Annotated in this window: 47 protein-coding genes and 1 tRNA gene (2 of these 48 cut by a window edge); 35 read left to right on the forward strand and 13 right to left on the reverse strand. The window is 73.5% G+C overall.

Annotation, left to right across the window (positions count from 1 at the left end):
- The 7 genes from AC067A_RS17160 to AC067A_RS17190 all read left to right on the forward strand — a co-directional run.
- Window positions 1–217 carry the end of a carbohydrate ABC transporter permease gene (locus AC067A_RS17160; RefSeq protein WP_478620659.1) on the forward strand. 782 nt of this gene lie to the left of the window's left edge, so the window shows 217 of its 999 coding nt (coding positions 783–999); its start codon lies beyond the left edge, outside the window; its stop codon occupies window positions 215–217.
- A gap of 3 nt (window positions 218–220) precedes the next feature.
- Complete coding sequence (locus AC067A_RS17165; RefSeq protein WP_478620662.1) at window positions 221–1,105, forward strand: carbohydrate ABC transporter permease; 885 nt, start codon at window positions 221–223, stop codon at window positions 1,103–1,105.
- Between the two features lie 8 nt (window positions 1,106–1,113).
- Window positions 1,114–2,379: a 6-phospho-beta-glucosidase gene (locus AC067A_RS17170; protein ID WP_478620665.1), complete on the forward strand. Its 1,266-nt coding sequence runs from the start codon at window positions 1,114–1,116 to the stop codon at window positions 2,377–2,379.
- On the forward strand, window positions 2,370–3,344 hold the full coding sequence (locus AC067A_RS17175) for an N-acetylglucosamine kinase (RefSeq protein WP_478620667.1): 975 nt from the start codon (window positions 2,370–2,372) through the stop codon (window positions 3,342–3,344). Before AC067A_RS17170 ends, AC067A_RS17175 begins: the two co-directional genes overlap by 10 nt.
- A gap of 295 nt (window positions 3,345–3,639) precedes the next feature.
- On the forward strand, window positions 3,640–5,067 hold the full coding sequence (locus AC067A_RS17180) for a hypothetical protein (RefSeq protein ID WP_478620669.1): 1,428 nt from the start codon (window positions 3,640–3,642) through the stop codon (window positions 5,065–5,067).
- Window positions 5,068–5,078: 11 nt separating this feature from the next.
- Entirely contained in the window at window positions 5,079–6,110 is a 1,032-nt protein-coding gene (locus tag AC067A_RS17185) for a glutamate ABC transporter substrate-binding protein (RefSeq protein WP_478620672.1), read from the forward strand.
- A gap of 54 nt (window positions 6,111–6,164) precedes the next feature.
- A complete protein-coding gene (locus AC067A_RS17190; protein WP_478620674.1) occupies window positions 6,165–7,442 on the forward strand; it encodes a coiled-coil domain-containing protein in 1,278 nt (425 codons plus the stop codon).
- 25 nt (window positions 7,443–7,467) lie between these two features.
- On the opposite strand, the gene AC067A_RS17195 is transcribed toward AC067A_RS17190, so the two are convergent.
- Window positions 7,468–7,830, reverse strand: coding sequence for a hypothetical protein (locus AC067A_RS17195; RefSeq protein ID WP_478620676.1), 363 nt, complete (start codon window positions 7,828–7,830; stop codon window positions 7,468–7,470).
- Between AC067A_RS17195 and AC067A_RS17200 the strand changes: the two genes are divergently transcribed.
- Genes AC067A_RS17200 through AC067A_RS17215 form a run of 4 tightly spaced genes read left to right on the forward strand, consistent with a single transcriptional unit; the run spans window position 7,823 to window position 14,416 of the window.
- Entirely contained in the window at window positions 7,823–9,946 is a 2,124-nt protein-coding gene (locus AC067A_RS17200) for a serine/threonine-protein kinase (RefSeq protein ID WP_478620679.1), read from the forward strand. The genes AC067A_RS17195 and AC067A_RS17200 overlap by 8 nt on opposite strands.
- A 2-nt stretch (window positions 9,947–9,948) precedes the next feature.
- A complete protein-coding gene (locus AC067A_RS17205) occupies window positions 9,949–11,442 on the forward strand; it encodes a PP2C family protein-serine/threonine phosphatase (RefSeq protein WP_479243282.1) in 1,494 nt (497 codons plus the stop codon).
- Window positions 11,443–11,495: 53 nt separating this feature from the next.
- Window positions 11,496–12,848 carry a vWA domain-containing protein gene (locus AC067A_RS17210; protein ID WP_479243283.1) on the forward strand — a complete coding sequence of 451 codons (1,353 nt, stop codon included), beginning with the start codon at window positions 11,496–11,498 and terminating at the stop codon, window positions 12,846–12,848.
- 41 nt (window positions 12,849–12,889) lie between these two features.
- Window positions 12,890–14,416: an FHA domain-containing protein gene (locus AC067A_RS17215; RefSeq protein ID WP_479243284.1), complete on the forward strand. Its 1,527-nt coding sequence runs from the start codon at window positions 12,890–12,892 to the stop codon at window positions 14,414–14,416.
- A gap of 6 nt (window positions 14,417–14,422) precedes the next feature.
- Here the strand turns inward: AC067A_RS17215 and AC067A_RS17220 are convergent, their stop codons facing one another.
- Complete coding sequence (locus tag AC067A_RS17220; RefSeq protein ID WP_479243285.1) at window positions 14,423–15,376, reverse strand: methyltransferase domain-containing protein; 954 nt, start codon at window positions 15,374–15,376, stop codon at window positions 14,423–14,425.
- A 265-nt stretch (window positions 15,377–15,641) separates the two neighbouring features.
- On the opposite strand from AC067A_RS17220, the gene AC067A_RS17225 reads away from it, so the two are divergent.
- The 5 genes from AC067A_RS17225 (at window position 15,642) to AC067A_RS17245 (ending at window position 24,512) form a co-directional block, all read left to right on the forward strand.
- Complete coding sequence (locus AC067A_RS17225; protein ID WP_479243286.1) at window positions 15,642–16,046, forward strand: globin; 405 nt, start codon at window positions 15,642–15,644, stop codon at window positions 16,044–16,046.
- Between the two features lie 230 nt (window positions 16,047–16,276).
- Complete coding sequence (locus tag AC067A_RS17230) at window positions 16,277–19,642, forward strand: ABC transporter permease (protein WP_479243287.1); 3,366 nt, start codon at window positions 16,277–16,279, stop codon at window positions 19,640–19,642.
- Between the two features lie 233 nt (window positions 19,643–19,875).
- A complete protein-coding gene (locus AC067A_RS17235; RefSeq protein ID WP_479243433.1) occupies window positions 19,876–22,683 on the forward strand; it encodes an FtsX-like permease family protein in 2,808 nt (935 codons plus the stop codon).
- Window positions 22,680–23,663: an ABC transporter ATP-binding protein gene (locus tag AC067A_RS17240; RefSeq protein ID WP_479243288.1), complete on the forward strand. Its 984-nt coding sequence runs from the start codon at window positions 22,680–22,682 to the stop codon at window positions 23,661–23,663. The genes AC067A_RS17235 and AC067A_RS17240 overlap by 4 nt, the downstream gene beginning before the upstream one ends.
- A gap of 258 nt (window positions 23,664–23,921) precedes the next feature.
- On the forward strand, window positions 23,922–24,512 hold the full coding sequence (locus tag AC067A_RS17245) for a hypothetical protein (protein ID WP_479243289.1): 591 nt from the start codon (window positions 23,922–23,924) through the stop codon (window positions 24,510–24,512).
- Window positions 24,513–24,621: 109 nt separating this feature from the next.
- On the opposite strand, the gene AC067A_RS17250 is transcribed toward AC067A_RS17245, so the two are convergent.
- The 7 genes from AC067A_RS17250 to AC067A_RS17280 form a co-directional block, all read right to left on the reverse strand.
- On the reverse strand, window positions 24,622–25,287 hold the full coding sequence (locus AC067A_RS17250) for a DUF8010 domain-containing protein (protein ID WP_479243290.1): 666 nt from the start codon (window positions 25,285–25,287) through the stop codon (window positions 24,622–24,624).
- A complete protein-coding gene (locus AC067A_RS17255; protein ID WP_479243291.1) occupies window positions 25,284–25,709 on the reverse strand; it encodes an acyl-CoA thioesterase in 426 nt (141 codons plus the stop codon). The genes AC067A_RS17250 and AC067A_RS17255 overlap by 4 nt, the downstream gene beginning before the upstream one ends.
- Before the next feature lie 5 nt (window positions 25,710–25,714).
- Window positions 25,715–27,379, reverse strand: coding sequence for an energy-dependent translational throttle protein EttA (gene ettA / locus AC067A_RS17260; protein ID WP_479243292.1), 1,665 nt, complete (start codon window positions 27,377–27,379; stop codon window positions 25,715–25,717).
- A gap of 289 nt (window positions 27,380–27,668) precedes the next feature.
- A complete protein-coding gene (locus AC067A_RS17265) occupies window positions 27,669–29,108 on the reverse strand; it encodes a Cys-Gln thioester bond-forming surface protein (protein WP_479243293.1) in 1,440 nt (479 codons plus the stop codon).
- Window positions 29,109–29,331: 223 nt separating this feature from the next.
- Window positions 29,332–29,847, reverse strand: a complete 516-nt coding sequence (locus AC067A_RS17270; protein ID WP_479243294.1) for a single-stranded DNA-binding protein — start codon at window positions 29,845–29,847, stop codon at window positions 29,332–29,334.
- Window positions 29,848–30,159: 312 nt separating this feature from the next.
- On the reverse strand, window positions 30,160–32,043 hold the full coding sequence (locus AC067A_RS17275) for a YfjP family GTPase (RefSeq protein WP_479243295.1): 1,884 nt from the start codon (window positions 32,041–32,043) through the stop codon (window positions 30,160–30,162).
- 1 nt (window position 32,044) lies between these two features.
- Window positions 32,045–33,664, reverse strand: coding sequence for a dynamin family protein (locus AC067A_RS17280; protein ID WP_479243434.1), 1,620 nt, complete (start codon window positions 33,662–33,664; stop codon window positions 32,045–32,047).
- Window positions 33,665–33,966: 302 nt separating this feature from the next.
- On the opposite strand from AC067A_RS17280, the gene AC067A_RS17285 reads away from it, so the two are divergent.
- A tRNA-Arg gene (locus tag AC067A_RS17285) sits at window positions 33,967–34,039 on the forward strand.
- Between the two features lie 167 nt (window positions 34,040–34,206).
- On the opposite strand, the gene AC067A_RS17290 is transcribed toward AC067A_RS17285, so the two are convergent.
- Window positions 34,207–34,407, reverse strand: coding sequence for a hypothetical protein (locus AC067A_RS17290; RefSeq protein ID WP_479243296.1), 201 nt, complete (start codon window positions 34,405–34,407; stop codon window positions 34,207–34,209).
- Window positions 34,380–35,003, reverse strand: a complete 624-nt coding sequence (locus tag AC067A_RS17295) for a hypothetical protein (protein ID WP_479243297.1) — start codon at window positions 35,001–35,003, stop codon at window positions 34,380–34,382. The genes AC067A_RS17290 and AC067A_RS17295 overlap by 28 nt, the downstream gene beginning before the upstream one ends.
- A 186-nt stretch (window positions 35,004–35,189) precedes the next feature.
- Between AC067A_RS17295 and AC067A_RS17300 the strand changes: the two genes are divergently transcribed.
- Window positions 35,190–35,480 (forward strand): hypothetical protein, encoded by a 291-nt coding sequence (locus AC067A_RS17300; RefSeq protein WP_479243298.1) that lies wholly within the window; start codon window positions 35,190–35,192, stop codon window positions 35,478–35,480.
- Entirely contained in the window at window positions 35,477–35,665 is a 189-nt protein-coding gene (locus tag AC067A_RS17305; RefSeq protein ID WP_479243435.1) for a DUF7919 family protein, read from the forward strand. The genes AC067A_RS17300 and AC067A_RS17305 overlap by 4 nt, the downstream gene beginning before the upstream one ends.
- 151 nt (window positions 35,666–35,816) lie before the next feature.
- Here the strand turns inward: AC067A_RS17305 and AC067A_RS17310 are convergent, their stop codons facing one another.
- Window positions 35,817–36,629, reverse strand: a complete 813-nt coding sequence (locus AC067A_RS17310; RefSeq protein WP_479243299.1) for a hypothetical protein — start codon at window positions 36,627–36,629, stop codon at window positions 35,817–35,819.
- A gap of 435 nt (window positions 36,630–37,064) precedes the next feature.
- Between AC067A_RS17310 and AC067A_RS17315 the strand changes: the two genes are divergently transcribed.
- Together AC067A_RS17315 and AC067A_RS17320 are read left to right on the forward strand one after the other, a co-directional pair.
- Complete coding sequence (locus tag AC067A_RS17315) at window positions 37,065–37,736, forward strand: DUF4097 family beta strand repeat-containing protein (RefSeq protein ID WP_479243300.1); 672 nt, start codon at window positions 37,065–37,067, stop codon at window positions 37,734–37,736.
- A 107-nt stretch (window positions 37,737–37,843) separates the two neighbouring features.
- Window positions 37,844–39,358: a long-chain-fatty-acid--CoA ligase gene (locus tag AC067A_RS17320; RefSeq protein ID WP_479243301.1), complete on the forward strand. Its 1,515-nt coding sequence runs from the start codon at window positions 37,844–37,846 to the stop codon at window positions 39,356–39,358.
- Window positions 39,359–39,728: 370 nt separating this feature from the next.
- Here the strand turns inward: AC067A_RS17320 and AC067A_RS17325 are convergent, their stop codons facing one another.
- Window positions 39,729–40,613, reverse strand: coding sequence for an AfsR/SARP family transcriptional regulator (locus tag AC067A_RS17325; protein WP_017237905.1), 885 nt, complete (start codon window positions 40,611–40,613; stop codon window positions 39,729–39,731).
- Between the two features lie 333 nt (window positions 40,614–40,946).
- On the opposite strand from AC067A_RS17325, the gene AC067A_RS17330 reads away from it, so the two are divergent.
- The 14 genes from AC067A_RS17330 to AC067A_RS17395 all read left to right on the forward strand — a co-directional run.
- Window positions 40,947–43,151: a TOMM precursor leader peptide-binding protein gene (locus tag AC067A_RS17330; RefSeq protein ID WP_479243302.1), complete on the forward strand. Its 2,205-nt coding sequence runs from the start codon at window positions 40,947–40,949 to the stop codon at window positions 43,149–43,151.
- Window positions 43,152–43,364: 213 nt separating this feature from the next.
- Complete coding sequence (locus AC067A_RS17335) at window positions 43,365–45,338, forward strand: sensor histidine kinase (protein WP_479243303.1); 1,974 nt, start codon at window positions 43,365–43,367, stop codon at window positions 45,336–45,338.
- Between the two features lie 70 nt (window positions 45,339–45,408).
- Window positions 45,409–46,017: a response regulator transcription factor gene (locus AC067A_RS17340; RefSeq protein ID WP_479243304.1), complete on the forward strand. Its 609-nt coding sequence runs from the start codon at window positions 45,409–45,411 to the stop codon at window positions 46,015–46,017.
- Between the two features lie 113 nt (window positions 46,018–46,130).
- Window positions 46,131–46,907, forward strand: a complete 777-nt coding sequence (locus tag AC067A_RS17345; protein ID WP_479243305.1) for an alpha/beta fold hydrolase — start codon at window positions 46,131–46,133, stop codon at window positions 46,905–46,907.
- Between the two features lie 150 nt (window positions 46,908–47,057).
- Window positions 47,058–47,642, forward strand: a complete 585-nt coding sequence (gene cysC / locus AC067A_RS17350; RefSeq protein ID WP_479243306.1) for an adenylyl-sulfate kinase — start codon at window positions 47,058–47,060, stop codon at window positions 47,640–47,642.
- Window positions 47,639–48,577 (forward strand): sulfate adenylyltransferase subunit CysD, encoded by a 939-nt coding sequence (gene cysD / locus AC067A_RS17355; RefSeq protein ID WP_479243307.1) that lies wholly within the window; start codon window positions 47,639–47,641, stop codon window positions 48,575–48,577. The genes cysC and cysD overlap by 4 nt, the downstream gene beginning before the upstream one ends.
- A 2-nt stretch (window positions 48,578–48,579) precedes the next feature.
- Window positions 48,580–49,908: a sulfate adenylyltransferase subunit 1 gene (locus tag AC067A_RS17360; RefSeq protein WP_479243308.1), complete on the forward strand. Its 1,329-nt coding sequence runs from the start codon at window positions 48,580–48,582 to the stop codon at window positions 49,906–49,908.
- A complete protein-coding gene (locus AC067A_RS17365; RefSeq protein ID WP_479243309.1) occupies window positions 49,908–51,026 on the forward strand; it encodes an aliphatic sulfonate ABC transporter substrate-binding protein in 1,119 nt (372 codons plus the stop codon). Before AC067A_RS17360 ends, AC067A_RS17365 begins: the two co-directional genes overlap by 1 nt.
- Window positions 51,027–51,059: 33 nt before the next feature.
- The gene (locus AC067A_RS17370; RefSeq protein ID WP_479243310.1) at window positions 51,060–51,941 is read left to right on the forward strand and encodes an ABC transporter ATP-binding protein; all 882 of its coding nucleotides are present in this window, start codon (window positions 51,060–51,062) and stop codon (window positions 51,939–51,941) included.
- Entirely contained in the window at window positions 51,928–52,824 is an 897-nt protein-coding gene (locus AC067A_RS17375) for an ABC transporter permease (RefSeq protein ID WP_479243311.1), read from the forward strand. Before AC067A_RS17370 ends, AC067A_RS17375 begins: the two co-directional genes overlap by 14 nt.
- Window positions 52,825–53,219: 395 nt before the next feature.
- Complete coding sequence (locus AC067A_RS17380; protein ID WP_033205688.1) at window positions 53,220–53,546, forward strand: TcmI family type II polyketide cyclase; 327 nt, start codon at window positions 53,220–53,222, stop codon at window positions 53,544–53,546.
- On the forward strand, window positions 53,543–54,817 hold the full coding sequence (locus tag AC067A_RS17385) for a beta-ketoacyl-[acyl-carrier-protein] synthase family protein (protein WP_479243312.1): 1,275 nt from the start codon (window positions 53,543–53,545) through the stop codon (window positions 54,815–54,817). The genes AC067A_RS17380 and AC067A_RS17385 overlap by 4 nt, the downstream gene beginning before the upstream one ends.
- A complete protein-coding gene (locus tag AC067A_RS17390; protein WP_479243313.1) occupies window positions 54,814–56,034 on the forward strand; it encodes a ketosynthase chain-length factor in 1,221 nt (406 codons plus the stop codon). The genes AC067A_RS17385 and AC067A_RS17390 overlap by 4 nt, the downstream gene beginning before the upstream one ends.
- Window positions 56,035–56,073: 39 nt before the next feature.
- Window positions 56,074–57,671, forward strand: partial view of an ABC transporter ATP-binding protein gene (locus AC067A_RS17395; protein ID WP_479243314.1) — the 5' portion only. Its footprint extends 187 nt past the window's final position; only the first 1,598 of its 1,785 coding nucleotides appear in the window; its start codon is at window positions 56,074–56,076; its stop codon lies beyond the right edge, outside the window.

The following is a 57,671-nucleotide window of genomic DNA, read 5'->3' on the forward strand; positions in this document are numbered from 1 at the left end:
CGCCTCGGGGCGCATGGGCGGATCCGGGGCCGCCTTCCAGCCCGGCTACCCGGACGACTCCACCCTGACCCTGCCGCAGCTGGTCTACAGCCTTGGTTTCAACCAGTTCAACTACGGCGCGGCCTGCGTGGTGGCGCTCGTGCTCTTCGCCTTCTCCATGGCCTTCACCGCGCTGCTGATGCGCCGGCGCGGCGGCCTGATCGGCTCGGGTGACTGACACATGACCACCGCAACCGCACCCGCCCCGCACGGGGCGAGCCCCGCCGAGAAGCGGGCCCGCCGCAGGTCGCTGCTGCACTGGATCGCCGTGCACTCGCTCGGCGTCGCCGCCGCCCTGTTCTTCGTGCTCCCCTTCGTCTTCGTCCTCCTGACGTCCCTGATGAGCGACGACCAGGCCCTCACCAGGGACCTGACGCCGGACTCCTGGCACTGGGACAACTACGTCAAGGTCTTCGAGACGCCGGGCTTCCTCACCTGGTGGAGGAACTCGCTGCTGTACGCGGGACTCGGCACCGCCCTCGTCGTGGTGTCCTCGATCCCCGTGGCGTACGCGCTCGCGAAGTTCCGCTTCCGCGGCCGCCACCTGTCGCTGCTGCTCGTCATCTCGATGATGATGCTGCCGCCGCAGGTCGTGATCATCCCGATGTACCTGTTCTGGGCGAAGCAGATGGACCTCTCGGGGACGCTGTGGCCGCTGATCGTCCCGATGTCGTTCGGCGACGCCTTCGCGATCTTCCTGCTCCGCCAGTTCCTCCTCACGATCCCCGACGAGTACGTCGAGGCCGCCAGGATCGACGGCTGCGGCGAGTTCCGCACGCTCGTCCGGGTCGTGCTGCCGATGGCGAAGCCCGGCATCGCCGCCGTGGCCCTGTTCCAGTTCTTCTACTGCTGGAACGACTACTTCGGGCCGCAGATCTACGCCTCCGAGAACGCGACGGCCTGGACGCTCAGTTACGGCCTGGAGTCCTTCAAGGGCGCGCACCACACCGACTGGAACCTGACCATGGCCGCGACCGTGCTGGTCATGGCCCCCGTGATCCTCGTGTTCTTCTTCGCCCAGAAGGCGTTCGTCGAGGGAGTCACACTGACCGGAGTGAAGGGCTGATACGGAAGATGAAGCTCACTGTCGTGGGGGGCGGTTCCACCTACACCCCCGAACTCATCGACGGCTTCGCGCGGCTGCGCGACACCCTGCCCATCACCGAACTCGTCCTCGTCGACCCGGCCGCGGAGCGGCTCGACCTGGTCGGCGGGCTCGCCCGCCGGATCTTCGCCAGGCAGGACCACGCCGGGAAGATCACCACCACCACCGACCTCGACGCCGGGGTCGAGGGCGCCGACGCCGTCCTGCTCCAGCTGCGGGTCGGCGGGCAGGCCGCCCGCGAACAGGACGAGACCTGGCCGCTGGAGTGCGGCTGCGTCGGCCAGGAGACCACCGGCGCCGGCGGCCTCGCCAAGGCGCTGCGCACGGTCCCGGTCGTCCTGGACATCGCCGAGCGGGTCCGGCGCACCAATCCGGACGCCTGGATCATCGACTTCACCAACCCCGTCGGCATCGTCACGCGCGCGCTGCTCCAGGCCGGGCACAAGGCCGTCGGCCTGTGCAACGTGGCCATCGGCTTCCAGCGGAAGTTCGCCGAGCTCCTCGACGTGACCCCGGCCGACGTCCACCTCGACCACGTCGGGCTCAACCACCTGACCTGGGAGCGGGCCGTCCGGATCGGCGGTCCCGAGGGCGAGGACGTGCTGCCCCGGCTGCTCGCCGGGCACGGCGACGCCGTCGCCGACGACCTGCGGCTGCCCCGCCGTGTCCTGGACCGGCTCGGCGTCGTCCCCTCGTACTACCTGCGCTACTTCTACGCCCACGACGAGGTGGTGCGGGAACTGGGCACCAAGCCCTCGCGGGCCGCCGAGGTCGCGGCGATGGAGCGGGAACTCCTGGAGATGTACGGGGACCCGGCGCTCGACGAGAAGCCGGCCCTGCTCGCCAAGCGCGGCGGCGCCTTCTACTCCGAGGCGGCAGTCGACCTGGCGGCGTCGCTGCTGGGCGGCGGGGGCTCGCCGTACCAGGTGGTGAACACGTACAACAACGGCACGCTGCCGTTCCTGCCGGACGACGCCGTCATCGAGACGCAGGCGGCGGTCGGCGCGCACGGCGCCACGCCGCTGCCGGTGACGCCGGTGGACCCGCTGTACGCCGGCCTGATCGCGAACGTCACGGCCTACGAGGACCTCGCCCTGGAGGCGGCGCTCCGCGGCGGCCGCGACCGGGTGTTCAAGGCGCTGCTCGCACACCCGCTGGTCGGGCAGTACGCGTACGCCGACGGCCTCACCGACCGGCTGATCGCGCACAACCGGGAGCACCTCGCGTGGGCGTGACCGAAACCCTGCTGGCCGTCGACGCCGGCAACAGCAAGACCGACGTCGCCGTCCTCACCGTGGACGGCACGGTCCTCGGCTCGGCGCGCGGCGGCGGCTTCCAGCCGCCCGTGGTCGGGGTGGGGACGGCCGTCGACGGGCTCGCGGAGATCACCGGCCGGGCGTGCGCCGAGGCGGGCGTCCCGGTGGAGTTCGCCCATGTCACGGCCTGTCTCGCCAACGCCGACCTGCCCGTCGAGGAGGAGGCGTTGCAGGCGGAGCTCCTGGCGCGGGGCTGGAGCCCCTCCGTCCGGGTCCACAACGACACCTTCGCCATCCTGCGGGCCGGGCTCGACGAGCCCCGGGGCGTCGCGGTGGTGTGCGGGGCGGGGATCAACTGCGTCGGGATGACCCCCGACGGGCGGACCGCGCGCTTCCCGGCGATCGGGAAGATCTCCGGTGACTGGGGCGGGGGCGGCGGACTCGCCGACGAGGCGCTGTGGTTCGCGGCGCGCGCCGAGGACGGGCGGGGCCTGCCCACCGCCCTCGCCGACGCGCTGCCGGCCCACTTCGGCCTGCAGTCGATGTACGCGCTGATCGAGGCGCTGCACCTGGGAGGGGTCCCGCTGGAGCGGCGGCACGAGCTGACACCGGTGCTGTTCGCGGTCGCGGCCGGGGGCGATCCGGTGGCGATGTCGCTGGTCGACCGGCTGGCCGAGGAGGTCGTCGCCATGTCGTCGGTCGCGCTCCGCCGGCTGGGGCTCCACCACGAGGAGGCGCCGGTGATGCTGGGCGGCAGCGTGCTCGCCGCCCGCCACCCGCAGCTGGAGGAGCGGATCCGCGAACTCCTCGCGGCACGGGCGCCGAAGGCCGTCATCGGCTTCGTGACCGCGCCGCCGGTCCTCGGGGCGGGGCTGCTCGCCCTGGACGAGGCGGGCGCGACGCCGGAGGCGAAGGCCCGCCTGCGGGTGCACTACGGCGCCTGAGGGGCGCGGATGCGGGGTGTCTCGTCGTCACGACGAGGCACCCCGCACGCGTGTTCACTCGTTCGAGGGGTGTCCGAAAGGGAACCGATCCCGGCCGGGCGGCGTATTCAGAGTGAGGGGGTTCGCCTGCTGATGTGCCGGGGGCATGGGGCACGATAGGAACAAGATCGAGTCAATCCCGGTGTGCGGACGGCCCCCTGAGGCCATACTGCTGGCCGGGTGGTCGTCCACCGGAACCGGTCGTACCGGAGCACCGGACGGACCGGCCGACGTCAGCGACCGAGGGGGAGGTCAAGTGACACACCCGCCGAACGCGCCCGCCGCCCCGGCGGCGCGGGGCACGGCGCAGGCGCCCGCGCGCCCGGGCACCGTGCCCGCGCAGCCGGCGTCCGCGCCCGCCACCGCCCCGCCCGCGGGCCGCGGCGCCTGGGCCGTCGGCCGCGAGCGGCTGCGGGTCGCCGCGACGACCGAGCCCGGCCGGCTGCAGATCCTCGGGGCCGTACTCGCGCTGCTCGTCGTGGCGTTCGGCGCGGTCAGCGCCCTGGAGGTGTCCGACCGGGCCTCCGCCGCCGACGACGTCGTCAGCCGCAGCCAGCCGCTGAGCGCCGACGCGGCCGCGATCTACCGCTCCCTCGCCGACGCCGACACCACCGCGGCCAGCGGCTTCCTGGCGGGCACCCTGGAGCCCGCCGAGTCCCGCGCGCGGTACACCCGGGACATCACCACCGCCTCCCGGCTCCTCGTCAAGGCCGCGGCGAACACCGACGGCTCCTCGGAGTCGGCCCACGAGATCGCCACCCTCAACGAGCAGCTCCCCCGCTACACCGGCCTCGTCGAGCGCGCCCGCGCCGCCAACCGGCAGGGCCTGCCGCTCGGCGGCGCCTACCTGAGATACGCCAACCAGCAGATGGCCGGCACACTGCTGCCCGCCGCCGAGCGGCTCTACGCGGCGGAGACGGTACGGCTCCAGCGCGACGACGAGGCGGCCCGCACCTGGCCGTTCCTGTCGCTCGGCCTCGGCCTGCTCGCCCTCGCCGTCCTCCTCTGGGCCCAGCGCCGCAACTACGCCCGTACCCACCGGGTCTTCAACCACGGACTGCTCGCCGCCACCGCCGCCACCACGGTCGTCCTGCTCTGGCTGGTCGCCGGGCACACGGTCACGCGCGGCGGTCTGGAGAGCGCGCGCCTGCACGGGCAGGAGTCCCTCCAGGTCCTCAACACCGCCCGGATCAGCTCGCTCACGGCCCGCGCCAACGAGAACCTGACCCTGGTCGCCCGGGGCGCCGTCCTCACCGAGGACGGCAAGAACGACAAGTACGAGGCCGAGTACACGGCGAGCATGGCCGCCCTGACGGACGCCCTCGCCACGGCACGCGGGCGGGCCGACGACGACGCCGGGCGCGGCCCGGTCGACGAGTCCGCCGAGCACGCCGCCGAGTGGCGGGAGCGCCACAAGGACGCCCGCGCCAAGGACGAGGCCGGCGACTACGAGGGCGCCCTCGGCCGGATCATCGGCGCGCAGGAGTCCACGGGCCGGTCCTTCGACCAGGTCGACGCGGGCCTGGAGCGGGCCCTCGCGCACGAGCAGGCCGAGTTCACCCGCGCCGCCGGGGACGCCAGGGACGCGCTGACGGCGCTGCCGCTCGGCGCGGCGGCGCTCGGGATCCTGGGCGCGGCGGGCGCCCTGCTCGGCATCAACCGCAGACTGTCGGAGTACCGGTGAGAGGGGGCGGGATGCCGAACGGCACGTACCCGCTGGTGCGGCGGGCGGCGCTGCGGCTGCGGGGCTGGGGCGGGGTGGCCGCCATGGCCGTGGCCTGCGGGCTCACCGCCTCGCTCACCCTGCTGCCGCTCGCGCAGGACGGCACCGGCGCGGCACCCGCGCCGTGGACGCCCGGCCCCGGCGTGGGCACCGGCGTCCAGATCAGGACGGACACCTGCGAGCACCCCGAGGCCTCCCTCACCCCCTCGTCGGCGGACGGCCCGTCGATCCGGGCGATCAAGGACCGCGGGAAGCTGATCGTCGGCGTCGACCAGTCCAGTTACCGCTGGGGCTACCGGAACCCGGAGAAGGGCGTCCTGGAGGGCTTCGACATCACGCTCGCCCGGGCCATCGCCAAGGACCTCCTCGGCGACCCGGACGCGATCATCTTCCGCGCGATCCCGACCAACCAGCGGATCGCCGCCCTGGACAGCGGCAAGGTCGACCTCGTCGTGCGCACCATGACGATCAACTGCAAGCGGATCGAGCAGGTCGCCTTCTCCACCGCCTACTTCCAGGCCGGCCAGCAGGTCCTGGCGCCCAAGCTCGCCCAGGACATCACCGGCTACGACGCCTCGCTGCGCGGCAAGCGGGTCTGCACCGCCGAGGGCTCCACGGCCTACGACGCCCTGGAGGAGAACTCCTTCGGCGCGCTCTTCAAGGACGAGGCCGACGGCACCAAGGACGACAAGGACCTGCTGACCGTCCCCAACCAGCTGGACTGCCTGGCCCGCCTCCAGATGGGCGAGGTCGACGCCGTCGTCACCGACAACGCCCTCGCGGCCGGCCAGGCCGCGCAGGACCCGGCGGTCGAGCTGAAGGGCCGGCCGTTCACCAGGGAGTACTACGGGGTGGCGGCCAAGCTGGGCAACGACGACCTGGTCCGCAGGGTCAACCAGGTGCTCGTGGGCTACCGGCAGGGACCCTGGCAGGCCGCGTACGCGGAGTGGCTGGAGAAGGACCTTCCCGGCATCACGGGGCCGCCGGCTCCGCTGTACAAGTAGCGCCGTACGCGCCCCGTAGGGGTCACCCTGCACACGAAGCGGAAGAGGTAAGAGATGGGCGTCACGGGACCCCCCGGGCCGGTGATGGACCGGGACGAGGCGGACCGTGCGCTGGCGCGGCTCGGCGCCGAGCACAAGGCGATCGAGGACTCGCTCCTCGCGCTGCAGGACCACGCCGGCCGCAGGCTGCTCGAAGGGGCGGAGCTGACCGGCACCACCCGGGACCGGTGGGCGGCGACGGAGCGCACCATCACCCTGCTCTGGACGTGCTTCGACGTGTACACCGGGGCCCTCCGGGAGGCCCGTGAGCTGCGTGCGCGGCGCCGCTGGCCCACCCGCGAGGAGCTGGTGGAGCTGACCGACCGGCTGCGCGGCGAGAGCGTCCTGGTCCCCGGCGGCGCGGGCGAGCAGGCGCTGCTCACCGAGCGCTTCAGCCTGGAGGGCCTGGTCCGGCGGATGAACGAGCTGTACGCCGCCTCCCTCGACCTGGTCGTCACCGCCGACGCCGTCTGGTCGGCGCTGCCCGCCCGGATAGACCTGCTCGCCGCCGAGCTGGGCCGGACGCGCTCGCTCGCGCACTCGGTGGGCGTACGGCCCGGGGAGCACCCGGCCGGGGACGAGCTGGCGGAGATCACGGCCGAACTGACCGCGCTGCGGTCCCAGGTGGTGACCGACCCGCTGGCGTTCTGGCGTCCGGCGGCGGGGAGTTCGGCGCCCGGCGGGGGCCGTCCCGACACCGAGCGGTACGACCGGGCGGCGCTGGCCCTGGAGGACATCCGGCGCGAGATCGAGGCCGTCCTGGCCGTCCGGCAGGACTCCGAGGACCGGCTGCTGCGGCTGCGCGACGTGCTCTCCCGGGCCGACCGGACGCTCGCGGAGGCCCGTTCGGCGCGCGGCGAGGTCCTGGCGAAGATCGCCGCCTCCGAGGTGCCGGCCGTCAGCGGGCCGCCGACGGTGCTCCAGGAGCGCCTCGCGGTCGCCGCCGAGTACCGCAGGCACGCCCAGTGGCACCGGCTGTCGCCGCTCCTGGATTCCCTGGAGCGGGAGGCCGAGGACGAACTGCTGCGGGCCCGGGAGTCGTTGACCGCGGTGACGGCGCCGCTCGCGGTCCGGGCCGAGCTGCGCGGCCGGCTCGACGCGTACAAGGCGAAGGTGGCACGGCTCGGCGCGGCGGAGGACCCGCTGCTCGTCGAGCGGTACGACGCGGCCCGCAGGATGCTGTGGAGCGCGCCCTGCGACCTCCGGGTCGCCGAACAGGCCGTCCTGCGCTACCAGCAGGCGGCGGCGGACGTACTGTCCGGCCCGAGAGACGCGGGAGGACGGCAGTGGTGAGCGGGGAGACGGGTGTGGGGAGCTGTCAGCGTCCTTCGTGCGGGGGCTCGTACGAGGACATGGGAGGCGGCGAGCTGTACTGCGACACCTGCGGGCTCGCGCCGGTCGTCGCGCCCGGAGGGCTGATCGGCTCGACGCCGACCGGCATGGCCGTGCCCGGGAGGGGGACGGGCGGTGTCGGCGGGCCTGACTCGGGTTCCTCGCGGAGCGGTTCGCGCGCCTCGTCGCGGGCGTCGTCGCGCTCCTCGACCTCCCGCCGTTCGGTCTCCGGCCGGCTGTCGCGCGCGCTGTCCGGGGCGTCCACGGCACGCTCGGTCTCGGTGCGCAGCTCCGGTTCGTCGTCCGGCCAGTCCGCCCGCAACCGGCTGGGCGCGGGTCTGGTGGCCATTCCCGAGGTGCCGCGGCCCGACCCGCGGGCGGCGGTGATGGAGAACGCCGAGGTTCCCGAGCGGAAGCGTTTCTGCTCGCGTTCCGACTGCGGGGCGCCGGTGGGTCGTTCGCGGGGCGACCGGCCGGGCCGTACCGAGGGCTTCTGCACCAAGTGCGGGCACCCGTACTCCTTCGTGCCCAAGCTGCGCGCCGGGGACATCGTCCACGGCCAGTACGAGGTGGCGGGCTGCCTCGCGCACGGCGGGCTCGGCTGGATCTACCTCGCCGTCGACCGGGCGGTGTCCGACCGGTGGGTCGTCCTCAAGGGCCTGCTCGACACCGGCGACCAGGACGCCATGGCGGCGGCGATCTCCGAGCGCCGCTTCCTCGCCGAGATCGAGCACTCCAACATCGTCCGCATCTACAACTTCGTCGAGCACCTCGACCAGCGCACCGGCTCCCTGGACGGCTACATCGTCATGGAGTACGTCGGCGGCAAGTCGCTCAAGGAGATCGCCAACGACCGGCGCACCCCGGACGGCCGCCGCGACCCGCTGCCGGTCGAGCAGGCCTGCGCGTACGGGATCGAGGCCCTGGAGGCGCTCGGCCACCTGCACAGCCGGAACCTGCTCTACTGCGACTTCAAGGTCGACAACGCCATCCAGACCGAGGACCAGCTGAAGCTCATCGACATGGGCGCGGTCCGGCGGATGGACGACGACGAGTCCGCGATCTACGGCACGGTCGGCTACCAGGCGCCGGAGGTGGCCGAGGTCGGCCCGTCGGTGGCGAGCGACCTGTACACCGTGGCGCGCACGCTCGCGGTGATGACCTTCGACTTCCAGGGCTACACGAACGTCTTCGTGGACTCGCTGCCCGAGCCGGAGCACATCCCGGTCTTCCGGACCTACGAGTCCTTCTACCGCTTCCTGGTCCGCGCCACCGACCCGGACCCGGCCCGCCGCTTCGCCTCCGCGCAGGAGATGGCCGAGCAGCTGACCGGCGTCCTGCGCGAGGTGGTGGCCCTCCAGTCCGGGCGCCCCCGCCCCGCCCTGTCGACCCTGTTCGGCGCCGAGGTCCGGGTCACGGACACCACGCTGTTCGCCGAAATGACCGAGGACGTGTCGCTGCTCGGGGCGCGCCGCGGCCGGCGGGCTCAGACGCCGCCGGTGACGGAGGTCTCCGAGGGGCACGGGATCGGCGGGGCGCTCGCGCCGCTCGACACGCCCGCCACCGCGCTCGCGCTGCCCGTGCCGCGCGTCGACGCCGCCGACCCCAACGCCGGGTTCCTCGCCGGTCTCGCGGCCGCCGCGCCCGGCGAACTGCTCGGGGCGCTCCAGGCCGCGCCGGCGCCCTCCGCCGAGCTGCGGCTGCGCACCCTGCGGGCCCAGCTGGAGCTGGGCGACCTGACGTCCGGGGTCCGGACCCTCGCGGGCCTGGAGGAGCGGGACCCGGACGACTGGAGGGTCGTCTGGTACCGGGGCGTCGCCTCCCTGGTGACCGGTGACCACCAGCAGGCCGCCCTGGCCTTCGACGCGGTGTACGACGCGTTCCCCGGCGAGCCGGCGCCGAAGCTGGCCCTCGGGATCTGCGCCGAGGTCCTCGGCCAGCTGGACAACGCCGCCGAGTACTACCACCTGGTGTGGGCCACCGACCCGAGCTTCGTCAGCGCGGCGTTCGGACTCGCCCGGGTGCGCCTCGCGGCCGGCGACCGCGCCGGGGCCGTCCAGGCGCTGGAGTCCGTACCGGAGGCGTCGATCCACTACACGGCGGCCCGGGTCGCGGCCGTGCGGGCGCGGCTGCGGCGGCGCCCCGCGCACGACCCGCTCGGCGGCGACCTGACGGCTGCCGCCGCGCAGGTCTCGGCGCTCCAGGGCTTCGGTCTGGACGCGGTGCGCCGCGAGCAGTTGTCGACGGAGGTCCTCGGAACGGCCCTCGACTGGGTACTCTCCGGGAGTCCCGGTGCGGCACCGGGCGGCGGCGCGCTGCTGCTCGGAAGTGAACTGGACGAGCGCGGACTGCGCTTCGGCCTCGAACGCTCGTACCGGGTGCTGGCCCGGCTCGCCCAGCAGGGCGACGAGAGGATCGAACTGGTGGAGCGGGCCAACCGCTTCCGTCCCCGGACGTGGGTGTGAGGATGTCCCAGAAGCCGAAGCCGTCGCACGGACTCGCCGCCTGCCCGGGCTGCGCGGAGCCGCTGGACTCGGGTGACCGGTTCTGCGGTGCGTGCGGTTACGACCTCGCGGCCGTGCCGGCCGCCGGGGCCGAGCCGGACCGCCCGACCGTGGCGATCGTCACCCCCGTCGCCTGGCCGGACGCCCCGCCCCGCGACCCCGGTTCGCTCTCGACCATGACCCAGCACCCGGGCGACCTGCCCGGCACCGACTCAGGCGGCCGGGACCTCCCCACCATGGAGGTCCGCACGGACGGCCCGGTGCCCGCGCCCGGGGCGCCGGCCGCACCCGTGTCCGCGACCCGGAGCGGCACCGGGACCGGCGGCGACTTCGAGCTGGCCGCCCCCGATCCCCGTACGGCCGTCCAGGCCGATCCGCCGCCGGCCTTCGCCCAGGCACCGGCCGCGAGCCCCACGCCCGCCGGGGGTCCCACGCCCGCCGGGGGCCCCACGCCCGCCGGGGGCCCCACGCCCGCCGGGGGCCCCACGCCCGCCGCGGGCCCCGCCGCGACCGCCGCGGCCCCCGCCCCGTCGGCCGCGCTCTGCGTGGCCTGCCGGGCCGGCCGGGTGGACACCGACGGCTACTGCGAGAACTGCGGACACGCGCAGCCGCGCGAGCGCGACCACATGGAGCGGGAGACCGGCCCCGTGGCCGCCGTCAGCGACCGGGGGCTGCGCCACCACCGCAACGAGGACGCGTTCGCCGTCTCGACCACCACCCTCCCCGACGGCTCCCCCGCCACCCTCGCCATCGTCTGCGACGGCGTCTCGTCGGCGACCCGGCCCGACGACGCCTCCGCCGCCGCGGCGGCCGCGGCGGACGCCTCGCTGCTCGCCGCGCTGCCCCGTGGCACCCACCCGCAGCAGGCCATGCACGAGGCGATCGTGGCCGCGGCCGAGGCCGTCGACGCGCTGGCGGAGGAGCCCGGTCAGGACGGCGCGGAGCACGACCCGCACCGCCACCGCAACGCCCCGGCCTGCACCATCGTCGGCGCGATCGTGGCCGACGGCCTGCTCGTCGTGGGCTGGGTCGGCGACAGCCGTGCCTACTGGGTGCCGGACGACCGCGGCACCGCGTCCGTCCGGCTGACCGAGGACGACTCGTGGGCCGCCCAGATGGTCGCGGCTGGCCTGATGAACGAGGCCGAGGCGTACGCGGACGAGCGCGCCCACGCGATCACCGGCTGGCTCGGCGCGGACTCGTACGAACTGGAGCCGCACACCGCCTCGTTCAAGCCCGACCACTCCGGCGTGGTGGTGGTCTGCACGGACGGGCTGTGGAACTACGCGGAGGGCCCCGAGGACATGGCCCGGGTCGTCCCCGCGGACGCGGCGGACCGCCCGCTGCACAGCGCCCGCGTCCTCGTCGGCCACGCCCTGGACGGCGGGGGCCACGACAACATCACGGTCGCGCTCGTGCCGTTCACCGTCACTCCGCAAGGGGCAGGATCGGCCTGAGCGGTCGCCGATTCCCCGTCCCTTCACCGTTGTTGCCCGAGGAGCCCGAACAGATGGCGAACTTCTCCAAGTCGACCGTGCCGCAGTTCTCGGTGGACGTCTACCAGAACGAGTTCCTGCCGGAGGGCGGCCGGGACGTCAGCGCGATCGTCACGGTCACCTCGACCGGGGGCGGCACCGGGGGCGCGGCGGGACCCGGCGGCTTCGGCGGCGCCGGGGGCCTCACGGGCGGCGGCACCGCCGGTGTCGTGATCATGGTCGACTGCTCCGGATCGATGGACTACCCCGCCACCAAGATGCGCGGCGCGCGCGAGGCGACCGCCGCCGCCGTCGACACCCTGCGCGACGGCACCTCCTTCGCCGTCGTCGCCGGCACGCACCTGGCGAAGGAGGTCTACCCCGGGAACGGCGGCCTCGCCGTCGCCGACGACCGGACCCGCGCCGAGGCCAAGGAGGCGCTGCGCCGCCTCTCCGCCGGCGGCGGCACGGCGATCGGCACCTGGCTGCGCCTCGCGGACCGGCTCCTCTCCTCCGCCGAGCTGCCCATCCGGCACGGCATCCTCCTCACCGACGGCCGCAACGAGCACGAGTCCCCGGAGGAGCTGCGGGCCGCTCTGGACGACTGCGCCGGCCGGTTCACCTGCGACGCGCGCGGGGTCGGCACCGACTGGGAGGTCAAGGAGGTCACCGGGATCGCGTCCGCGCTCCTCGGCACCGCCGACATCGTCGCCGACCCGGCCGGTCTCGCCGACGACTTCACGTCGATGATGGAGACCGCGATGGGCAAGGGCGTGGCGGACGTCGCGCTCCGGCTGTGGACGCCGGTCGGGGTCGAGATCATGTTCGTGAAGCAGGTGGCGCCGGCGGTCGAGGACCTCACCGGACGGCGCACCGAGGCCGGACCGCGCGCCGGGGACTACCCGACGGGTTCGTGGGGCGACGAGTCCCGCGACTACCACGTCAGCGTGCGGGTGCCGCGGGCGGCGGTCGGGCAGGAGATGCTCGCGGCCCGCGTCTCGCTGATCGCCCCCGACCCGGCGGGCGGCGACCCGCGACCCCTGTCTCAAGGGCTGGTACGGGCGGTGTGGACGGACGACCTCGCCATGTCGACGTCGATCAATCCGCAGGTCGCTCACTACACGGGCCAGGCGGAGCTCGCGGACGTCATCCAGCAGGGTCTCGATGCCCGCAAATCGGGCGATCGCGACGGCGCGACGGCCAAACTGGGCCGCGCCGTGCAGCTCGCGGCGGCCTCCGGCAACGCGGATACGGCGAAACTCCTTTCGAAGGTGGTCGACGTCGTCGACGCGGCGACCGGTACTGTGCGTTTGAAGGCGAAGGTCGCGGAAGCGGACGAGATGACACTCGAGACCCGCTCCACCAAGACCGTTCGCGTCAAGAGGTAGCCCGGCCACCGGGCCGGACGACGAGAGGGGGAAGCACCGACATGCCGACCTGCCCGAACGGACACCAGTCGGTCTCCGACGACTGGTGCGAGGTCTGCGGCCATCGCATGGCCGGGGCGGGCGCGCCTGCGGGTGCCGTACCGCCGCCTCCCCCGCCGCCGCCGCCCGCGTACGGATATCCCGGCCCCGGCCAGGCCCCGCCCGGCCCGCCGCCGGGCGCCCCCGGCGGCTTCGACGGCTCTGGCGCTCCCGGCGGCCAGGGCGGTCCGGGTACGCACGGCGGCTTCGACGGTCCGGGCGCCCCCGGCGGCTTCGACGGCCCCGGCGCCCACGGCGGTCCTGGTGCGCATGGCCGCCCCGGTGCCCCCGGCGGCTTCGACGGTCGCGGCGGCTTCGACGGTCCCGGTGGCTTCGACGGTCCCGGTGGCTTCGGTCCCGGTGCCCCCCCGGCTCCCCCCGCCCCGCCGGCTCCCGGCGGCTTCGGCTCCGGGGGCGACCCCAACGCGACGGCCCAGGCGGAGCTCTGCCCGCAGTGCCGTACGCCGCGCGAGCACATGGCGCCGTTCTGTGAGGAGTGCCGCTGGAACTTCCTCACGAACACGGCGACCTCGTACACGCCGCTGGCCCCGCACAACCCGCCGGCCCCGCAGCAGTCCGGTCCGCCGCCGGGCCTCAACCTGCCGCCCGGTTTCCAGTCTTCGCCGCCCCCGGCACAGCAGCCGGACCCGTTCGGCTACCAGGGTTCGCGGCCCTCGCAGGTGAACCGTCCGGCCGAGCCGCTGGGCGCCGAGCCCACGCACCACCAGGCACCCCGCCCCCCGCAGCAGCAGCCGCACGCTCAGCAGCCGGGGCCGCAGCAGCCGCCCGCCCCGCCGGCCTACCTCCAGGCGCCGGCGCAGGCACCGGCACAGCCCGCGCCGCCGCAGCCGCGCGCCGACGACGACTGGGTCCTTTCCCCGCCGTCGCAGCCGCACGCCCCGCAGCCGCCGGCCCCGCAGCACCAGCAACCGCCGGTGCAGCAGCCCCCGCAGCGCCAGGGGCCTCCGCAGCACCAGCAGTCCTCGCAGCACCAAGGGCCTCCGCAGCACCAGCAGCACCAGGGGCCTCCGCAGCACCAGGCGCCCCAGGGGCCTCCGCAGCAGTTCCAGCCGCCGCGGCAGCCGCTGACCTGGACCGCGGTCATCGGTCCCGACCGCGAGTACTTCATGGCGATGATGCACCGCAGCGGGCCCGAGGCCTCGGGCCTGAACCTGCCCGCGTACTCGCCGGACAAGCACCTGCCGCTCCAGGGCAACCAGGTCTCCATCGGCCGCCGCCGGCACTCCACCGGCGAGTCCCCCGACATCGACCTGTCGGTGCCGCCGGAGGATCCGGGCGTCTCGCACCAGCACGCCGTGCTCGTGCAGCAGCCGGACGGCTCGTGGGCGGTGGTGGACCAGAACTCCACCAACGGCACCACGGTCAACGGCGGCGAGGAGCCGATCCAGCCCTACGTCCCCGTCCAGCTCCAGGACGGCGACCGGGTGCACGTCGGCGCCTGGACGACGATCACGATCCGGCTCGGCTGAGCCGGATCACGCCTCCGGCAGGGGCCAGGCGTACGGGCCTCCGGGGTCGTCCAGCCAGGCCCACTGCCGGTCGCCGCTGACCGTCACCCCGAAGCGCTCCCGCTCCGGCCGCCCCTCGCGCAGCCAGAGCGAGAGCGCTTCCCGCCTGTCCAGGACCTCGCCCGCGAGCCCCCACAGGAAGCGGAAGCCCTCGTCCCCCGCCGGTCCCCGGCCCGGGACGCGGGCGGCGGCGCCGCGGAGCGCCACGAAGTACGCCGAGGTCGCCAGGAACCGGCCCTCCGCGTGGCCGCCGTCGCGCACCCGCAGCAGGAGGAGTCCGGTCGACAGCGGGGCGAGGACCAGGGCGTCCGGCCGGCACTGCGCGCACCAGGCGTACGGCACCGACGGCACCTCGCAGGTCGCCACGATCCGGTCGTAGGGGGCGTGCTCCGGGCAGCCGCGCGCGCCGTCGGCGGTGACGACGGCCGGCCGGTAACCGGCGGCGGCGAGGTGGGTCCTCGCGGACTCGGCGATCTCCTCGTCCAGGTCGACCGTGGTGACGTGCCGGTCGCCGAGCCGGTGGCAGAGCAGGGCGGCGTGGTAGCCGGTGCCGGCGCCGATCTCCAGGACGTCGTTCCCGTCGCGTACGTCCAGGGCGCGGAGCATCAGCGCCATCAGCGACGGCTGGCTGGCCGAGGAGACCAGCTCCCCGTCCCGTACCCGGGTGGCGATCGCCGTGTCCTCGTAGGCCCCGCGCAGCCAGCGCTCCCGGCGCCCGGCGTCCGGGTCGCCGGACCAGAGCCGCTCGTAGCCGGCGGCCCCGGGGACGTAGTAGTACGGGACGAAGAGGTGGCGCGGGACCTCCGCGAAGGCGTCCCGCCAGGCCGGGTCGGTGAGCTCGCCCTCCGCCTCCACCTCGCGCACGAGCGCCCGCCGCGCCCGCGCTCCGGCCTCGGCGAACTCGTCCCACGGTTCACCCATGCCTCCACTCTCCCGCCGCCGGGGAGCCCGGGCGACCGGTCCGGGCCGGGCGGCGACGGGCGACCGGCCCCGGGGCGGGCGGCCTGAGGACGGGCGGTCCGAACCGACGGCTACGGGCGACCGGCCCCGGCGGGCGGCCCCGGGGCGGGCGTTCCCGGGCCGGCGGACGGTCCCGGCAGGCGCTCCCGGGCGGGCGGCCCGGGGGTGGTCCTGGGGCGGTCCTGGACCTCCGGACCTAGGCCCGGGCATCTGAGACGATGGAACGGTGAACGAGATTCCCGGGGAAACAGTGCAGGAGCAGACCTTCTACGAGCAGGTCGGCGGCGAGGAGACCTTCCGCCGCCTGGTCCACCGCTTCTACGAGGGCGTCGCCCAGGACCCGCTGCTGCGTCCCATGTACCCCGAGGAGGACCTCGGGCCCGCCGAGGAGCGCCTCACCCTCTTCCTGATCCAGTACTGGGGCGGTCCCCGCACCTACAGCGATCACCGCGGCCACCCCCGGCTCCGCATGCGCCACGCCCCGTTCACCGTCGACCGCGCCGCCCACGACGCCTGGCTCCGTCACATGCGCGCGGCCGTGGACACCCTCGGCCTCTCCCCCGCCCACGAGGAGGAGCTCTGGCGCTACCTGGCCTACGCCGCCGCGTCGATGGTGAACTCGGCGGACTGACGCCCCCTCACCCCGCGCCCACCGCCCGAGTGATGCGGCTCGGCCCCGAACCGCTCATGGACGGGCACATTCCGGAGACCGGGCCCCGAATAACGGTCACAATCGCATCAAGGTCGGTCTGCAAGCGGTTTCCAGCAGCACGGGCACTCTGAAAGCATCCGAGAGAGGTTCCGGGGGCGTTCGGCGAGTGTTCGACGTGCGTACCGTGTTCAGGGTGGCCAGGGGGACGGGTGACGGGGTTCGTATTTCTGCGTGTCAGGGCGCACCGGCTGCTGCTCTCCGCGGCGCTCCTCGCGGTCCTGCTGACGACCTCGGTGCTCGCCACCCTCGCCGCGTTCTCCGGCGCCATCGGGGACGCGGCGCTCCAGGCGGGACTGCGGGGCCGGTCGGCCGCCGCCGCCTCGCTGCTCGTCACCGGACAGGTCACCGAGGCCAGGCGGGCGAGCGCCGAAGCGGCCGTGACCGACGGGATGCGGCGGACGTACGACGGACTGCCGGTGACCGTTCGGCGCCTCGAACGATCGGGGCCGTACGCGCTGCCCCGTGACCTCCAGGCCGCCGCGGCACGCGAGGGCGACCCCGACCTGACGCACTTCGCCGCCCTCGACCGCTCGCGGCTGGCACTCGTCAAGGGCGCCTGGCCCTCGGCGTCCCGGACCGCGGGCGTCGTCGAGGCGGCGGTCCCCGAGGAGGCGGCCCGGCGACTGCGGGTCGGGCCCGGGACCGTCCTCGACCTCGGCGACCGGCTCGACGACGGCCGGGTGAGGACCCGGATCACCGGCGTCTACCGCCCGGTCGACACCGCCGACCCGTACTGGCAGCTGGACCCGGCCGGCGGGCGCGGCGTGAAGACGGTCGCGTTCACCACGTACGGGCCGCTGCTCGTCGACCCGGCCGTGCTCGGCGCCGGGGTGCTGAGCGCCGGCACCACCTCCTGGCTCGGCACCGCCGACTTCACCGGCTTCACCACCGACCGCATCGACGCCCTGCGGGCCGCGTCGACCGCGGGCCCGAAGGCACTGGCCGAGAACACCGACGCGTTCGGGACCACGATCTCCGCGTCCACCGCGCTGCCCACCGCCCTGGAGCAGACCCAGCGCGCACTGCTCGTCTCCCGCTCCACCCTGCTGATCGTCGCCGTCCAGCTGGTGCTGCTCGCCACGTACGCGCTGCTGCTCGTCGCCCGGCTGCTCAGCACCGAGCGCTCCGGGGAGACGGCCCTGCTGCGGGCCCGCGGCGGCTCGCGGCGCCGGATCGCCGGGCTCGCCGGCATGGAGGCGCTGCTGCTCGCACTGCCGGCCGCGATCGCCGCGCCGCTCCTTTCCGGGCCGCTGACCCGGCTCTTCGCCGAGCGGTCCGCCCTCTCCTCACTCGGCGTCCGGCTCGACACGACGCCCTCCCTCCAGGTGTGGCTGGTCGCCGCCGCCGTGGCCCTGCTCTGCGCGGCGGCCGTCGTCGCCCCCGCGCTCGCCGCCGGCGACGGCTCCGTCGTCTCGCTGCGCAAGGCCCGCTCGGCGTCCCTGCCCGCCCCCGTACGGGCCGGGGCCGACATCGCCCTCCTCGCCGTCGCCGCCGTCGCCTACTGGCAGTTGCAGCGGCCCGCCGCCGCGGGCGGCACCCTCGGCGCGGACGAGGCCGGCGGCGGGTCCATCGACCCGGTGCTCGTCGCCGCGCCCGCGCTCGCCCTGCTCGCCGGCACCGTCCTGACGCTGCGCCTGCTGCCGCCCGCCGCCAAGCTGGCCGAGCGGCGCGCGGCCGGCGGACGCGGCCTCTCCGCCGCCCTCGCCGGCTGGCAGTTCAGCCGCCGGCCGCTGCGCGGCGCCGGGCCCGTCCTCCTCCTCGTCCTCGCCGTCGCCATGGGCATGCTGGCCATCGGACAGAGCGGCTCGTGGGAACGCTCGCAGCGCGACCAGGCCGACTTCCGCACCGGCGCGGCCGTCCGCGTCCTCAGCGCCGGTCCCGGAGAACCGACGCAGACCGAGCGGCTCGCCGCCGTGCCGGGCGTCACGGCCGTCACCCCCGTGCACCGCGCCACGACGGACGTGGCGGGGAAGAACGCGACCGTCCTGGCCATGGACACCCGCAACGCGGCCGGCGGCCTGCTGCTCCGCCCCGACCTCACCGGCACCACCGCCCGGGACCTGCTCGCCCCGATCACCCCCGAGGCCACCCCCCGGCCCGGCCTCCCGCTGCCCGCCGGCACCCGTACCCTCGCCGTCGACCTGCGGACGGTCGCGCCCGCCGGCACGCCCGAGAGCAAGGTCACGGCCGTCCTCGAGGACCCGAACGGCATCCCGTACCAGCAGCTCCTGGGCACGCTGCCGTCCGACGGCCGCGCCCACCGGCTGACCGTCGACCTCGGCGCGATGACCGCCGGGCCCGGCACCGACGGCAGCCGCGGCTCCGGCGGACTGCTCACCCTCACCGGCCTGGAGGCCGACGGCCCGATCCCCGACGGCGTCGCCCACACGCAGTCCCTCCAGGTGGAGCGCTTCGCCACCCTCCGCGCGGACGGCACCGAGCAGGTCCACGCCCCCGCCCGGGTCCTGGCCTCCTGGACGTCCTCCCTCGAACAGACCGAGTTCGGCGACCCCGGCGGCAGCGGCCCGGTGGCCGGCACCGCGGGCACCGCCGGACCGGGCGGCGGCCCGGCACCGTACTCCGTCCCGTACGTCCTCACCGGCGGCGTCGACGGGGACGGCCACTGGGAGGCCGAGGAGTACACCCTGCGGATGGCCGCCCCCACGCCTCCGGCGCCCGAGCAGGTGCCCGCCGTCGCCACCGAGGCCTTCATGAAGGCGACCGGCGGCAAGCCCGGCGACCCGATCGAGGTCTCCGTCGACGGCCGGCAGGTCACCGTCTCCGTCGCCCTGGTCGTCAAGGAGCTGCCGACCACCGGCCCGGGCGCCAGGACCGTGTCCGCCACCACGCCCGTCGCCACCCCCGAGGACGGCGGCGCGGTCCTCGTCGACCTGGCGTCGGCCAACCGGTACCTCGCCGCCGACCCCGAGCAGAGCTCGACCGTGCCGCCCACCGAGTGGTGGCTCACCGTCGCGCCCGGCCACGCGGACGACGTCGCCGCGACGCTGCGCGCCCGCCCCAACGCGGACCCCGCCCAGGTCCTCGTACGCGACGAGGCCGCCACCGGCCTCCTGGGCGACCCGCTCGGCGCCGGCCCCAACGCCGCCCTGATGGCGGTCGCGGCCGCCGCCGCCGCGCTCGCCGCGGTCGGCTTCGCGGTCGGCTCGGCCGGCGCGATGCGGGAACGGTCCGCCGAGTTCGGCGTCCTCCAGGCACTCGGCACCCCGCGCCGCCGGCTCGCCCGGCTCATCGCCGCCGAACAGGGGATCCTCATCGGCATCGGCCTGCTCGTCGGCATCGGGCTCGGCACCGTCCTGGCCCGGGCCGTCGTCCCGCTCGTCGTCCTCACCGGCCAGGCCGCCCGCCCCGTCCCCGAGGTCCTCGTCCGACTCCCCCTCGGCCAGGTCGCCCTGCTCCTCGTCGGCGTCGCCGCGCTCCCGCTGGTCATCGTCGCCGCCCTCGCCCTCCGCCGCACCGACCCGGTCGTGACCCTCCGCCACCAGGGGGACCACTGATGCCCACCCCGGACGACGACATGCCGGGCGGGACGCGAGACCGGGAGCCGTACGGGAATCCCGGCGGAGAGCCGTACGCGAACCCCGGCGGAGAGCCGTACGCGACTCCCGACGGAGAGCCGCCTCGCGAGGACCTCGCGCCGCCGGTCCGGGCCGCCGGGGCTCCCTCCGGAACCGCCGACGCGCCCGCCGGACCCACCGACAGCCCCGCCGTACGCAGGAAGGTCCCCGACATGTCCCCGTCCCGGTCCGAGAAACCCGCCCGCGCCGTGGCGCCCTGGGTGCGGACCCGGCTGCGGACCACGCCGTGGGCCGCAGCCTCGCTCGCCCTGCTCGTGCTCGTCACCGCGTACCTCACGGCCGCGCTGCCGCGGGCCGTGGACGCGTACGAGACGGAGGGCCTGCGGCACGACATCCGGACCGCAGCTCCCCGCAGCACCGTCCTCGAACTCACCGCCGAGGCGCCCGGTCTGGAACTCGAACAGCCCATGCGGGAGGCGAACCTCGCCCCCGACGTGCTCCGCAAGCAGCAGGACGACGTCCTCACCCTGCTCCCCGAGCCGCTGCGCGTCGACCCGCGACAGACCGTCCACGGCGTCCGCACGATCACACGGGTCGAGGGCCTCGACCGGTGGCTGCCCCGGCCCGACGGGATCTCCCCCGAGTTCGTCCTCTCCTCCCCGTCCGATCTGACCGGCCACGCGACCCTGCGGCAGGGCCGGCTCGCCGCCGGCACGGCGCGCCTCCCCGAGGCGGTCGTGACCGTGAAGACCGCCGAGTCCCTGCGCCTGAAGCCCGGTTCGGTCGTGCACGTGCCGGGCCGGGTCAGCGCCCGGCCGATCGCCGTGACCGTCACCGGGATCGTGGAGCCGCGTGGCCCCGAGGCCGCCTACTGGGCCGTCGAGCCGCTCCTGCGCACCCCCGCGCTCGCCTCGCTCGTCGGCGACGAGGTGAAGTACTACTGGCAGGGGGCGCTGCTGCTCTCCCCCGAGTCGGCGCCCGCCCTGCTCGCCACCCTCGGCGACCCGGAGGTCTTCTTCCGGTTCATGCCGACGGCCGACCACCTCACCACCCGCGACACCGGCCGGCTCACCGCCGCGCTCGACTCGGCCGGAAGCGGACCCGACCTGGTGCGGATGCGCAAGGTCGTCGGTCCCACCGGCGCCCTCTCCACCGACCTCGACGCGATCGTCGGCGCCTACGGCTCGATGCGCGACGCGATCGACCCCGTCGTAGCCGTCGCCGTCTTCGGCATCGGCGCCGTCGCGGCGGTCGTCCTCGCCATGACCGGCGGCCTCTTCGTCGCCCGCCGGGACAGCGAACTGGCGCTGATCCGCTCCCGCGGCGCCTCGCTCACCGGCATCGGCCTGCGGCTCCTCGGCGAGACCTCGGCGGTCGTCGTACCGGCCGCGGCCCTCGCCCTCGGCCTCGCGGTGGCGACCGTGCGGCCCCCCGACGGCGGCTCGGGCGGCATCCCGCTCGGGCCCTCCGTCCTCGCCGCCACGGCCGTCGCCCTCGTCGCCATGCTGGTCCTGCCGCTGCGGGCGGTCGTCGTCCACCGGACCCCGCGACTGCACGGCGGCCGGGACGACCTGCTCACCGCCCGCCCCTCCCGGCGCCGCACCGTCCTCGAACTCACCGTCCTCGTCCTGACCGTCGGCGCCGTCGGATCGCTGCGGCTGCGCGGCACCGCCGACGGCGGGGACCACCTCGTCAGCGCCGCGCCGGTGCTCGTCGGCCTGATCGCGGCCATGCTGCTCGTACGGATCTATCCGCTGCCCCTGCGATGGGCGGCCCGCCCCGCCCGCCGGCTGCGCGGCGCGGTCGGACCGCTGGCCCTGGCCCGCGCCGGACGCTCCTCCTCCACGGGCACGCTCCCGCTGCTCGCGCTGGTCCTCGCGCTGACCACCGCGGCCTTCGGCGGCTCCGTCCTCGCCGGCGTCGCCGACGCCCGCGACCGGGCCGCGCTCCTGGCGACCGGCGCGGACGCCAGGATCGAGGGCTCCGTCGAGTGGACGCCGCTCCCCGTGCCGCTCACCGACGCGGTGCGCGGCACGGCCGGGGTGCGGGACCTGGCCCCGGTGCAGGTCGAGTACGGGGTGTCGGTGCCGCCCGTCCAGGGCACCTCCGCCCAGCAGATGACCGCGCAGCTCGTGGGCGTCGAACCCGGCTCGTACACCCGGCTCGCGAACCGGACGGGCTTCGGCCCCTTCCCGGCCGGGCTGCTCGCGTCGACCGGGCGGGGCGGCCCGGGCGCCGTCGCCGACACCGACCGGGTGCTGCCCGCGATCGCCTCGCCGTCGGTCGCCGAACGGCTCGGCACCGCCCCCCTGGAGATCGTGGCGGCGGCCGGCGTGTTCCACGTGAAGGTGGTCGCGGTCCGCCCCACGACCCCGGCCGTCTCCGGCGCCGACTTCCTCCTCGTCAACGGCGCCGACCTCACCCACCGGACGCCCACCGCGCTGCTCGTCACCGGATCGCCGGACTCCGCCGCGCTGCGCGCCGCCGTGGCAGGAGCCTCCGAGTCCGGCGACTTCACCGTGACGACCCGGGCCGAGGCGCGCGCCACCTACGTCGACTCGCCGCTCCAGTCGGGCGCCGAGGGCATCTACCTGGGCGCGATCGGCGCGGGCGCCGGCTACGCGGTGGTAGCCGTCCTGCTCTCCCTCATGCAGAGCGCGCCCGAGCGGACGAAACTCCTCGCACGGCTCCGGACCATGGGCCTCACCCGCAAGCAGGGCCGGCGCCTGCTCGGGCTCGAAGCGCTGCCGCAGGCGGTCCTCGCCGCGCTCGGCGGCACGCTGGTGGGCTGGGCGACCGTTCCGCTCCTCGCGCCGGGCATCGACCTGTTCCGGCTGGCGCTCGCGACGGCACCGGGCCTCGCACCACTGGACAGCGCCCCGCTGCGGGCCGACCCGTGGTCGCTGGTGCTGCCCGCTCTCGCCGTCGTCCTCCTGACGGGGCTGGCGGCGACGGGACAGGCCTGGTGGGCGGGGCGCAGGGGCTCGATCAAGGAACTCAGGGCAGGAGACGCACGATGACGAAGACCGGGACCCCGAGCGGGACGAAGCCGGCCGGCACCGGCTCGGACGCCACCCTCGAAGAGCTGGAGCGGCGGGCCACGGCACACCGTGACCGGCCCTCGTACGGCCACGACTCGCTCATCGCCTGCGACCGCCTCGTCCGCATCTTCACCACGGACGGCGTGGAGGTGCAGGCGCTCCAGGGGCTCGACCTCCTGGTGAAGGAGGGCGAGTTGATGGCCCTGGTCGGCGCCTCCGGCTCCGGCAAGTCGACCCTGATGAACATCCTCGCCGGCCTGGACGTGCCGACCGCCGGCGCCGCCCGGGTCGCGGGCTGCGACCTGCTCGCCATGGACGGCAAGGCGCGCCTCCGCTACCGCCGTGAGGTCGTCGGCTTCGTCTGGCAGCAGACCGCCCGCAATCTCCTGCCCTACCTGACGGCCGCCCAGAACGTGGCGCTGCCCATGCAGTTGCGCGGCAGGTCGAAGCAGAAGTCGCAGCGGGCCGAGGAGCTGCTCGCCATGCTCGGCATCGCCGGGATCCGCGACCGGCGGCCCCACCAGCTGTCCGGCGGCCAGCAGCAGCGGGTGGCCATCGCGGTCGCCCTGGCCAACAACCCGGCCGTGCTGCTCGCCGACGAGCCGACGGGCGAGCTGGACTCGGCCACCGGCGAGCAGGTCTTCGCGGCCTTCCGGCGCGCCAACGAGGAGCTCGGCACGACGATCGTCATCGTCACCCACGACCAGGCCGTCGCCTCCGAGGTCCGCCGCACCGTCGCCATCCGCGACGGCCGCACCTCCTCGGAGGTCCTGCGCCGCACCGAGGTCGACGAACTGGGCCGGGAATCCCTCGTCGCCCGCGAGTACGCGATGCTCGACCGGGCCGGCCGCCTCCAGCTCCCCGCGGAGTACACCGAGGCCCTCGGCATGGAACACCGCGTCGCCCTGGAACTCGAACAGGACCACATCGGGGTGTGGCCGGACGACGTGGAGAAGTGACCGGACGTCCCTGACGGGGGCTCCCGGTCCGCGGGTCTGCGGACCGGCCTCGCGGAGGGCTCATAGGGCGGTTCTCATGCAGCGGTTCTCACGCGGGCGGTTCTCACTCGGGCGGTTCTCACGCGGGCGGTTCTCACGCAGGCGGTACGCACGGAAGCGGCGCCCCCCGGGGGGCGGTGCCGCAACCGCGTACCCGGTGATCGGCGTCCCCGTCCACGGACCTGACCGCTGCCGACGTCGTTCACGGGGGGGGCACCGATGGGGAAGGCCGTGCCGTACGCGGGGGCGCTGCTCGTGCCCGCCGTCGCCGGGGCGCTCCTGTGGGCGTGGGCGGGCTGGAGCCTGCGGAGCCCGCACGGACTCCCCACCGCGCTGGGCGCGGCGGGCGGCGTCGTGCTCACCGCGGGCGCGCTCCTCGCGCACAACGCGCTGTTCCGCGAGGGCGGCAGCATCGCCGCGGCCGTCCTGATCCTGGCGGGCCTCACGGCGGTCTGGGTGGAGGCGCGGGACGACGCGGTCCGCGGCGCGGTCACCGACTGCGTCGTGGTGGGCGAGGTCAGGGTGACCCACCATCCGACGTTCGGCGAGGGCGCGCCGCCCGCCAAGACCCTGTACCACCACACGCTGGACTGCGCCGGCGGCTACCCCACCGCCTTCTCCGCCGAGGAACGGATCGGCTCCTCCGGCACGGCGGTCCGCCTCGCGTACGACCCCGCCCGCCGCATGGACCCCGTCCTGGAAGGCCGGAACGAGGCCCACGGCTCCCCCGTCGTCCCCACCTGCCTCCTCGCCCTCGCGACGGCCCTCTCGGTGGCCGCGATCGCCAAGGAGGGACGCGGGGAGGGGTGAGGCGGATCAGCGGGGGCGACGGAACGGACGTGGAGCGGCGGGGGCTGCGTAGACCAGCGGGGGGTGCGGATCAGCACCGGGTGACGCCGACCAGCGCGGGATACACCGATCAGCGCGGGGCGACGGCCAGGGACGTCGGTGCGGTGCGCAGTGCGATCGAGCCGTACGGGGTGCGCAGCCGCAGCCACGGGCCCGAGGCGAAGAGCGCGGGGACGCCGCCCTGGTCGCCCGGCGGCAGGAAGCCCAGGGACTGGGCGGCGTGCACGGCCCGCAGGGGCAGCCCGGTGGAGCCGAGGGTGCGGGACCAGATGTCGTGACCGATCCGGTCGCGCTCCGCCCTGGTCCGGCGTTCCTCGGGCAACTCCTCGTCCCGGGCCCGGAACTCGGCGACTGCGGCCGCGACCGCGCCGCGCATCTCGGCGGCGCCGGGCAGCCCTTCGACGGGCCGCCAGCCGGAGCGCGGCGGCAGGACGCCCGCCCAGGGCGGTCCGGTCACCGAGTCCGGGACGACCGCCTTGCCGCCGGACTCCTCGATGCCTTCGAGGAGTTCGCCGGCGGAGACGGTGACGTCGAGGTCCACGGCGTCGACGAGACGGGCCGTGCGGATGGCGAGGACGTCGAAGGACGCCGGGCGTCCGAAGACGGCCAGCGCCCCGCCGCCCGCCTGGAGGCGGACGGCGGCGGCCCGGTCGTAACGGACCAGCCGGGTCAGGAAGGCGGCGAGGGCCGCCGCCTCCCTGGCGTCGTCGAAGTGCAGCGGTGCGAGGACGGTCATGCGGCGGCGGACATCCCGTCGTCCACGTACTCCTCCAGGAAGCTCCGCTCCTCGGCGCTGATCCGCCGCGGGCGCTGCGCCTCCAGGTCGAAGGGCACCACGATCGTGGACGCGCGGACGTAGGTCACGTCCGGGTCCTTGATCTCGTACGCGATCGTCAGCGACGCCGCGCCTATCTTCGTGACCCACGACTCGATGGTCACCGGCTCGTGCCGGTGGACCAGCGGCCGCACGTAGTCGATCTCGTGCCGGGCCACGACGGACCCGCCGGAGAACGAGGGGGAACCGTCCCCCGGCGCCAGCCGGAACATGAAGTCGATCCGCGCCTCTTCCAGGTACCGCAGGAAGACGACGTTGTTGACGTGCCCGAAGGCGTCCATGTCCGACCAGCGCAGGGGACAGCTGTAGATGTGCCTCGTCACTGACCTCAGCCTCGGGTCAGCTTCTTGTACGTGGCACGGTGCGGACGGGCCGCGTCCGCGCCGAGGCGCTCGATCTTGTTCTTCTCGTACGACTCGAAGTTGCCCTCGAACCAGAACCACTTCGACTCGCCCTCGTACGCGAGGATGTGGGTCGCCACCCGGTCCAGGAACCAGCGGTCGTGGGAGATGACCACGGCCGCACCGGGGAACTCCAGGAGCGCGTTCTCCAGGGAGGACAGGGTCTCGACGTCGAGGTCGTTGGTCGGCTCGTCGAGGAGCAGCAGGTTGCCGCCCTGCTTCAGGGTGAGCGCCAGGTTCAGGCGGTTGCGCTCACCGCCGGAGAGCACGCCGGCCGGCTTCTGCTGGTCCGGGCCCTTGAAGCCGAACGCGGAGACGTACGCCCGGGAGGGCATCTCGACGTGGCCGACGTTGATGTAGTCGAGCTCGTCGGAGACGACCGCCCACAGCGTCTTCTTCGGGTCGATGTTGGCGCGGCTCTGGTCGACGTACGAGATCTTGACGGTGTCGCCGACCTTGACGGAGCCGGAGTCCGGGTTCTCCAGACCCTGGAGCATCTTGAAGAGCGTGGTCTTGCCGGCACCGTTCGGGCCGATGACGCCGACGATGCCGTTGCGCGGCAGCGTGAAGGAGAGGTCGTCGATGAGGACCTTGTCGCCGAAGGCCTTGGAGAGGTTCTCGACCTCGACGACGATGGAGCCCAGACGCGGGCCCGGCGGGATCTGGATCTCCTCGAAGTCCAGCTTCCGCATCTTGTCGGCCTCGGCCGCCATCTCCTCGTAGCGCGCCAGACGCGCCTTGGACTTGGCCTGACGCCCCTTGGCGTTCGACCGCACCCACTCCAGCTCTTCCCTGAGGCGCTTGGCGCGCTTGGCGTCCTTCTGGCCCTCGACCTTGAGGCGCTCGGACTTCTTCGTCAGGTAGGTCGAGTAGTTGCCCTCGTAGGGGTGGGCGCGACCGCGGTCGAGCTCCAGGATCCACTCGGCGACGTTGTCGAGGAAGTACCGGTCGTGGGTGATGGCCACGACGGTGCCCTTGTACTGGGCGAGGTGCTGCTCCAGCCAGTTCACCGACTCGGCGTCGAGGTGGTTGGTGGGCTCGTCGAGGAGCAGCAGGTCGGGGGCCTCCAGGAGGAGCTTGCAGAGCGCCACACGGCGCTTCTCGCCACCGGAGAGGTTGTTCACCGCCCAGTCGCCGGGCGGGCAGCCGAGGGCGTCCATGGCCTGCTCCAGCTGGGCGTCGAGGTCCCAGGCGTTGGAGTGGTCCAGGTCGTCCTGGAGCTTGCCCATCTCCTCCATGAGCTCGTCGGTGTAGTTCGTCGCCATCTCCTCGGCGATCGCGTTGAACCGGTTGAGCTTGCCCTTGATCTCGGCGACGCCGTCCTCGACGTTCTCCAGGACGGTCTTCGTCTCGTCGAGCTTCGGCTCCTGCATGAGGATGCCGACGGAGAAGCCGGGCGACAGGAACGCGTCACCGTTCGACGGCTGCTCCAGGCCCGCCATGATCTTCAGAACGGTGGACTTACCGGCACCGTTCGGGCCGACCACACCGATCTTCGCGCCCGGCAGGAAGCTCAGCGTCACGTCATCGAGGATGACCTTGTCGCCGTGCGCCTTGCGCGCCTTGCGCATCGTGTAGATGTACTCAGCCAAGAGAAACCGTCCGGCAAAGAGTGAGTGGGCAGATACACCCCATCTTGCCTGACCGCCAGCCCCGGGCGGAAACCGGTTCGGCCGCGGCGGGGCCGCCGAGGGGGCGGGGAGGGGCTGCGGCGGGGGCGAGGAGGGGGCGGGAGTGGGGTTCCGACGTGCGACGACCCCGGCCGCGGGTGCGGTCCGGGGTCGGGCGGGGGTCACGGAGTGAAGGGCGTGTGACGCGGATCACTCCGTGGGGCGGGGCGTGGTGCCGGACGCGGGGCCCGGCACCTTCGGCCCGTGGTGGTTACTGGCCGGCCGTCTTCTTCTTGCGGAGGAAGAAGATCGCGCCGCCGCCGATCACGACGAGCGCGGCGGCGATGCCGGCGATCATCGGGGTGGCGTTGGAGCTGCCGGTCTCGGCGAGGTCGCCGCCGCCGGTGGTGCCGGTGGTGCCGGCCGTGGTGTCACCCGTGGTGCCGGGGGTGGACGGGGAGGGCTCGACCGAGGGGGAGGTGGAGGGGGTCTCGGAGGGCTTCGGGCCGGGAGGGGCCGTCTTGCAGTCCAGGACGCCCTCGAAGGTCTCCGAGAAGTTCGGGCCGGTGATCGTGAACTTGTAGGCCTCGTCCTCGGCGAGCGGGACCGTGATGGTCTTCTTCTCGGCCGGGGCGATCGTGTACGAGGTGCCCTTCAGGTCGAAGGTCCAGGGCTCGTCGCCCGCGTTGGAGGCGATGACCTCCAGGCCGCCCTTGGCGCAGTCCTTGGCGACCGTGACGGCCGGGACGGCACCCTTCTTGGCCCAGGTGACAGAGGCCTGCGCGGTGACGGTGGATTCGCTGGAGCCGGCCAGGATCATGGTCTGGCTCTTCTTCTTCTCGGCGGTGACGAAGGCACGGCCGAGCGGGACCTTCGTGGTGGCCTCGACCTTGACGTCGGCGGTGCCGTCGGCGGTGCCGGCCGGGACGTCGACGTAGATCTCGTCGCCGTTCTTGGCCTTGGTGACGGCCTTGCCGTCCTTGTCGACGACGCCGACACCGGCCGGGGCGCCCGGAATCATGGACAGGACGGCCTCGGAAGCGTTCGTGTCGACCTTGATCGGGCCGAGCCGGTCACCGGCCTTGCCCGAGACGGAGGCCGGGGAGAGGCTGAGGGAAGCCTTGGGCTCCTTCACCGTCTCGGCCTTCTCCAGCAGGTACGCGGTCAGCTTCTGGCCGTGCGAGTCGGTCGGGGTGGCGTCGACCTTGTCGGAGAAGTGCCAGATCGCGGCCTGCGTGGCCGCGGCGGCGGTCTCCTCGGTCAGGCCCTCGACCTTGGTCTTCTCCGCGAGTCCGGCGACCGAGACGTTCGGGTAGGAGTTCTCCAGGATCCAGAGGATCTTGCCCGCGTCGGGGTTGTTGTGGAGGGACGACTGGTCCCAGCCGACCTCCTTGTACTTGTTGTCCTCGATCGCGCCGGTCCGGAAGTCGATGCAGTAGGTCTGCAGCTTGCCGCCGTTGTCGACCTTCATCTCGAAGAGGCCGGCGCCGGTCTCCTTGACCACGTCCTGGCCGTTGACCTTCTCTACGTACGTCACCTTGTCGGCGATCTTCAGCCGGCCGAGCTTGGCGGTGGCGCCACCGCTCGCACCCGGAGCGTCATCGGCCGCGGCCGGTCCCGCGACGGCTATCGCGCCGGCGGCGACGAGGCCCGAGACCAGAGTGGCAGCGGCAAGGCGGCGAGCAGTGCCCCGCCCACGAACTGAAAACATTGGATTCCCCTCCGGGCGGCAGCTCCGCGAACTTGGTCGATTCACGTGGGGGGAGCGCACGCCAGCAGACTCACAGACTCGATGGGCTCACGTGCCACATGAGTACCCGGGAATCCTAGGGATGCGGAACCCCCGGGTGCCCTGCCATACGGTCAGATAACCATTCCGTCTCGGAATCGTTATCCACAAAGCGAGTTGGTCGACAAATCCCCACGACGCATGGTCAGGAAGCGGTTACGAGGCGCGCCGTCACCTCCTCCGGGACCGCCTCCCAGGGGTCCTCCTCCGCCCCCGACGCCCCCTTCGGCGACAGCTTCGGCGACGCCCCCGCCCGCGGCTGCGACGGCGGCCGGTCCCCGTCGGCGCGGAGTTCCGGCTCCGGCCTGGCCGCGCGGCGGAACGCCGCCGTCCCCCGGCTCAGATCGTGCCCCACGGCCACCGCCGCGACGTCCACGAAGGTCTTGCGCTGCCCGTCCCGCTCGTCCTCACGCACCTTCAGGCGCCCGTGCACCACCAGCGGTTCCCCGACGGATACGGAGGCGGCGAGGTTGGCTCCGAGCGAGCGCCAGGCCGACACCGTGTAGAAGCTGGTCGGCCCGTCCGACCAGACCCCCTGCTCGCGGTCCCAGCGGCGCGCGGTCACCGCGAACCGGAACCTCGCCACCCCGCCCCCCGCCGTGTCCCGGTACTCCACCGCCGTCGCCACGTTGCCGACGAGCGTCACGGTCGTGTCGTTCATGATCCGCCCCCAATTCGCTGTGTCCCGCGCCGTTTCCGGCCGCCGCACCCGGATGCCGGTTCCCGGCCGTCCTTCTCTTTCGGCACCATCCTGGAGCGTCACGGAGAAACCCGCCTGAGCCTGTGGACAGTAGACCGAATGGGGACAACTCCCTCACCCGGGAAGGGGATACCGGACGCAGCACGGCCGCGGCCCGTACCGGACCGCGGCTCACGGCTCCCAGCTCGCGGCTCGCGGACCGCGGACCGCGGCTCGTGGCTCACGGCTCCCGGCTCGCGGCTCGCGGCGGCGCGCGGTCGTCCCGCGCGGTGATCACCTCCCCCGTGCCCCCGCCCGCGTCGCGCCGAATCGCGTCGTGCCGGAGCGGCCGCCGCCGACGACCCGGGCCGGTGGGCGGCTGCCCACCACCGTCGCGTACTGCTCACGGACCTCGCGGTAGCGCATCAGCTCGGCCGCCACGGGGTCGAGCACGCGGGCCCGTCCGCAGCCGGCCGCCGCCTCGCGCAGGCGGCGCTCGGCCTCCTGGCCGTAACGGCGTGCCGGTCCCTTCACCGCGCCCTCGCAGGCCCATTCGACGAGGGGGCCGCCGATGATGCCGCCGAGCATGACGAGGACCGGCGGCAGGAGGCCGGGCTCTACGACACCGACGATCTGGCCCACCAGCCACAGCGCGCCGAGGACCTGCAGGAGCGTCATCACCACCTGGGCGAGGACGGCGGCCGGCCACCAGGCGGGCCTCGGCGGCCGGGCGGCCGGGTCGCCGACGGTGACGGTCAGTTCGTCGAGCGCCTCGGGCAGCCCCTCGGCCCCGCGCTCCGCCGCCTCGCGCACGGCCTGCGCCCAGGGCACGGGCAGCCCCCGCGAGGCCTCGTCGGCGACGATCCGTACGGCCTGCTCGACGCGCTGGCGTGCCGTCACCTCCTCCTCGACCGGGGTGGCGAGGCGCGGGTCGGTGGAGCCGTGCGCGCGCAGCCGCTCGTAACGGCGGTAGAGCCGCAGCCAGGGGGTTCCGCAGGCGCGGATCGCGCCCCGGCGCCAGACCCGCTCGGCGGCCTCGCCCGCCGCCTGCGCGCCGACGGCGACCGCCAGCCGGTCCGTGAAGGCGTCCCGGGCCCGCTCGTCGAGGCCGGAACGGCCGTCGGCCACGTACACCGGGCGCAGCCGCGCCGCCGCCGCGTCGACGTCGGCCGCGAGCCGACGTTCCGGAGCGGTGCGTTCCTGGACGAACCTGGCGATGAGTTCGCGCAGTTCGGGTACGCCCTCGCCGGTCAGCGCGGAGACGGAGAGGACCGTGGCCCCGGGCTCTCCGTGCTCGCCGAGCGCCACGCCGTCCTCGTCCAGGAGGCGGCGGAGGTCGTCGAGGACGAGGTCGGCCGCCTCCGTGCCCAGCCGGTCGATCTGGTTGAGGACGACGAAGGTGACCTCGGCGTGTCCGGCCAGCGGCCTCAGGTAGCGCTCGTGGAGCGCCGCGTCCGCGTACTTCTCGGGGTCGACCACCCAGATCACGGCGTCGACGAGTCCCAGGACCCGGTCGACCTGGTCCCGGTGGGCGGTGACCGCGGAGTCGTGGTCCGGCAGGTCGACGAGCACGAGCCCCTGGAGTTCGGTGTCCGCGGCCCCGCCGGCGAGGGGGCGGCGGCGCAGCCGTCCCGGCACGGCGAGCCGGTCGAGCAGCCCCGCCGCCCCCTCGGACCAGCTGAGCGCGATGGGCGCCGAGGTCGTGGGGCGCCGCAGGCCGGTCTCCGACACGGGCACGCCCGCCAGCGCGTTGAAGAGGGTCGACTTGCCGCTTCCGGTGGCGCCGGCGATCGCGATCACCGTGTGCCGGGACGAGAGCCGCTGCCGGGCGGCGGCCTCGTCGAGGACCCGCCCCGCTTCTGCGAGCGCCTCGCTCTCCACCCGCGTACGCGACAGCCCCACGAGCTCGTGCAACGCGTCGAGGCGGCTGCGCAGCGGCCCCCCGTAACTCCCGCCGAGCGGCGGCAGCGTGTCCTCCTCCGCGGTCACTCCGTCCCCGGGCTGCTCGTCCTTCACCGCGGCCCGCTCGCTCGCCCGCCGCGCGATGAGCCCGTCGTCCCAGCTGAAGCGGTCACGCTCCTTGCCCGCCCCACCGGCCTCACCCGCCCTGCGTGCCCTGCTGGCCCCGCCGGCCCCGTCCGCACCGCCCGCCCTGCTCGTCCCGTCCACGTCCACCACGTCACTTCTCCTTCTGCAGTACGGAGAGCGCGGCGATCAGCTCCGCCTGCGGCTCGGGGGTCACGTCGAGCGATTCGAGGGGTGCGAGGCGTCGGTCGCGCTCGGCGTGCAGGACACGGTCGACGTACGAGAGGACCAGCTCGCCGCCCTTGTCGCGCAGTCGCAAAGCAGCCTGGGCACCGAGGAGTTCGGCGAGGCGTTCGCCGGCGGGCCGGGTGCGCCGGCCGCCGAGGAGGGAGGCGGCGAGGAGGGCGGCGACGGTGTCCGCCTCGGGGAGGGCGGTGCGGGCCGCGCGCGATCCGGAGGGCCGCTCGTCGCCGCGCACCTCCTCCTCGGCCAGTTCTTCGAGTACGCGGCGCCAGCGCCGTACCTCCACGCCGATCCGCTCGCCGGCCTCCCGGTCGCCGCCGGTCCGCGACGGGCCGAGGGCCTCGGAGGCGGGTTCGCGGCGCCAGGTGTCGCGTACGCGCTCCTCGGCGGCCGAGACCGCGCAGTGCAGAAGGGCGGCGAGGGACTCGGCGAGGGCGTCGAGGAGTTCGTCGGCGGTGCTGTCGCGGGGGTAGCCGCGCCAGCGCGTACGGGCGTCGCCGGCGAGGACGGCGCCGCGGCCCAGCTGCTGCCGCACCCGCTTGGCCTGTTCCGCGTACGCGGTCTCGACGACCCGGCCGAGGCGGACGGCGGCGGCGTACTGCGCGGCGACCGCCCCGGCCAGCTCGGGGAGCCGGGTGTCGAGGGAGTCGATGACGCCGGAGGCCGTGCGGTCGGCCGCCTGCTGCCGGGCCGCCGGGTCCTGGGCGCGGTGGGCGAGCCAGTCGCGCAGGGCGGCGACGGCACTGTCGGGCAGCAATCCGCTGCCGCCGCCCGCCGACTCGGGCAGCTCGGGGATCGTGAAGCGCGGCACGTCGCCGAGTCCGGCCTTGTCGAGCAGGGCCCCGTACTGCCGGGAGACCTCCCCGATGACCTGGTGGGGCACGCGGTCGAGGACGGTGACAAGGGTGGCGTCGTACTCCTTCGCGGTACGGAGCAGGTGCCAGGGCACGGCGTCGGCGTAACGCGAGGCCGTGGTGACCATCACCCAGATGTCGGCGGCGCAGATCAACTCCGCCGCGAGCAGCCGGTTCTCGACGACGAGCGAGTCGATGTCGGGCGCGTCGAGCAGGGCCAGACCACGGGGCAGCGACGCCGCCGTCTCGACCCGGAGGGCGTTCTCCACAGGAGCGTTCTCCTCCGCCGGGTGGTCCTCGTCGCTCTGGGGCAGCCACACACGGGTGAGCTGCGGGAGCACCCGCATCCCGGCGAACCAGTGGTGGTCCTCCGGGTGGCAGACGAGCACCGGCGTCCGCGTGGTCGGTCTCAGCACCCCCGACTCGCTGACCCGCCGCCCCACAAGGGAGTTGACCAGCGTCGACTTCCCGGCCCCCGTGGAGCCCCCCACGACGGCCAGCAACGGCGCGTCGGGATCCTTCAGCCGGGGCACCAGGTAGTCGTCGAGCTGGGCGAGCAGCTCGGCCCTCGTCTGCCGGGCGCGCGGTGTGTCCGGCAGGGGAAGAGGAAGACGCACGGCGGCGACACGGTCGCGCAGGGCGGAAAGTGCGTCGATCAGCTGAGGCCGTTCGTCCAAGGTCACCACATGCGAAGAATGCCCAATTTATGAGTGTTTTTGAAGCCTATTACGGCCCTGCGCGCCGTAGAAAGGGGTGACGACCGGCAGCCCAGGCATAACGAGTGCACAACACCCGCCCCGAGCGACGTCAAAAGCGCTGCGCGAATCGCACCTGCCTGCGATTATCGTTCCGCTTCACCGAACCTCCACATCGTGCCACGCAGGTGAAGCAACCGGGCCAAGGCCTCCGGAGCCCTATCCTTGTCCCGGCATGCCCCACCCCACCCACCCGGGACCCCTGGCCCCACAGCCACCACCCGGCCCCCGTAGCTCAGTGGATAGAGCAGGTGCCTTCTAAGCACTTGGCCGCAGGTTCGAGTCCTGCCGGGGGCGCAAGGAAAGGACCCTCCTTCAGGAGGGTCCTTTCTACTGGTCAGGGGCGGTTCTCGGGAAGCGGCACGGAGCCGGACGCACCCCCTGGCAGACACGGGATGCGTCCGGCTGGACCCGGCTGCGTCCACGTTCCTGCGGGTGGCTGCGGTGAATACGCGGTGGAGTTTTCAGCCCCCTTCCAATGAGGGGTCCGGCAGCTCCCCCGCCCCTTCGATCCGCTGCTTCAGGTCGTCGAGCTGCCCGTCGGCGCACCGGGCGTACGCGGCCGGCAGCACGGACACGCTGTTGCCCGCCCACTCCGCAACGGTCGCGGCCGGGACGCCGGCGTTGAGCCAGTTCGTCAGACAGGTGTGCTGCAGGTCGTACACGCGGCGACCCAGCGGATTTCCGGATTCGTACGAAGTGAGCACTTCCCTACGTCCCCGACGTCGATCGCCACGACCTCCTCGGGGCGGGCGCCGGCGTAGTACATCGCGGCGAAGAAGGTGTGCAGCCGCCGGCCACCCCTCGGCCGGGAGTAGACCCAGCCGAGCAGCTTGGCGGCCTGCTCCCTGTCGAGCAGCGAACGCTTGTCGACGGCAGCGGAAGTCCCGTCCAGTTTCGCCCCAGCCGCTCGCAGCACGGCCCCCACGGTGCCCTCGTCCTCCCAGGCCGCCATGGAGAGGGAGTTTCGCTGCACCCATCGCAGGATCACGACGACCTCCGGCGGCGCCTGGTCGCACCGGCGCGTGCTGAAGGCGTACTCGCGGAGAGCGCGGCGCACGTCGACGCCCTTGAACGCCGTGGGCTGGGACCGCAGCAGGGCGATCGTGGCGGGCGTGAGCGCCTTGGCCACGTTCCGCCGGTTGTCCGCCGAGGTCCGCTCCCAGAGCTGGTCCACGACCTGCACCGCGAAGTCGTACCAGGCCGCGCCTGCCGCCGGTGAGATGTACGAGACCGGCAGCCCGGTGGAGAGGCTGAACACCTCCCCCTTCCGTGCCGCGGAGAGCAACCCCGCGCGGGGCGATCGTGGTGTGCGCGGGCGCGTAGCGGTGGCGGCGGCGCACCGGGGCCCTGATGCCGTTCGGGTGACCGTCGGGTGCCGCCCTGGGCAGGGCGTGGTGTGCTGGTGGCGCGGGGGTGGATTGTCGCCTCAAGAAAAGGAACCGTTATGGCGATCTTCGTCCACGCCGTCCTCGACGGCGTCAGCACGGACCAGTACGACGCTCTCAACGCCAAGCTCCAGGCCACGCCCGAGATCTTCGAGGGGTGTATCTCCCACGTCTGCGTCCGGACGGATCGCGGTCTCGAGATCTTCGACCTGTGGGAGACCGAGCAGCAGGTGGAGGCGTTCAGCGAGAAGCTGCGGCCGGTGACCGCCGACCTCGGCTGGGGCGAGTCGCAGCCGTCGCCGCGAATGCAGCCCGTACACAACTACTGGGTGCCCGGCGCCGCCGGCTGAGAACCGCCTACGCGGCCCCCTCGCTGATCGGGCACTACGTGCTCGATCACGGCTACCTGCCGCCCCGGGAGTTCGTCGACGCCGTCCTCGCCTTCGACCTCGATGACCGCTCGACCGCGTACCCCTTGATCGCCTTCCCGTGGATCCCCGACGACGCCGAGTCGTACGACGCCCTGGTGGAGTGACATCGCGCGTCGGCGTCACGAGCGGAGGGCCAGGATCCCGGAGGACCGGAGGACCGGAGGAACCGGAGGACCGGAGGAACCGGATCGAGCTCGGGAGGGCGGCGACCCTCTTCGGCGGGCGCGCGGCGGCGCCGGCCGCGAGGGGCTGCCGTCAGGCGGGGTAGGGGCGGGGGGTGAGGCGGGGGTGGGCTCGGGGGGAGAGGGTGAGGGTGAAGCCGTGGTTGGCGGCGATGGCGCGGGTGTGGTCGGCGGAGAGGGAGCCGTGGCGTTCGAGGGTGAGGGCGGGCATGCCGGGGCGGCCGTGGCCGGGGGTGTGGTGGAAGGAGAGGAGCGTGGTGGAGGTCGTGGCGTGGTGGGGGTGACGGCGGCGGGCGGCGGCCTCGTCCGGGTGGGCGAGGACGCGGACGTCGGGCTCGTGGCCGAAGTCGGTGGTCACGCCGTCGGCGCGCCAGTGGGCGGGTTCGTGGTCGGCGCCCGTCAGATGGCGTGAGCGGTTCGCCGAGGTGATCGAGAGGAATCCGGCGCCGGTGAGGGTCAGCGCCTCGGCCAGGAACGCGTTGGACGGGCACGAGTAGCCGGGGACGATCAGCTGCACGGTGTCGACGCCCTGCCGGACGGCCCTCAGATGGGCCGGCACGTGCGCGGCCGCCGGACCCCGCAGGCCGAACGGGCCGAGGTGGAGCAGTTCGTCGACGAGGTCCTCGATCTGGCGGCGCGGCAGCGTGTGCGGGAGCCGCGTCCAGTCGAAGAGAGACCCGACCCGTTCGCGGACGGTGGTGACGCCGACGACCTGGCCGGCCGGGCGCCCCTTCATCAGGTTCACGCGCTCCACGACCTCCCGGTCGGCCCGCGCCGTCAGGGCGTAGAAGTTGCCGAACCCGTGGGCCACCACGGCCCCTTCGGCCAGCGCCTCGGCCGCCCTCCGTACGTCCTCGGCCTCGCCCAGGACCAAGTCCCTCGTCATGCTCGTTGCTTGTCCGCCCACCACACACCTCCGGCTGTACGCCTGTTCTCTTATGTCGCTTGTGTTGCTTGTGTTGCTTGGGTCGTTCGTGTCGTCTGGTCGCTTCTATCGGCTGCGCGGGCCGTATGGGACGTATTGACTGCATTCGTTGCTTACCGGGCAACGATCCGGGCCGTCACCGGTCACCATCGATCACGATCGGTCACCAGGGGGCGTCCGGCCCGAAGGGTGTTCACTTGCAGGCCATTGCAATGAATATGGAGTACGTCATTGCATTAAGCCCAAGGTCGTTGCAATGAAATCTTGACTCTGACCTGTAAGTTCGGCACACATGCGCAACTTCCTTGTTGCTAACAATGCGAACGCAACGTAGCTTTTCCCTCAATGGAAACGACGGGTCGATGTGAGAGACCGTCGCTGGAGAAGGAGAAGGCAATGCAGAAGTTCGCCACCACCGCCGGGTTCGCCGCCGTTCTGGACATCGCCGCCGGGGACATCCGGCTCGTCGCCGGGGAGCGGGACGAGGCCGTCGTGGAGGTCCTGCCGGCCGACGCGTCGAAGGGGCGGGACGTGAAGGCGGCCGAGGAGGTCGAGGTCGCGTACGAGGAGGGGGTGCTGCGGATCGGGAACGCGGCGCCGAAGAACCGGCTGTTCGGGGAGTCGGGGGTCGTCGAGGTCACGGTGTGGCTGCCCGCCGGGTCGCGGGTCGAGGCCAGGACGGCGTCGGGGAACCTGACGGGCGTCGGGCGGCTGGGGGAGGTCGTGTTCGAGGGGGCGCTCAGCGAGGTGGGGCTCGACGAGGTCGCGGGCGGCCGGATCGTGCTGCAGGCGGGCGGGATCACGGTGGGCCGGCTGGACGGCGACGCCGAGCTGCGCACGCAGCGGGGCGACATCCGCGTCGTCGAGGCGACGCGGGGCGCGGTCACGCTGCGCACCGAGGCCGGGGCGATCGACGTCGGGGCCGCCCGCGGCACCTCCGCGACGCTGGACGCCGGCACCGCCTTCGGCCGGATCACCAACACCCTCGGCAACACCGAGGGCGCCGACGCCGGCCTGCGGATCCACGCCGGCACGTCGTACGGCGACATCACCGCACGCGCCCTCTGAGCACGGCGCACGGACTCCGCGCTGTGCCTGTGGGCCGTCGGCGGTGGGCCGGGGGTGGCCGATAGCCTGCCGGGGAGGAAAGCGGAACCATCGGAAAGAGGTCGACGGTGACCAATCTGGCCCTGAATCTGGCTCGTACGGCGGCGGAGCGGCCGGACAGTACGGCGATCCTGCTGGACGACCAGGCGCTCGACTACCGGGCGCTCGACGGGCGCAGCGCGCTGGTCGCGGGGTGGCTGGCGGCGCAGGGGGTCGGGCCCGGCGACCGGGTGGCGATCCTGCTGCCGAACATCCCGCACTTCGCCGTCGCCTACTACGGCGTGCTGCGGGCCGGTGCGGTCGCGGTGCCGATGAACCCGCTGCTGAAGTCCGGGGAGATCGGCTACGGCGCGGGCGACTGCGGGGCGAGGCTGATCCTGGCGTGGGGCGCCGCCATGGCCGAGGCGGGCGCCGCGGCGGCGGAGCTCGGCATCGGGTGCGTCGACGTGACGGACCCCGGTTTCGCGGCCGAGCTGGCCGCCACCGAGCCCCGCGGGGAGGTCGTGGAGCGGGAGGACGACGACCTCGCGGTACTGCTCTACACGTCGGGCACCACCGGCCGGCCCAAGGGAGCCCGGCTCACCCACGGGAACCTGGGCTCCAACACCGCGGCCGTGGCGCGGGTGCTCGGGATGTCGGCGTCGGACACGGTCTTCGGCGGGTTGCCGTTCTTCCACGTCTTCGGCCAGACCTGCGGTCTGAACGCGGCGGTCCTGACGGGCGCCCGGATCACGCTGCTGCCGCGCTTCGACGCCGCGAAGGCGCTGGGGATCCTCTCCCGGGACCGGGTCACGGTGATGGAGGGGGTGCCCACGATGTTCCTGGGCCTGCTCGCCGCCGCCGAGGCGGCGGGTTCCACCGGGCTGACGGGCGAGGAGGGGCTGCGGCTCTGCGTGACCGGCGGTTCGGCGATGCCGGTGGAGGTGCTGTACCGCTTCGAGTCCGCGTTCGGGTGTCCTGTCGTCGAGGGGTACGGGCTGTCGGAGACCTCCCCCGTGGTGACCTTCGGGTCGCTGGACGGGCCGCGCAAGCCGGGGTCGATCGGGACCCCGATCGAGGGCGTGCGGGTCCGGCTGGTCGACGACGAGGGCAAGGAGGTCCCGGAGGGCGACGTCGGCGAGATCGCCGTCAAGGGGCCGAACGTCATGGCCGGTTACTGGAACCGTCCCGACGCCGACGCGGCCGCGTTCGCCGACGGCTGGTTCCGCACCGGGGATCTCGCCCGGCGCGACGAGGACGGCTTCTACTTCATCGTGGACCGCAAGAAGGACCTGGTGATCCGCGGCGGGTACAACATCTACCCGCGTGAGATCGAGGAGGTCTTCTACGAGCACCCGGCCGTCGCCGAGGCCGCCGTGGTGGGCGTGCCGCACGAGGTGCACGGCGAGGAGGTCGCGGCCGTCGTCAGCCTGAAGCCGGGCGCGGAGGCCACGGCGGACGAACTGCGCGCCTTCGTGAAGGCCCGGGTGGCGCCGTACAAGTACCCGCGGATCGTCCGGCTGGTGCCGGGCCTGCCCAAGGGGCCGACCGGCAAGATCCTGAAGCGGGAGATCACGGTCACGGCCGAGGACCCGGCGGAGTAGCGGGCCGGGGCGGGTCCTGCCGCACCTCCAGCGCCGCACCTCCCGTCCCGGGACGCAGTGGCGGGGCGCAGTGGCGGGACGGGCCGGCTCTCCCGCGCCTTCCACACCGGCTCTCCCCCACCGACTCTCCCGCGCCTTCCACACCGGCTCTCCCCCACCGACTCTCCCGCATCTTCCACACCGGCTCTCCCACACCTCCCAGGCCCCTCCCGCACCTTCCGTGCCGGCTGCGGGCCGGGCAGGGGGGGCCGGACCGCGTCGGTCTCCCCCGTTTCGCGGGTTCGACGCGCCCGCCCCCACCGGGAGCCGTGTGCCGTATGCCGTAGGCCGGGGGACGGCTCCCGCGGGTGGGAGGTGCGCGGGGTGGGGGTCAGGAGGCGCGGGCGAGGCGGTTGGCGGCGAACTCCTCGGGGGACCAGGAGACGGACCAGACGTCGAGGGCCGGGTCGCCGGAGAGGATGGCGGTCTGGAGGCCCTGGAGGCGGGGGCAGGGTTCGACGCCCAGCTCGTGGTTGAGCACGGAGCGGAGGCGGTGGAAGGCCTCCAGGGAGCGTCCGACGCGGCCCGCGCGGTAGAGGGCGATCATCAGGTAGGCGCAGAGGTTCTCGTTCATGGGGTTCCGGGCGACGACGCGGGTCAGCTCGCCGAGCAGGTCGGCGTGGCGGCCGAGGGCGAGGTCGGACTCGATGCGGCGTTCGAGGGCGCCGAGCCGGCTCTCCTCCAGGGACACCGCCTCGATCTCCAGGACGCTGCCCTTGCGTACGTCGACGAGGGCGGGTCCGCGCCACAACTGCAGTGCCTGGCGCAGCTCCTCGGACGCGCGGCGGTGGTCGCCCGCCTCGGAGGCGTTGCGGCCGGCGCGCACGTGGCGCTCGAAGACCTCGACGTCCGTCGTACAGGCGCCGTCCTCCAGGAGGTATCCGCTGTGGCAGGTGCCGAGTATCTGGCGGACGCCGGGGCGGCCGGAGTCGGCGGCGGCGAGCGCGTTGCGGAGCTGGAGCACGTACGTCTGCAGGGTGGTGGCGTGGCTGCGCGGGGGTCGGTCTCCCCACAGTTCCTCGATGAGTGCCGGTACGGTCACGACGCGGCCGGCGTTCAGGGCGAGGAGCGCCAGCACCTGCCGCTGCTTGGGGGCACTCGCCGTCACCGGGGTCCGGTCGAGATGCAGGGACAGCGAGCCGAGCAGTCCGATGCTCAGCGGTCCGGGCTGCTGACCGGCGTTGACGGGGTCGAACCTTGTAGGACCTTCGGACATTGCGTTCCTCCAGGCATCGCACCTATCGATCTCGGCCTCCAGCATGCCCAGGGCGCCCGGAGTTGCCCACTGAGCTGCACATCTCTCCCATATGAAGAATTCACATGGGGAACGTGAATCGGCGCATGGCGGCCCTCGCCGGGGTCGCTGTTGACTTCGGGGCACCGCAGCGACGAACCGGCTGCGGCAGGCGGAAGAGAGAGGCGACGTCATGCAGACCACTCCCGGCTTCGACGACCTGATCATCGAGAACCTGGACAGCTCCGACGGGGAGAACCCGGCCCCGTGGTGTTACTCCCTGCCCGTCGACGCGGCGCGATAGAGCGGCCCACCGTGCAGGCTGACGAACGGATAGGTTTCCGGCGCCACTTCCGCGCCGAGATCGTCCCGGGCGAGGCGGTCTACCTCGTCTCCCCGCGGGGCACGACGGCCCTCTCCGGTGCCGCGATCCAGAAGATGGCCCCGCTGCTCGACGGCTCGCTGACCCTTCCCGAGCTGCGGGCGGCCGTGGACATCCCCGCCGAGCAGCTGGACGGCATGCTCGGCCGGCTCGCCTCCGCGGGTCTCGTCGGTTTCCACGCGGACCGTCCTCGGGACGCGGCGGCGGGGGCGTACTGGGATCTCGCCGGTGTGGGCGACCCGGTGGCGGCGGAGGTGTCCGTCGTGGCGGTCGGCGGCGCGGACGCGGAGGCGGCGGAGCGCGCCTGCCGCGCGGCGGGCCTGACGTGCGGGCCGGACGCGCCCTTCGCGCTGGTCGTGTGCGACGACTACCTCGACCCGGAGCTGGCCGTGTTCAACGCCGCCCGGATCGCGGACGGCCGGCCGTGGCTGCCGGCCAAGCCCTACGGGGCGCAGCTGTGCATCGGTCCGGTGTTCCGGCCGGGTGACGGGCCGTGCTGGTCCTGTCTGGCGGTACGGCTCCGCTCCCACCGGCGCGGCGAGTCGCAGGTGCGGCGGGCGCTGGGTCTCGAGGGGCCGGTGCGGGTGCCGGAGGCGTCCCTGGCGGCGACGCGTGAGCTGGGGTTGCAGACGGCGGCCCTGCAGGCGGCGAAGTGGCTGGCGGGGATGCGGGACGAGAGCCAGAACGCGGTGTGGTCGCTGGACACGCTGACGCTGAGCGCCTCGCACCATCCGGTGGACCGCAGGCCGCAGTGCGCGGACTGCGGTGATCCCGGGCTGGTCGCCGACCGGGCGAGGCGGCCGGTGCGGCCGGTCTCGCGGCCGAAGGGCGTGGCCGGGGGCAACGGGCACCGGGCGCTGTCGGCGGAGGAGATGTGGGAGCGGTTCGGTCACCTGGCGGATCCGGTGACGGGGATCGTGGAGCGGGTGGTCCGTGACCCGCGGAGCCCGTCGTTCCTGCACTGCTACCAGGCGGGGCCGAACCTGGCGTTCGCCGGGGCGGATCTGCCGTCGTTCCGTGCGGGGCTGCGGATGCAGAGCGGGGGCAAGGGGCGCACCGATCTGGAGGCGCGGGTCAGCGGGCTGTGCGAGGCGGTGGAGCGGTACAGCGCGTCGCGGTTCCGTGACGAGGCGACGGTGCTGGGCAGTTACCGGGCGCTGGCGCCGGACGCGGTGCATCCGGGTGCGTGCATGCTGTTCGACGAGCGGCAGTACCGGGAGCGGGAGCGGTGGAACGCGCCGGGGATTCCCTTCCAGTACGTGCCGGAGCGGTTCGACGAGGACGCCGAGGTCGAGTGGACGCCGGTGTGGTCGCTCACCGAGGGGCGGCACCGGCTGCTGCCGACGAGCCTGTTGTACTTCGATGCCGAGGGGGCCGGTTCGATCGTCGCCGACTCGAACGGGAACGCGGCGGGCGGCACGCTGGAGGACGCGATCCTGCAGGGCTTCCTGGAGCTGGTGGAGCGGGACGCGGTGGCGCTGTGGTGGTACAACCGGACGCGGCACGCGGGGGTGGACCTGGCGTCGTTCGGCGACGCGTGGATCTCCGCTCTGCCGGAACGATTCAGCGAGTTGGGGCGTGAGCTCTGGGTGCTCGACCTCACCGCCGACCTGGGGATTCCGGTGATGGCGGCGGTGTCGCGGCGGGTCGACGGGCCGGCCGAGGAGATCATGCTCGGCTTCGGCGCCCATCTGGATCCGGCCGTCGCGCTGTGCCGTGCCGTCACCGAGCTGGGGCAGCTGCTGCCCGCCGTGACGGGTGGCCACGCGAAGGGGCTGCCGGCGCACCTGCTGGACTGGCTGCGGGGGGCCACGGTCGCCGAACAGCCCTATCTCGCACCGGACTCCGGGCTTCCGGCGCGGACGCCGGCGGACTACGACCACGTGCCGCGCGCCGATCTGCGGGACGACCTGGAGCACCTCTGCGCGCTGGCCCGGGAGCACGGTCTGGAGGTGTTCGTGCTCGACCAGACGCGGCCCGATCTCGGGCTGCCGGTGGTGAAGGTCGTCATCCCGGGTATGCGGCACTTCTGGGCGAGGTTCGCGCCGGGCCGCCTGTTCGACGTGCCGGTGCGGCTCGGAAGGCTCGACTCCGCTACGGCGTACGAGGATCTGAACCCGATTCCGCTGTTCCTCTGAGGGACCGGGCAGGGGGTCGAAAGGCCCGGAAAGGAGGCTTGGGGCATCGCCGCTGGTGGCGGTCGAGGCCCGTCGAAGAAGTCGGAAAAGTGAATATTCTGCTCATGACAAGCCGTTACTTCCCAGGTATGATCACCGGCGGTATTCAGGGGGGTACTCGGGCGGTCGCCTGTGCTCTCGTCCACCGCTGGTCGGACCAGGAGGCGCGCGCTGATGCTCGACGCACCCCAGGGCGAGGACGATCCACACGACGCGTGTGGGGTGCGGGCATCGCGCATGGCCCTCCAGGTCACGCTGGGCACGCTCGCCGGCCACACGATCGTCACCGTGCTGGCCGTCCGCGACGAGAACCCCGGCCCCGGGCGCCTCGCGTTACTCGTCCTGGGCATGGCGGCCGTCCTCGCCCTGCAGTACGCCCACTCCACCCGCCGGCCGCGCGACTGGCCCGTCCGGACCCGGACACTGACCCTCTGCGCGCAGGCCGTGGTCACCTTCCTCCCGCTCGTCTGGCTCGGGATGCCGTGGGGCGCGATGGGCGGACTGCTCGCGGGATCGATTCTCCTCGCCGTCCCCGGCCGGCTCCGCTGGCCGCTGTACGCCTCCGTCATCGCCGCCATCGTGGCCGCGGTCGTCGCGATCGCCGGCCCCGGCAGAGCCGCCTACGGACTCGGCGCCACACTGCTCGCCAGCCTCATCATCTACGGGGTCAGCTCCCTCTCCGACCTGGTCGCCGAACTCCGCGACACCCGCCGCGAGCTGGCCGGCATGGCCGTCATCCAGGAGCGGCTGCGGGTCGCCCACGACCTGCACGACCTGCTCGGCTACAGCCTGTCGGCGATCGCCCTGAAGAGCGAGCTCGGCTACCGGCTGCTCCCGACGGCACCCGACCGGGCGAGGTCCGAGGTCGCCGAGGTGCTCGGCATCGCCGGCGAGGCACTCGCCGACGTGCGGGTCGTCGCCACCGGCTACCGCGACATGTCCCTGGCCGACGAGGCGGAGTCCGCGCTCTCGGTACTGGCCGCCGCGCAGATCGAGGCCGGGGCCGACCTGGCCTGCGGTCCGCTGCCGCGCGAGGTGGACACCGTCCTGGCCATCGTGCTGCGCGAGGCCGTCACCAACGCCCTGCGCCACAGCAAGGCGCAGCACTGCGCGATCACCGCGACCCGCGAGGGCGGGACGGTCTCGCTGCGGATCCGCAACGACGGTGTGGGCGAGGCCAGTCGCGACACGCTCCCGGAGGGCGGCAGCGGGCTCGGCAACCTGACGACCCGGCTGCGCGGCATCGGCGGTGACCTGAGCGGGGGGCCGGCCGAGGACGGCTGGTTCGAGGTGGTCGCCCGCACTCCGCTCGTGCCCCGGCCCGAGGAGCGGCGGGCGGAGCCCGAGCCCGAGGAGCAGCGGAAGGCCGCCCGGCCCTGGGCGCCGCGGATGGCGCGGGCGATGCTGCTGGCCGTCCTGGCCGGCTACACGCTCATCACGGTGATCAACGTGGCGGCCACCACCCCGTCCGGGGCCGACTTCCTCGCGTTCCTCGGCTGCCTCGCGGTCGTCGTGACGGTGCAGGCGCTGCTCTCGCTGCGTCCGGCGCACTCCTGGCCGGGATACGCGCGGGCGATCGGCCTCGGGGTGCTGGCGGCGGCCACGTACGCCCCGCTGCTCTGGCTCGGGGGGCCGTGGGGCTCGATGGCCGGGTTCCTCGCCGGATCGTTCCTCTTCACCCTGGGCGGGGGGCTCCGGTGGGTGCTTTACGCGGCCTCGGGCGCCGTGGTGATCCCGGTGGGGGCGGCGGCGGGCGACTCGCTGTACGAGATCGTCTACGAGACCGACTCCTCGCTGATGGCGGGCCTGGCCGTGTACGCCTTCACCGCGCTCTACCGGCTGGTCTCCGAACTCCACGAGGCCAGGGGCGCGCTGGTGCGGATGGCGGTCGCCCGCGAGCGCCTGATCGTGGAGCGCGAGCTGCACCAGGTGCTCGGGTCGAGCCTCTCCGAGGTCACGATGAAGTGCGCGCTCATCCACCGGATGCTGCCCCGGTCGCCGGGGCCCGCGCAGGACGAGCTGACGACCGTGCTCGACATCTCGCGCCAGGCGCTCGCGGACGTGCGACTGGTGGCGCGGGGGTACCGCGGGCAGTCGACCGTGCACGATCCGTCATACCCGGTCGGACTTTCGGGGGCCGTGAACTGAGGTTCACGGGTAGGTTGAGGCGCATTACATACCTTCCAGGAAGGTAAAAGGGGGATAAGTGGAGAATCGGGTGATCAGAATTCTCCTCGCCGAGGACATGCACATGGTGAGAGGGGCGCTGGTCGCGCTGCTCGAACTGGAGCCCGACCTTGAGGTCGTCGGCGTGGTGGACCGGGGGGACCTGATCGTCCCCACCGCGCTCGAGTGCCGGCCGGACGTGGCCGTCATGGACGTCGACCTGCCGAACATGGACGGTCTGACGGCTGCGGAGAAGCTGCACGACCTGCTTCCGGACTGCCGGACGCTCATCATGACCGGGCTCGGGCGTCCGGGTCTGCTGCGGCGGGCGATGGCCGCGCGCGTCTCGGGGTTCCTGCTCAAGGACTCCCCGGCCGAAGGGCTCGCGCAGGCGGTCCGGGAGGTGTTCGCGGGTCGCAGGGTGATCAACCCGCAGATCGCCATGAGCGCGTGGGACATCGGCGACAACCCCCTGTCCGAGCGCGAGACCGAGGTCCTGGGGATGGCCGCCCAGGGCGACGAGCCCAGCGAGATCGCCGCGAAGCTGCATCTGTCGATCGGCACGGTACGCAACTACCTGACGACGACCGTGATGAAGCTCAACGCGCGCAACCGGCTCGACGCCGTCCGGATAGCCACCGAGGCCGGCTGGCTGTCCTGACGGAGGCGGGCCGCCACCCGCGACCGGTCCTCGACCGGTGATCCAGCGACGCGCTCGAAGATGCCGACATACGGCGAGGTGAGAGCACCTCCGGTCGGCATGAGGAGTGCGAGATGCGCAAGGTCGTTTCCCGGGACGGCACGACGATCGCCTACGAGAAGGCGGGCGAAGGCCCGCCCATCGTGCTTCTCAACGGGTCGTTCCGCGACCACACGATCTTCGACGCCCTCGTGCCCGAGCTGGCACCGCACTGCACCACGTACGTCTACGACCGCCGGGGGCGCGGCCAGAGCGGCGACGCGCCCGAGTACGCGGTCGAGCGCGAGATGGAGGACCTGGAGGCGGTGATCCAGGAGGCCGGCGGCGAGGCGGTGGTGTTCGCCGGGTCCTCCGGCGCGAACCTCGCGATCGAGGCGGCGCTCGCCGGTGCCCCGATCACGAAGCTCGCCCTGCACGAGCCGTTCTTCCGGGTCGACGGCTTCCCGAAGCCCGTGTGGAACTTCGCGAAGACGCTCCGGGTCCTGCTCGCCGAGGACCGGCGCGACGAGGCGGTCGAGCACTTCCTCGGCGGCTTCCTGGGCTTCACGCCCGACACCATCGCCGAGTGGCGCAAGGGCCCGATCTGGGCGATGAACGAGGCGAACGCCCACACCCTCGCGTACGACACGCTGATCTGCGGCGACTACAGCGTCCCGGCCGACCGGCTCGCGACCTACGAGACCGAGACCCTCGTCCTCAACAGCGACAGCACCAGCGCCTGGCTGAAGGCGGCGGCGCGGGCGACGACGGCGGCCCTGCCCAACGGCCGGGGGCTCGAACTCCCCGGCTCCTGGCACCGGATCGACATGGACGTGCTCGGCCGGACCCTGGCCGGGTTCGCCACCGCCTGAGGGCCTCCGCGGCCTTCCGGGGGTTCCACCCGGGGGCTTCCGCGACCTTCCGGGGGTCCCCGCCGCCCCTCGCGCCCGGGCCACGCGTCCGCGGGCGAGGGGCGCCCGGGGAGCCCCCGCCGCCACCTCACTTTCGGGGAGAACATCGCCGTGACCACAGCTCACGCCCAGGAGACCGCAGGGGACACCGCCGCGGCCCGGGCCCGCGGTGCCACCGTGTGGCTGACCGGGCTGCCCAGCTCGGGCAAGACCACCCTCGCCCTCGCCCTCGCCGGCCGGCTGCGCGCCGAGGGCCACGCGGTCGAGGTGCTCGACGGTGACGAGATCCGCGCCCACCTGTCCAGGGGGCTCGGGTTCACCCGGGAGGACCGGCACACCAACGTCACCCGGATCGGCTTCGTCGCCGAACTGCTCGCCGCGCACGGCGTGAAGGTGCTGGTGCCGGTCATCGCGCCGTACGCCGACTCCCGCGCGGCGGTCCGCGCGCGGCACACCGTCCGGGGCACGGAGCTCCTGGAGGTGCACGTGGCCACCCCCGTCGAGCTCTGCTCGGCGCGGGACGTGAAGGGCCTGTACGCCCGTCAGGCCGCCGGCGAGATCTCCGGTCTCACCGGGGTGGACGACCCGTACGAGGCGCCGGAGGACCCGGAGCTGCGCATCCGGACGCAGGGCCGTTCGGTGGCCGAGTCCGCCGCCGAGCTGCACGCCTTCCTGACCGAGAGGGGCCTGGCATGACGACCGCGACCCGGCGTCCGACCGAGGCGTCGGAGAACCCGTTCGCACTGTCGCACCTGGACGCCCTGGAGGCGGAGTCGGTGCACATCCTCCGCGAGGTGGCGGGCGAGTTCGAGCGGCCGGTGATCCTGTTCTCCGGCGGCAAGGACTCGATCGTCATGCTGCACCTGGCGCTGAAGGCGTTCGCGCCCGCGCCGGTGCCGTTCGCGCTGCTGCACGTCGACACGGGGCACAACTTCCCCGAGGTCCTCGCCTACCGCGACCGCGTGGTGGCCGAGCACGGGCTGCGCCTGCACGTGGCCTCCGTCCAGGAGTTCATCGACGCGGGCCGGCTGCGCGAGCGCCCGGACGGGACGCGCAACCCGCTGCAGACGGTGCCGCTCCTCGACGCCATCGAGTCCCACCGCTTCGACGCGGTCTTCGGCGGCGGCCGCCGCGACGAGGAGAAGGCCCGCGCCAAGGAGCGGGTGTTCTCGCTGCGCGACGAGTTCGGCGCCTGGGACCCGCGGCGCCAGCGACCCGAGCTGTGGTCGCTGTACAACGGCCGCCACGCGCCCGGCGAGCACGTGCGCGTCTTCCCGCTGTCCAACTGGACGGAGCTGGACGTCTGGCAGTACGTCGAGCGCGAGGGCATCGAGCTGCCGGGGATCTACTACGCGCACGAGCGCGAGGTCTTCGCCCGGGACGGGATGTGGCTGACCGCGGGCGAGTGGGGCGGCCCCAAGGACACCGAGACGGTCGAGAAGCGGCTCATCCGCTACCGCACGGTCGGCGACATGTCCTGCACCGGCGCCGTCGACTCCGGCGCGGCCACCAACGCGGACATCATCGCCGAGATCGCCGCCAGCCGCCTCACCGAGCGCGGCGCCACCCGGGCCGACGACAAGCTCTCCGAGGCCGCCATGGAAGACCGCAAGCGCGAGGGGTACTTCTAGCCGTGACCACCACCGCCGAGACCGCCGTCCAGGAGGCCCCCGCCGCCTCGCTGCTGCGTTTCGCCACCGCCGGGTCCGTCGACGACGGCAAGTCCACCCTGGTGGGCCGCCTCCTGCACGACTCCAAGTCGGTCCTCGCCGACCAGCTGGAGGCCGTCGAGGCCGCGTCCATCAAGCGGGGCCAGGAGGCGCCCGACCTGGCGCTGCTCACCGACGGCCTGCGGGCCGAGCGCGAGCAGGGCATCACCATCGACGTGGCCTACCGCTACTTCGCGACCGCCCGCCGCCGGTTCATCCTCGCCGACACCCCCGGGCACGTGCAGTACACCCGGAACATGGTCACCGGCGCCTCCACCGCCGAGCTGGCCGTGGTCCTCGTCGACGCCCGCAACGGCGTCGTCGAGCAGACCCGCCGCCACGCCGCCGTCGCCGCCCTGCTCCGCGTCCCGCACGTGGTCCTGGCCGTGAACAAGATGGACCTCGTCGACTACGCCGAGCCCGTCTTCGCCGCGATCGCCGAGGAGTTCACCGCGTACGCCTCCGAGCTCGGCGTCCGGGACGTGGTGGCGATCCCGCTGTCGGCGCTGGCCGGCGACAACGTGGTGGAGCCGTCGGCGCACATGGACTGGTACGGCGGCCGCACCCTCCTGGAGCACCTGGAGACCGTCCCGGTCGGCAGCGACCCGGCCCGGGAGCCCGCGCGGTTCCCCGTCCAGTACGTGATCCGCCCGCAGACCGCCGAGCACCCCGACTACCGGGGCTACGCGGGCCAGCTGGCCTCCGGGGTGCTGCGGGTCGGCGACCCGGTCACCGTCCTGCCCTCCGGGCGCACCACCACCGTCGCGGCCGTCGACGCGCTCGGCAAGGAGGCCGACGCCGCCTGGGCGCCCCAGTCGGTCACCGTCCGGCTCGCCGACGACATCGACGTGTCCCGCGGCGACCTGATAGCCGGCGGCGGCCGGGCCCCGGTGCCGACCCGGGACATCGAGGCCAGCGTCTGCCACCTGGACGAACGCCCGCTGCACGTCGGCGCGAAGGTGCTGATCAAGCACACCACCCGGACCGTGCGCGCGCTGGTCAAGGACATCTCGTACCGGATCGACATCGGGACCCTCGAACGGCGCTCCGGCGCCGAGGGGCTGCACGGCAACGACATCGGCCACGTGGTGCTGCGCGCCGCCGAGCCGCTGGTGCTCGACAGCTACTCCGACAACCGGCGCACCGGATCGTTCCTGCTGATCGATCCGGCCGACGGCACCACGCTCACCGCCGGCATGGCGGGCGAGGCCTTCGGGGTGGCGGGCGCGACCGGCGACGGGGACCGGTTCTGATGCGGAGGGGTTTCGGACGGGCGGCCGCCAGGGCCGCCGTCGCGGTCCTGGCCGTCGCCGGACTGCTGTCGTCCTGCGGTTACGGCTCCCGGGCCGGCGGCCGTGACGCCGCCGTGGAGCCCGCGGCGGGCACGGTGGGCCCGAAGCTCTCCGCCGACACCGTGCGGATCGGGTACTTCGCGAACCTGACCCACGGCACCGCCCTGGTGGGCCTGCGGAAGGGCCTGTTCCAGAAGGAGCTGGGCAGGACCGCGATCAGGACCCAGGTCTTCAACGCGGGCCCCTCCGCGATCGAGGCGCTGAACGCCGGGGCGATCGACATCGGCTGGATCGGCCCCTCCCCCGCGGTCAACGGCTACACCCGATCCGGCGGCAAGTCCCTTCGGATCGTGTCCGGTTCGGCCTCGGGCGGCGTGAAGCTCGTGGTGAACCCGGCGCGGATCGCCTCCCTCGACGACCTCCGGGGCAAGCGGATCGCCACCCCCCAGCTGGGCAACACCCAGGACGTCGCCCTCCTCCACTTCCTGGCGGGCCGGGGCCACCGGGTGGACCCGGCCTCCGGCGCGGGCGACGTCGCCGTCGTCCGTACGGACAACAAGGTCACCCCGAACGCGTACACCTCGGGCTCCGTCGACGGCGCCTGGGTGCCCGAGCCGACCGCCTCCCGGCTCGTCGCGCTCGGCGCGAAGGTGCTGCTCGACGAGCGGTCGCTGTGGCCGGGCGGCCGCTTCGTCATCACGAACATCGTGGTCTCGCAGCGGTTCCTGGCCGCGCACCCGGACGTCGTCGAGGCCGTGCTGCGCGGCGCGGTGGCCGCCAACGCGTACATCAGGGCGGAGCCGGAGCGGGCGAAGGCCGACGCCGACGCGCGCATCCGGCAGGACACCGGCAAGGCGCTGCCGCCCGGCGTCCTCGACCCGGCCTGGCGGAGCATCGAGTTCCTCGACGACCCGCTGGCCGGCACCCTGCGGGCCGAGGCCGACCACGCGGTCGCCGCGGGCCTGCTCGAGAAGCCCGACCTCGCCGGGATCTACGACCTGACCCTGCTGAACAAGGTGCTGAAGGCGGCGGGCCGGCCCGCCGTGCCGGACGCCGGGCTCGGCGCCCGGCAGCACTGACGTACCCCGACCGAGACGCAGGAGGTGTCCGGCATGACCACGGCACTGACCACCCCGCAGAACGCCCCGGAAGGCGCCCCCGAGGGCACCCCCGGCCCCCCGGGCGCCCCGGACGTCCCGGAGGGCGCGCCCGGGACGGCGGCGGCCGGGGCGGCCGCTCCGGCCGGGCGGCCCGCCGTCCGGCTCGCGCACGTCACCAAGACCTTCGGCCGCCCGGGCGCGGCCGCCCCGGTGCTCGAGGACATCGGTCTGGACGTGGCGCAGGGCGAGTTCGTCACCCTGGTGGGTGCCTCGGGCTGCGGCAAGTCCACCCTGCTCAACCTGGTGGCGGGCCTCGACCGGCCGAGCTCCGGGACCATCGAGGTGCCCGGTCCCCGGCCCGCTCTGATGTTCCAGGACCACGCCCTGTTCCCGTGGCTGACCGCCGGCGGGAACATCGAACTGGCGCTGCGCCTGGCCGGCGTCCCGCGCCCGGAGCGGCGGCCCGAGGCCGAGCGGCTCCTCGAACTCGTCCGGCTCGGCGGCGCGCACGGCAAGCGGGTGCACGAGCTGTCCGGCGGGATGCGCCAGCGCGTGGCCCTGGCCCGCGCGCTCGCCCAGGGCGGCGGGGTGCTGCTGATGGACGAGCCGTTCGCCGCGCTCGACGCCATCACCCGGGACGTGCTGCACGACGAGATCACCCGGATCTGGCGCGAGCGCGGGCTCACCGTCCTGTTCGTCACGCACAACGTCCGCGAGGCCGTGCGGCTCGCGCAGCGCGTCGTCCTGCTCTCCTCCCGGCCCGGCCGGATCGTCCGGGAGTGGCGGATCGACCTGCCGCGGTCGCTGCGTGCCGAGTCCGCCCGGGCGGCGGAGCTGACCACCGACATCACCGAGCACCTGCGTGGGGAGATCCGCCGCCATGTCCCGCAGTGACACCCTCCTCACCCCGGCCCCGGTGGACGACTCCGCCGGGGTCGGCGCCGGTCTCGACGCCCTGGAGACCGTGCGGGCGCCGCGCGTCCCGCCCGGCCGGGTGCTGCGGGAGAAGGTGCTGCCGCCGGTGCTCGGCGCCGTGCTGGTGCTGGGCGCCTGGCAGCTCGCGTACAGCCTGCGGCTGACCACCCCGGACAAGCTGCCGAGCCCGGCGGCCGTCTGGGGCGCGCTCACCGACCTCTGGTACGAGGGCACGCTGTTCTCGATCATCTGGACCAGCGTCTGGCGCGGTCTGTCGGGCTTCCTGGCGGCCGTCGCGATCGGTACGCCGATCGGTCTGCTCGTCGCCCGGGTGAAGCCGGTCCGGGCCGCCCTGGGGCCGGTGCTGTCGGGGCTCCAGTCGCTGCCGTCGGTGGCCTGGGTGCCGGCCGCGGTCATCTGGCTGGGCATCGACGACTCCGCCATGTACGCGGTGATCCTGCTGGGCGCGGTGCCGTCGGTCGCCAACGGGCTGATCGCGGGCGTCGACCAGGTGCCGCCGCTGTTCCTGCGGGCGGGCCGCACGCTCGGCGCGACCGGGCTGCGGGGTGCCCGGCACGTCCTGCTGCCGGCCGCGCTGCCCGGCTATCTGGCGGGGCTCAAGCAGGGGTGGGCGTTCTCCTGGCGGTCGCTGATGGCCGCCGAACTGATCGCGTCCTCGCCCGACCTGGGCCTCGGCCTGGGCCGGTACCTGGAGAACCAGCGGGAGTTCTCCGACATGGCCGGCGTGCTGCTCGGCATTCTCCTGATCTTCGTCGTGGGCGTCGCCGTGGACCTGCTGGTGTTCGCCCCGGTGGAGCGCAGGGTGCTGCGCGCCCGGGGGCTGCTGGTCGCCGCGGAGTAGTTCCCGCGTTCCTGTCGAAAAGGGGCGGTTCCTTCGGGGAACCGCCCCTTTCACGTTGCCTCTTCAACCTCTCCAGCGGAATTCGATGCACCTCCGACCCCTTCTTGAGGGACATCGCACAAGGTGGCGGTGGGTGGTTCCCGGCGAATGGAGATTGACATGGTCGCGAGGCTCAGATCCGCCATGCGATCCCTATCGAAGAACTTCGGTGAGGGCCTGATGTGGATGGGTTTTGCGTGGAGCGGAATGTATCCCCCCTACGACGGGAGGGACTTCGGGATCCCGCTTGCCGACCAGCCCTGCCTGCCACCGCTGTCGGAAGAGGAGCTCGCCACATGGGCGGCACTGGTCAAGCATCTGCGATAGGCGCAGCAAATCATCGAGGAGGCGGTCGAATGCACAGCAATCTGATAGTGGCCAGAATGGATGCCCGTTCGAGTGCCGACGTGGCTCGGCTTTTCGCGGCTTTCGACGAGACCGAGATGCCGCACCGCATGGGAACGCGGCGACGTCAGCTCTTCATGTACAACGGCCTTTACTTCCACCTTCAGGACTTCGACGACGACAACGGCGGCGAGCTCATCGAACAGGCGAAGAGCGACCCGCGGTTCGTCGGGATCAGCCAGGACCTGAAGCCGTTCATCGAGGCGTACGACCCGGCGACCTGGCGTTCGCCCGCCGACGCCATGGCGAAGCGGTTCTACACCTGGGAGTCGGCGTGACCGGCCGGCGTGTGGTCATCACCGGCGTCGGCGTGACGGCTCCGGGCGGCATCGGCACCAAGAACTTCTGGAGCCTGCTCAGCGAGGGGCGCACGGCGACGCGGGGGATCACCTTCTTCGACCCGACGCCGTTCCGTTCCCGGATCGCGGCCGAGATCGACTTCGACCCGTACGAGCACGGGCTGACCCCGCAGGAGATCCGGCGCACCGACAGGGCCGCCCAGTTCGCGCTGGTCACGGCCCGTGAGGCGCTGGCGGACAGCGGGCTCGAACTCGGCTCGGTCGAGCCGCACCGGGTGGGCGTGGCGATCGGCAGTGCCGTCGGCGCCACCATGGGGCTCGACGAGGAGTACCGGGTCGTCAGCGACGGCGGCCGGCTCGACCTCGTCGACCACGAGTACGCGGTCCCCCACCTCTACAACTACTTCGTCCCGAGCTCCTTCGCCGCCGAGGTCGCCTGGGCGGTCGGCGCCGAGGGTCCCTCGACCGTGGTCTCCACCGGATGCACCTCGGGCATCGACTCGGTCGGCTACGCGGCCGAGCTGATCCGCGACGGCTCGGCCGACGTGGTCGTCACGGGTGCCACGGACGCGCCGATCTCGCCGATCTCCGTCGCGTGCTTCGACGCGATCAAGGCGACCACCCCGCGCAACGACGACCCGGAGCACGCCTCCCGGCCCTTCGACCTGACCCGCAACGGCTTCGTCCTCGGCGAGGGCGCCGCGATGTTCGTCCTGGAGGAGCTGGAGTCCGCGCGCCGTCGCGGGGCCCACATCTACGCCGAGATCGCCGGTTACGCCAGCCGCTGCAACGCCTTCCACATGACCGGGCTGCGTCCCGACGGCCGGGAGATGGCCGAGGCGATCCGCTCGGCGCTCGACGAGGCGAGGCTCGCCCCGCAGGCCGTCGACTACATCAACGCGCACGGCTCGGGAACCAAGCAGAACGACCGCCACGAGACGAGCGCGTTCAAGCGCAGCCTCGGCGAGCACGCCTACCGAACCCCCGTGAGCTCGATCAAGTCGATGGTCGGGCACTCGCTCGGCGCGATCGGCTCGATCGAGATCGCCGCCTCCGTCCTGGCCATGGAGAACCACGTGGTGCCACCGACAGCCAACCTGCACAAGCCCGACCCCGACTGCGACCTCGACTACGTGCCGCTGACCGCGCGCGACTGGCGCACCGACGCGGTGCTGACCGTCGGCAGCGGGTTCGGCGGTTTCCAGAGCGCGATGGTCCTCGCCCGACCGGACAGGAACACGACGGCATGAGCACCCAGGTCGTGGTGACCGGCATCGGCATCGTCTCCCCGAACGGCTTCGGCACGGAGGAGTACTGGGACGCCACCCGCGCGTCCAGGAGCGGCATCCGCCGCGTCACGCGCTTCGATCCGGAGCGCTACCCGTCCCGGCTCGCCGGCGAGGTGGACGGCTTCGAGGTCAAGGAGCACCTGCCGAGCAGGCTCATCCCGCAGACCGACCGGATGACGCAGCTGGCCCTCGTCGGCGCCGAGCACGCCCTGGGCGACGCCGGGGTGAGCACGGAGGAGGCGGACGAGTACGGCATGGGCGTGATGACCGCCAGCACCTCCGGCGGCTTCGAGTTCGGCCAGGGTCAGCTGCAGAACCTGTGGAGCCAGGGCAGCCAGTACGTCAGCGCGTACCAGTCCTTCGCCTGGTTCTACGCGGTGAACACCGGCCAGATCTCGATCCGGCACGGGCTGCGCGGCCCGAGCGGCGTCGTCGTCAGCGACCAGGCGGGCGGGCTGGACGCGCTCGCGCACGCGCGCCGGCTGGTCCGCAAGGGCAGCGATCTGATCCTGTCCGGCGGGGTCGACGCCGCCATCTGCCCGTGGGGCTGGGTGGCCCATGTGACCACCGGGGACATGAGCACCGAGGAGCGGCCCGACCGGGCGTACCTGCCCTTCGACGCCGAGGCGTCCGGCTACGTGCCCGGCGAGGGCGGCGCCCTGCTGATCCTGGAGGACGCCGAGGCGGCCCGCCGGCGCGGCGCGAGCCGGGTCTACGGGGAGATCCTCGGCTACGGCTCGACGTTCGACCCGGCGCCGGACAGCGGGCGGGAGCCGACGCTGCGGAAGGCGATCGAGATCGCGCTGGCCGACGCCGGTCTGGCGGCGGGCGACATCGACGTCGTCTTCGCCGACGCGGCCGGCACCCCGGAGCTCGACCGGATCGAGGCGACGGCGATCACCGGGGTCTTCGGGGCGCGGGCGGTCCCGGTCACGGCGCCCAAGACCATGACGGGCCGGCTGGGTTCGGGGGCCGCGCCCCTGGACGTGGCCACCGCCTTCCTCGCCATGCGGGACGGGGTGATCCCGCCGACGGCGAACGTCACCCTCTCCCCCGACTACGACCTGGACCTGGTCACCGAGGAGCGCCGCGCCCCGGTGACGACGGCGCTCGTGCTCGCGCGGGGCCGCGGCGGCTTCAACTCCGCCGTCGTCGTGCGCGCCGTCGACTGGAACTGACCGCAAGCGCCGGAAAAGCCGAAAGAGAAGGAGACCAGGGTGAGCACCACCGGGTCGGCCACCGCTCATCTCCCCGCCCAGAAACGCCGCATCCTCCGGCTGTTCCGCCCGTACCGGCGGAGCCTGCTGTTCGTCGCGTCGCTGGTCGTGGGTTCGTCCCTGGTCTCCCTCGTCAACCCGTTCCTGATCCGCGAGATCATGGACGTGGCGCTGCCGCAGGGCCGGACCGGGCTGCTGTCCGCACTCGCCCTCGGCATGATCGTCGTGTCGATCGCGACGAGTACGTTCAACGTCTGGCAGACCCACGTGTCCGCCAGGATCGGCCAGCTCGTCATGCACGACCTGCGGACGGCCGTGTACGGGCACCTCCAGCGCATGTCGCTGGCCTTCTTCACCCGGACCCGCACGGGCGAGGTGCAGTCGCGGATCGCGCACGACATCGGCGGGATGCAGGTCACCGTGACGACCACGGCGACGGCGCTGGTGTCGGACGTGACCATCGTCGTCGCGACGACCACGGCGATGGCGCTGCTGGACTGGCGGCTCACGATCGCGTCGCTGGTGATCCTGCCGGCGTTCGTGTGGGTGAGCCGGCACGTCGGCGACGAGCGGCGGGTCATCACCCGTGACCGGCAGCGGCAGTTCGCCGACCTGTCGTCGATCGTGCAGGAGTCCCTGTCGGTCAGCGGGATCATGCTCGGCCACACCATGGGCCGTTCGCGTTCGCTGACCGACAACTTCGCCCGGCAGTCGCGCAAGCTCACCGAGATCGAGGTGCGGGCGAGCACGGCGGGCCTCTGGTACCAGTCGACGATCTGGGTCGTCATGGCGTCCATGCCGGCGGTCATCTACTGGGTGGCGGGGCTGACCGGGAGCGGCGGCCACATGGCCATCTCGATCGGCGCGCTGGTCGCCTTCACCACGCTGCAGCAGGCCCTGTTCCGGCCGGCGCAGCGGCTGCTGACCATCGGGATCGACCTCCAGAGCTCCCTGGAGCTCTTCGGCCGGATCTTCGAGTACCTCGACCTGCCGGTGGACGTCGCCGAGCCGGAGCACCCGGTGGAGCCGAAGGAGCTGCGGGGCGAGGTGCGCATGCGGGGGATCGGCTTCTCGTACGCCTCCGCGGAACGGCCGACGCTCGACGGGGTGGACGTGACCGTGCCCGCCGGGCGGAGCCTCGCGATCGTCGGGGAGACCGGTTCGGGCAAGACCACGCTCAGCTATCTCATCCCGCGCCTGTACGACCCGACGTCGGGCACGGTCACGATCGACGGGGTCGACGTGCGCGACCTGTCGTTCGCGACGCTCGCCGCCACGGTCGGGGTGGTCTCCCAGGAGACGTACCTGTTCCACGCGACCGTGGCCGACAACCTTCGGTTCGCGAAGCCGGAGGCCACCGACGAGGAGCTGGTCGCGGCGGCGCGGATCGCGCAGATCCACGACTACCTGATGTCCCTGCCGGACGGCTACGACACGGTGGTCGGCGAGCGCGGGTACCGGTTCTCCGGCGGGGAGAAGCAGCGGCTGGCGATCGCCCGCGCGATCCTGCGCGACCCACCGGTCCTGGTGCTCGACGAGGCGACCAGTGCCCTGGACACCCAGACGGAGCAGGCCGTTCAGGGGGCGATCGACGCGGC

The sequence above is a fragment of the Streptomyces sp. NPDC043176 genome (assembly GCF_056436715.1).

Bases quoted from the DNA above. Each gene is read 5' to 3' on its own strand.
- AC067A_RS17165 (WP_478620662.1), top strand. From the start codon at position 221: ATGACCACCGCAACCGCACCCGCCCCGCACGGGGCGAGCCCCGCCGAG.
- AC067A_RS17170 (WP_478620665.1), top strand. From the start codon at position 1,114: ATGAAGCTCACTGTCGTGGGGGGCGGTTCCACCTACACCCCCGAACTC.
- AC067A_RS17185 (WP_478620672.1), top strand. From the start codon at position 5,079: ATGCCGAACGGCACGTACCCGCTGGTGCGGCGGGCGGCGCTGCGGCTG.
- AC067A_RS17190 (WP_478620674.1), top strand. From the start codon at position 6,165: ATGGGCGTCACGGGACCCCCCGGGCCGGTGATGGACCGGGACGAGGCG.
- AC067A_RS17195 (WP_478620676.1), bottom strand. From the start codon at position 7,830: ATGGCCACCAGACCCGCGCCCAGCCGGTTGCGGGCGGACTGGCCGGAC.
- AC067A_RS17205 (WP_479243282.1), top strand. From the start codon at position 9,949: ATGTCCCAGAAGCCGAAGCCGTCGCACGGACTCGCCGCCTGCCCGGGC.
- AC067A_RS17210 (WP_479243283.1), top strand. From the start codon at position 11,496: ATGGCGAACTTCTCCAAGTCGACCGTGCCGCAGTTCTCGGTGGACGTC.
- AC067A_RS17215 (WP_479243284.1), top strand. From the start codon at position 12,890: ATGCCGACCTGCCCGAACGGACACCAGTCGGTCTCCGACGACTGGTGC.
- AC067A_RS17220 (WP_479243285.1), bottom strand. From the start codon at position 15,376: ATGGGTGAACCGTGGGACGAGTTCGCCGAGGCCGGAGCGCGGGCGCGG.
- AC067A_RS17235 (WP_479243433.1), top strand. From the start codon at position 19,876: ATGTCCCCGTCCCGGTCCGAGAAACCCGCCCGCGCCGTGGCGCCCTGG.
- AC067A_RS17240 (WP_479243288.1), top strand. From the start codon at position 22,680: ATGACGAAGACCGGGACCCCGAGCGGGACGAAGCCGGCCGGCACCGGC.
- AC067A_RS17245 (WP_479243289.1), top strand. From the start codon at position 23,922: ATGGGGAAGGCCGTGCCGTACGCGGGGGCGCTGCTCGTGCCCGCCGTC.
- AC067A_RS17250 (WP_479243290.1), bottom strand. From the start codon at position 25,287: ATGACCGTCCTCGCACCGCTGCACTTCGACGACGCCAGGGAGGCGGCG.
- AC067A_RS17265 (WP_479243293.1), bottom strand. From the start codon at position 29,108: ATGTTTTCAGTTCGTGGGCGGGGCACTGCTCGCCGCCTTGCCGCTGCC.
- AC067A_RS17270 (WP_479243294.1), bottom strand. From the start codon at position 29,847: ATGAACGACACGACCGTGACGCTCGTCGGCAACGTGGCGACGGCGGTG.
- AC067A_RS17300 (WP_479243298.1), top strand. From the start codon at position 35,190: ATGGCGATCTTCGTCCACGCCGTCCTCGACGGCGTCAGCACGGACCAG.
- AC067A_RS17310 (WP_479243299.1), bottom strand. From the start codon at position 36,629: ATGACGAGGGACTTGGTCCTGGGCGAGGCCGAGGACGTACGGAGGGCG.
- AC067A_RS17315 (WP_479243300.1), top strand. From the start codon at position 37,065: ATGCAGAAGTTCGCCACCACCGCCGGGTTCGCCGCCGTTCTGGACATC.
- AC067A_RS17325 (WP_017237905.1), bottom strand. From the start codon at position 40,613: ATGTCCGAAGGTCCTACAAGGTTCGACCCCGTCAACGCCGGTCAGCAG.
- AC067A_RS17335 (WP_479243303.1), top strand. From the start codon at position 43,365: ATGCTCGACGCACCCCAGGGCGAGGACGATCCACACGACGCGTGTGGG.
- AC067A_RS17345 (WP_479243305.1), top strand. From the start codon at position 46,131: ATGCGCAAGGTCGTTTCCCGGGACGGCACGACGATCGCCTACGAGAAG.
- cysD (WP_479243307.1), top strand. From the start codon at position 47,639: ATGACGACCGCGACCCGGCGTCCGACCGAGGCGTCGGAGAACCCGTTC.
- AC067A_RS17365 (WP_479243309.1), top strand. From the start codon at position 49,908: ATGCGGAGGGGTTTCGGACGGGCGGCCGCCAGGGCCGCCGTCGCGGTC.
- AC067A_RS17370 (WP_479243310.1), top strand. From the start codon at position 51,060: ATGACCACGGCACTGACCACCCCGCAGAACGCCCCGGAAGGCGCCCCC.
- AC067A_RS17375 (WP_479243311.1), top strand. From the start codon at position 51,928: ATGTCCCGCAGTGACACCCTCCTCACCCCGGCCCCGGTGGACGACTCC.
- AC067A_RS17380 (WP_033205688.1), top strand. From the start codon at position 53,220: ATGCACAGCAATCTGATAGTGGCCAGAATGGATGCCCGTTCGAGTGCC.
- AC067A_RS17390 (WP_479243313.1), top strand. From the start codon at position 54,814: ATGAGCACCCAGGTCGTGGTGACCGGCATCGGCATCGTCTCCCCGAAC.